Source organism: Micromonospora sp. NPDC052213 (genome assembly GCF_040679695.1).
In the GTDB taxonomy this organism is placed as follows: domain Bacteria; phylum Actinomycetota; class Actinomycetes; order Mycobacteriales; family Micromonosporaceae; genus Micromonospora.
This window is the reverse complement of record NZ_JBFAVI010000011.1, coordinates 1-57,671: the sequence shown is the minus strand read 5'-3', so window position 1 is coordinate 57,671 and position 57,671 is coordinate 1. Positions and strand designations below refer to the sequence as shown.

Annotated in this window: 45 protein-coding genes (1 of these 45 running past the window's edge); 19 read left to right on the top strand and 26 right to left on the bottom strand. The window is 73.5% G+C overall.

All coding sequences use genetic code 11. From position 1 onward, the window contains the following. On the bottom strand, window positions 1-264 hold the 5' portion of the coding sequence (locus AB0L34_RS05205) for a hypothetical protein (RefSeq protein ID WP_363702019.1). 219 nt of this gene lie to the left of the window's left edge; only the first 264 of its 483 coding nucleotides appear in the window; its start codon is at window positions 262-264; the stop codon falls past the left edge of the window. 11 nt (window positions 265-275) lie between these two features. After that, window positions 276-1,439, bottom strand: a complete 1,164-nt coding sequence (locus AB0L34_RS05200) for an amidohydrolase family protein (RefSeq protein ID WP_363702017.1) — start codon at window positions 1,437-1,439, stop codon at window positions 276-278. Between the two features lie 196 nt (window positions 1,440-1,635). Here AB0L34_RS05200 and sigJ point away from each other — a divergent pair, with 196 nt between their 5' ends. From sigJ to AB0L34_RS05180, 4 genes are all read left to right on the top strand, one after another. Continuing rightward, complete coding sequence (gene sigJ / locus AB0L34_RS05195) at window positions 1,636-2,553, top strand: RNA polymerase sigma factor SigJ (protein ID WP_363702015.1); 918 nt, start codon at window positions 1,636-1,638, stop codon at window positions 2,551-2,553. A gap of 312 nt (window positions 2,554-2,865) precedes the next feature. After that, window positions 2,866-3,891: a helix-turn-helix domain-containing protein gene (locus tag AB0L34_RS05190; protein ID WP_363702013.1), complete on the top strand. Its 1,026-nt coding sequence runs from the start codon at window positions 2,866-2,868 to the stop codon at window positions 3,889-3,891. A gap of 33 nt (window positions 3,892-3,924) precedes the next feature. Beyond that, window positions 3,925-4,512, top strand: coding sequence for a hypothetical protein (locus AB0L34_RS05185; protein WP_363702011.1), 588 nt, complete (start codon window positions 3,925-3,927; stop codon window positions 4,510-4,512). A gap of 3 nt (window positions 4,513-4,515) precedes the next feature. Then, window positions 4,516-6,408: a BTAD domain-containing putative transcriptional regulator gene (locus tag AB0L34_RS05180; protein ID WP_363702009.1), complete on the top strand. Its 1,893-nt coding sequence runs from the start codon at window positions 4,516-4,518 to the stop codon at window positions 6,406-6,408. A gap of 48 nt (window positions 6,409-6,456) precedes the next feature. Here the strand turns inward: AB0L34_RS05180 and AB0L34_RS05175 are convergent, their stop codons facing one another. The 4 genes from AB0L34_RS05175 to AB0L34_RS05160 all read right to left on the bottom strand — a co-directional run bounded on the left by AB0L34_RS05175 (window position 6,457) and on the right by AB0L34_RS05160 (window position 21,089). After that, on the bottom strand, window positions 6,457-6,954 hold the full coding sequence (locus tag AB0L34_RS05175; RefSeq protein ID WP_363702007.1) for an SUKH-3 domain-containing protein: 498 nt from the start codon (window positions 6,952-6,954) through the stop codon (window positions 6,457-6,459). Between the two features lie 7 nt (window positions 6,955-6,961). After that, window positions 6,962-13,588 (bottom strand): RHS repeat-associated core domain-containing protein, encoded by a 6,627-nt coding sequence (locus tag AB0L34_RS05170; RefSeq protein WP_363702005.1) that lies wholly within the window; start codon window positions 13,586-13,588, stop codon window positions 6,962-6,964. Between the two features lie 15 nt (window positions 13,589-13,603). Further along, window positions 13,604-17,857, bottom strand: coding sequence for a LamG-like jellyroll fold domain-containing protein (locus AB0L34_RS05165; protein WP_363702003.1), 4,254 nt, complete (start codon window positions 17,855-17,857; stop codon window positions 13,604-13,606). Window positions 17,858-18,239: 382 nt separating this feature from the next. Beyond that, window positions 18,240-21,089, bottom strand: a complete 2,850-nt coding sequence (locus tag AB0L34_RS05160) for a DEAD/DEAH box helicase (RefSeq protein WP_363702001.1) — start codon at window positions 21,087-21,089, stop codon at window positions 18,240-18,242. 86 nt (window positions 21,090-21,175) lie between these two features. Here AB0L34_RS05160 and AB0L34_RS05155 point away from each other — a divergent pair, with 86 nt between their 5' ends. Together AB0L34_RS05155 and AB0L34_RS05150 are read left to right on the top strand one after the other, a co-directional pair. After that, the gene (locus tag AB0L34_RS05155; protein WP_363701999.1) at window positions 21,176-21,949 is read left to right on the top strand and encodes an HAD-IA family hydrolase; all 774 of its coding nucleotides are present in this window, start codon (window positions 21,176-21,178) and stop codon (window positions 21,947-21,949) included. A gap of 60 nt (window positions 21,950-22,009) precedes the next feature. Next, window positions 22,010-22,726: a TetR/AcrR family transcriptional regulator gene (locus AB0L34_RS05150; RefSeq protein WP_363701997.1), complete on the top strand. Its 717-nt coding sequence runs from the start codon at window positions 22,010-22,012 to the stop codon at window positions 22,724-22,726. 42 nt (window positions 22,727-22,768) lie between these two features. Here AB0L34_RS05150 and AB0L34_RS05145 read toward each other — a convergent pair whose 3' ends face one another. Further along, a complete protein-coding gene (locus AB0L34_RS05145) occupies window positions 22,769-23,701 on the bottom strand; it encodes a diacylglycerol kinase family protein (protein WP_363702063.1) in 933 nt (310 codons plus the stop codon). On the opposite strand from AB0L34_RS05145, the gene AB0L34_RS05140 reads away from it, so the two are divergent. The 5 genes from AB0L34_RS05140 (at window position 23,675) to AB0L34_RS05120 (ending at window position 30,354) form a co-directional block, all read left to right on the top strand. Next, window positions 23,675-23,869, top strand: coding sequence for a hypothetical protein (locus tag AB0L34_RS05140; RefSeq protein ID WP_363702067.1), 195 nt, complete (start codon window positions 23,675-23,677; stop codon window positions 23,867-23,869). The genes AB0L34_RS05145 and AB0L34_RS05140 overlap by 27 nt on opposite strands. A gap of 107 nt (window positions 23,870-23,976) precedes the next feature. Continuing rightward, window positions 23,977-26,667, top strand: coding sequence for a class III lanthionine synthetase LanKC (gene lanKC / locus AB0L34_RS05135; RefSeq protein ID WP_363701995.1), 2,691 nt, complete (start codon window positions 23,977-23,979; stop codon window positions 26,665-26,667). A gap of 6 nt (window positions 26,668-26,673) precedes the next feature. After that, window positions 26,674-26,793, top strand: coding sequence for a SapB/AmfS family lanthipeptide (locus tag AB0L34_RS05130; RefSeq protein WP_363701993.1), 120 nt, complete (start codon window positions 26,674-26,676; stop codon window positions 26,791-26,793). Between the two features lie 73 nt (window positions 26,794-26,866). Continuing rightward, entirely contained in the window at window positions 26,867-28,594 is a 1,728-nt protein-coding gene (locus AB0L34_RS05125) for an ABC transporter ATP-binding protein (protein ID WP_363701991.1), read from the top strand. Further along, on the top strand, window positions 28,591-30,354 hold the full coding sequence (locus AB0L34_RS05120) for an ABC transporter ATP-binding protein (protein ID WP_363701989.1): 1,764 nt from the start codon (window positions 28,591-28,593) through the stop codon (window positions 30,352-30,354). Before AB0L34_RS05125 ends, AB0L34_RS05120 begins: the two co-directional genes overlap by 4 nt. A gap of 116 nt (window positions 30,355-30,470) precedes the next feature. On the opposite strand, the gene AB0L34_RS05115 is transcribed toward AB0L34_RS05120, so the two are convergent. From AB0L34_RS05115 to AB0L34_RS05085, 7 genes are all read right to left on the bottom strand, one after another. Continuing rightward, window positions 30,471-31,046: a response regulator transcription factor gene (locus tag AB0L34_RS05115; RefSeq protein ID WP_350704252.1), complete on the bottom strand. Its 576-nt coding sequence runs from the start codon at window positions 31,044-31,046 to the stop codon at window positions 30,471-30,473. Window positions 31,047-31,191: 145 nt separating this feature from the next. Continuing rightward, the gene (locus AB0L34_RS05110) at window positions 31,192-31,797 is read right to left on the bottom strand and encodes a response regulator transcription factor (RefSeq protein WP_363701987.1); all 606 of its coding nucleotides are present in this window, start codon (window positions 31,795-31,797) and stop codon (window positions 31,192-31,194) included. 640 nt (window positions 31,798-32,437) lie between these two features. Then, the gene (gene tatC, locus AB0L34_RS05105; protein ID WP_363701985.1) at window positions 32,438-33,388 is read right to left on the bottom strand and encodes a twin-arginine translocase subunit TatC; all 951 of its coding nucleotides are present in this window, start codon (window positions 33,386-33,388) and stop codon (window positions 32,438-32,440) included. Between the two features lie 17 nt (window positions 33,389-33,405). After that, window positions 33,406-33,705 carry a Sec-independent protein translocase subunit TatA gene (tatA, locus tag AB0L34_RS05100; RefSeq protein ID WP_363701983.1) on the bottom strand — a complete coding sequence of 100 codons (300 nt, stop codon included), beginning with the start codon at window positions 33,703-33,705 and terminating at the stop codon, window positions 33,406-33,408. Window positions 33,706-33,903: 198 nt separating this feature from the next. Further along, on the bottom strand, window positions 33,904-34,152 hold the full coding sequence (locus AB0L34_RS05095; RefSeq protein ID WP_357456897.1) for a hypothetical protein: 249 nt from the start codon (window positions 34,150-34,152) through the stop codon (window positions 33,904-33,906). 10 nt (window positions 34,153-34,162) lie between these two features. Continuing rightward, window positions 34,163-35,227 carry a YafY family protein gene (locus tag AB0L34_RS05090; protein WP_363701981.1) on the bottom strand — a complete coding sequence of 355 codons (1,065 nt, stop codon included), beginning with the start codon at window positions 35,225-35,227 and terminating at the stop codon, window positions 34,163-34,165. After that, window positions 35,224-36,222, bottom strand: coding sequence for a WYL domain-containing protein (locus AB0L34_RS05085; RefSeq protein WP_363701979.1), 999 nt, complete (start codon window positions 36,220-36,222; stop codon window positions 35,224-35,226). The genes AB0L34_RS05090 and AB0L34_RS05085 overlap by 4 nt, the downstream gene beginning before the upstream one ends. A gap of 123 nt (window positions 36,223-36,345) precedes the next feature. On the opposite strand from AB0L34_RS05085, the gene AB0L34_RS05080 reads away from it, so the two are divergent. Both AB0L34_RS05080 and AB0L34_RS05075 read left to right on the top strand, forming a co-directional pair. Next, window positions 36,346-37,308 carry a cation diffusion facilitator family transporter gene (locus AB0L34_RS05080; protein ID WP_363701977.1) on the top strand — a complete coding sequence of 321 codons (963 nt, stop codon included), beginning with the start codon at window positions 36,346-36,348 and terminating at the stop codon, window positions 37,306-37,308. A 117-nt stretch (window positions 37,309-37,425) separates the two neighbouring features. Then, complete coding sequence (locus AB0L34_RS05075) at window positions 37,426-38,511, top strand: DUF3866 family protein (RefSeq protein WP_363701975.1); 1,086 nt, start codon at window positions 37,426-37,428, stop codon at window positions 38,509-38,511. A gap of 54 nt (window positions 38,512-38,565) precedes the next feature. Here the strand turns inward: AB0L34_RS05075 and AB0L34_RS05070 are convergent, their stop codons facing one another. From AB0L34_RS05070 to arc, 9 genes are all read right to left on the bottom strand, one after another. Then, entirely contained in the window at window positions 38,566-39,114 is a 549-nt protein-coding gene (locus AB0L34_RS05070) for a peroxidase-related enzyme (protein WP_363702061.1), read from the bottom strand. Window positions 39,115-39,275: 161 nt separating this feature from the next. Beyond that, window positions 39,276-39,461 (bottom strand): hypothetical protein, encoded by a 186-nt coding sequence (locus AB0L34_RS05065; protein ID WP_350704269.1) that lies wholly within the window; start codon window positions 39,459-39,461, stop codon window positions 39,276-39,278. A 69-nt stretch (window positions 39,462-39,530) separates the two neighbouring features. Next, window positions 39,531-40,889, bottom strand: coding sequence for a Pup--protein ligase (gene pafA, locus AB0L34_RS05060; RefSeq protein ID WP_363701973.1), 1,359 nt, complete (start codon window positions 40,887-40,889; stop codon window positions 39,531-39,533). A 351-nt stretch (window positions 40,890-41,240) separates the two neighbouring features. After that, window positions 41,241-42,071, bottom strand: coding sequence for a proteasome subunit alpha (prcA, locus tag AB0L34_RS05055; protein ID WP_363701971.1), 831 nt, complete (start codon window positions 42,069-42,071; stop codon window positions 41,241-41,243). Window positions 42,072-42,133: 62 nt separating this feature from the next. Further along, the gene (gene prcB, locus AB0L34_RS05050) at window positions 42,134-42,973 is read right to left on the bottom strand and encodes a proteasome subunit beta (protein ID WP_350704275.1); all 840 of its coding nucleotides are present in this window, start codon (window positions 42,971-42,973) and stop codon (window positions 42,134-42,136) included. Beyond that, window positions 42,892-43,578 carry an endonuclease VII domain-containing protein gene (locus tag AB0L34_RS05045; RefSeq protein WP_363701969.1) on the bottom strand — a complete coding sequence of 229 codons (687 nt, stop codon included), beginning with the start codon at window positions 43,576-43,578 and terminating at the stop codon, window positions 42,892-42,894. The genes prcB and AB0L34_RS05045 overlap by 82 nt, the downstream gene beginning before the upstream one ends. Window positions 43,579-43,599: 21 nt before the next feature. Continuing rightward, the gene (locus AB0L34_RS05040) at window positions 43,600-43,815 is read right to left on the bottom strand and encodes a ubiquitin-like protein Pup (RefSeq protein WP_067366797.1); all 216 of its coding nucleotides are present in this window, start codon (window positions 43,813-43,815) and stop codon (window positions 43,600-43,602) included. 103 nt (window positions 43,816-43,918) lie between these two features. Continuing rightward, window positions 43,919-45,436: a depupylase/deamidase Dop gene (dop, locus tag AB0L34_RS05035; RefSeq protein WP_350704279.1), complete on the bottom strand. Its 1,518-nt coding sequence runs from the start codon at window positions 45,434-45,436 to the stop codon at window positions 43,919-43,921. A gap of 177 nt (window positions 45,437-45,613) precedes the next feature. After that, the gene (arc, locus tag AB0L34_RS05030; protein ID WP_350685640.1) at window positions 45,614-47,395 is read right to left on the bottom strand and encodes a proteasome ATPase; all 1,782 of its coding nucleotides are present in this window, start codon (window positions 47,393-47,395) and stop codon (window positions 45,614-45,616) included. A 177-nt stretch (window positions 47,396-47,572) separates the two neighbouring features. On the opposite strand from arc, the gene AB0L34_RS05025 reads away from it, so the two are divergent. Next, on the top strand, window positions 47,573-47,869 hold the full coding sequence (locus AB0L34_RS05025; protein ID WP_350685639.1) for a ferredoxin: 297 nt from the start codon (window positions 47,573-47,575) through the stop codon (window positions 47,867-47,869). Between the two features lie 51 nt (window positions 47,870-47,920). Here AB0L34_RS05025 and AB0L34_RS05020 read toward each other — a convergent pair whose 3' ends face one another. The 3 genes from AB0L34_RS05020 to AB0L34_RS05010 form a co-directional block, all read right to left on the bottom strand. Beyond that, complete coding sequence (locus AB0L34_RS05020) at window positions 47,921-48,493, bottom strand: hypothetical protein (RefSeq protein WP_350704280.1); 573 nt, start codon at window positions 48,491-48,493, stop codon at window positions 47,921-47,923. Window positions 48,494-48,574: 81 nt separating this feature from the next. Continuing rightward, window positions 48,575-49,549, bottom strand: a complete 975-nt coding sequence (locus AB0L34_RS05015; RefSeq protein WP_363702059.1) for a tRNA (adenine-N1)-methyltransferase — start codon at window positions 49,547-49,549, stop codon at window positions 48,575-48,577. Window positions 49,550-49,590: 41 nt separating this feature from the next. Further along, window positions 49,591-50,742, bottom strand: coding sequence for a M50 family metallopeptidase (locus AB0L34_RS05010; RefSeq protein WP_363701965.1), 1,152 nt, complete (start codon window positions 50,740-50,742; stop codon window positions 49,591-49,593). A gap of 82 nt (window positions 50,743-50,824) precedes the next feature. Here AB0L34_RS05010 and AB0L34_RS05005 point away from each other — a divergent pair, with 82 nt between their 5' ends. The 5 genes from AB0L34_RS05005 to AB0L34_RS04985 all read left to right on the top strand — a co-directional run bounded on the left by AB0L34_RS05005 (window position 50,825) and on the right by AB0L34_RS04985 (window position 57,652). Beyond that, window positions 50,825-51,736, top strand: coding sequence for a PD-(D/E)XK nuclease family protein (locus tag AB0L34_RS05005; RefSeq protein ID WP_357456916.1), 912 nt, complete (start codon window positions 50,825-50,827; stop codon window positions 51,734-51,736). Window positions 51,737-52,025: 289 nt separating this feature from the next. Further along, window positions 52,026-53,222 carry a sensor histidine kinase gene (locus tag AB0L34_RS05000; protein ID WP_363701963.1) on the top strand — a complete coding sequence of 399 codons (1,197 nt, stop codon included), beginning with the start codon at window positions 52,026-52,028 and terminating at the stop codon, window positions 53,220-53,222. A gap of 84 nt (window positions 53,223-53,306) precedes the next feature. Continuing rightward, on the top strand, window positions 53,307-53,993 hold the full coding sequence (locus AB0L34_RS04995) for a response regulator transcription factor (RefSeq protein WP_357456920.1): 687 nt from the start codon (window positions 53,307-53,309) through the stop codon (window positions 53,991-53,993). Between the two features lie 342 nt (window positions 53,994-54,335). Further along, a complete protein-coding gene (locus AB0L34_RS04990) occupies window positions 54,336-55,103 on the top strand; it encodes an ABC transporter ATP-binding protein (protein WP_350704290.1) in 768 nt (255 codons plus the stop codon). Beyond that, the gene (locus AB0L34_RS04985; RefSeq protein ID WP_363701960.1) at window positions 55,103-57,652 is read left to right on the top strand and encodes an ABC transporter permease; all 2,550 of its coding nucleotides are present in this window, start codon (window positions 55,103-55,105) and stop codon (window positions 57,650-57,652) included. Before AB0L34_RS04990 ends, AB0L34_RS04985 begins: the two co-directional genes overlap by 1 nt. Window positions 57,653-57,671 lie beyond the last annotated feature (19 nt).

Here is a 57,671-nt window from a genome sequence, read left to right as displayed (position 1 = left end):
CACCGGCCAGGACGGGCCCCTGCTGGACCGCCACCAGACGACGGCGGTGATGCACTGCGCCAACAGGGCGAGCGCCAGCAGCCCTCCGTTGAGGCCGTGGGCGGCGAGGGCGTCGTAGTGCCCGGAGAGGAACCCGCCGGCGAGGGCGGCCTGGCCGAGGATCAACACGGCCACGCAGGTGGTGATCGCGCGGAAGAGCAGCCACGACCGGGAGCGTGCGGCCCCCGGGGTGGGGGTGGGCGCGTGGTGGTCGAGGATCGTCACGTCACCCGTCCTCAGTTCTGGGCGTCGACGACGGCCGGCTGCCGGTTCTGGCGTACGCCGCGCCGCCAGACGTCGACGATGTCGCTGACGGCGGTGATGTCGGTGGTCGGATCCCCGTCGACGAGCAGCAGGTCGGCGCGGAGCCCGGGCGCGATGCGGCCCCGGTCGGTCAACCCGAAGTGCCGGGCCGACACGCTCGTGGCCGCCGCCAGCGCCTCGGTCTGGGTCAGTCCGGCCTTGACGAGCAGCGCCAGCTCGCGGTGCATGGCGGTGCCGTGCTGCGGGGCGAACGGGGTGGCATCCGTGCCGGCCAGCAGCGTGACGCCGGCCCGGTGCAGCACGCCGGCGGCGTGCACCGCGTTGGCGGCGCTGCCCGCGGCGACGTGGTCCAGGGCGGCGCCCTGGCTGATCGCTTCGAAGTAGGCGAGCGTGGTGACCACGAAGACGCCGTCGCCGGCGATCCGCTCCGCGAGTCGCCAGCCGATCGGGTCGTTGGACCCGGCGTCGGCGTAGACGTGCGCGAGCCCGTCGACACCGGCGTCGAGGGCGATGGTCACCTCCCGGGTCGTGATGGCGTGTGCGAGCACTGTCAGACCGACGGCGTGTGCCGCCTCGACCAGGGCGGACACGACGTCGGGGGTCAGCACGGGAAGGTCCGCGCCGTGCATCGCCCCGTCGTCGACAACGATCTTGATGTAGTCGGCGCCCTCGGCGACCCGGGCGGCGACGAACGGCTCGGCGTCCGCCACCGTCGCGACGGTGGGGAACGGGCCGGCGGCGTCGCCGAGCGCCGCCATCGCCTGCGCGTCGAGACCGGTCATCAGTTGGCTCGGGTGGCCGCCCGGAGCCGTGGCGAGCAGGCCGCAGCTGCGCAGGTCGGCCACGTCATCGCGGTCGGCCGCCAGCCGGCGCTGGCGGGCCAGGTTGTCCGGCAGGCAGAACATGTCCAGTTCGGTGGTGACGCCGGCGGCCAGGGCCTGGGCGAGGCTGCCGTCGAAGGTGTGGGTGTGGGCGTCGATGAGGCCGGGCAGCAGGGTCCGGCCGACGCCGTCGACCTGCACGTCGGCCGGCCGGCCGTCCGGTTCGGCAATCCGGTCGCCGTCGATGAACACGTCGGCTCGTTCCACGGTGCGCTGCCCGTCGAACACCCGGACGTCACGGATCACGGTACGCATTGCGGCCTCCAAGGCGGTGGGAGTGGCTCGGCCGGGACGGGATCGTCCTGACTCGGCAACCAGGAGGGCGCTCGCGTCGCCAACTGTGACAGCGGTGGTGCTCGGCTGCGGAATGAATCACATTTCGCCACCGGGGATGTCACACTTCGGCACGGCGGTGCCCTCTCAGAGGTGAACCCGACCGGAGGTGACACCCGTGTCCGACGACGTGCAGCCGGCGCCGACCGCCGACCCGACGACTACCTTCCTCGCCCACCGGGAGCTGCTGTTCTCGGTGGTCTACGCGATGCTGGGCAGCGTCGCCGACACCGAGGATGTGCTGCAGGAGACCTGGCTGGCCTGGGCGGCAAGAAACCACACCGACGGTGCGTCGATCGAGAACCCCCGCGCCTATCTGACGCGGGTCGCCGTCAACCAGGCCCTCGCCCAGCGCGCGGCCCTCGACCGGCGCCGCGAGTCCTACGTCGGCCAGTGGCTGCCCGAGCCCCTCGCCACCCTGCCCGCCGAGGACGGCGACGCGGGCGACGCCGTCCTGCGCGCCGAGTCCTCGTCGATGGCGCTGCTGGTGGTGCTGGAGACCCTCACTCCCGCGGAGCGGGTCGTCTTCGTCCTGCACGAGGTGTTCGGCTACCCGCACACCGAGATCGCGACCATCATCGGCCGCTCACCGGCGGCGGTGCGCCAACTCGCCCACCGGGCCCGTGAGCATGTGCAGGCGCGCCGCCCCCGGTTCCAACCCGATCCCCGACTCCAGCGGCAGGTGACCGAGCGGTTCCTCACCGCCGCGCTCGGCGGTGACCTGCGCGGCCTGCTGGCCGTCCTCGCCCCGGACGTCACCCTGTGGACCGACGGCGGCGGCAAGGGCCCCGCCACCAGCCTGCACCCGGTGCACGGGCGCGACGAGGTGGCACGGCTGCTCCTCGCGGTCGCCGCCAACGTTCCGGCCGGGCTCGACATCCGTTACCGGCCGGTCAACGGCGATCCCGCCGCGATCCTGTTCGAGCGCAATGTCCCGTTCGCGGTCCTCGTGCTCGACCTCGACCCCGAGCGGGAGGCGGTGCGCCGGGTCTTCTCCGTCACCAACCCCGACAAGCTCTCTCGGGTCGGCGGATGAGGCAGCGCAACGCGAGCCGGCCCGGTCGTGCCGACGAGCGGCCGTTGAGGACGCATCTGCCACACGTCCGCCGGGTCGTCGCCGGCAACGGCCCCTGCTGCAAGTCCTTCCTCTGGCCAACGTCCGTTGTCAGGTCAGGTGCCAGGCCGGCACCTTCCGCGCCGTCGTAGGCGGTCCAGGTCCACGGCCCCTCGGAGCGCCCCGCACGACCGGCGGCGTCGGCAACGTCGTCGCCGGTCGTCAGGTAGGACCTGGCCCTGGCGCGGCCACCGTGGCAAGGTGGTGAGGCGCGCTTGACGCTGGAGTTCGATCATGCAGGAACGGGTAGTCGTCGTCGGCTACGACGGCGCGGAGTTGCTGGACGTCGCCTGCGTGACGTCCAGTCTCCACCTCGCCAACCGCATCGGGGCCAACCCACCCTACCGACCCCTGCTCGCCACACCCGGCAGCCGTCCCATCACGTGCGACTCGGGGCTGCGGGTGGACGCCCATGTCGCCGTGGAGCGGTTCAACGCCCCGCTGGACACCCTGCTGGTCTCCGGTGGCCTCGGCCACGAACGGGCTGCCGGAAGCATCTCCCTGGTCGGACACGTCCGACGCTTGGCCGCCCTCGCTCGCCGGGTCGCGGCGGTCTGTACGGGGTCCACGGTGCTGGCGGAGGCCGGTCTGCTCACCAACCGGCGCGCCACCACCCACTGGATGTACGCCGACCAGCTCGCGCACCGCTATCCCGACGTGCAGGTCGATCCGGATCCGATCTACATTCGGGACGGCAGTATCGCGACCTCCGGCGGCGTCACAAGCGCCCTGGATCTGACCCTGGCGTTCATCGAGGAAGACCACGGGGTGGCACTGGCGCGCGGCGTCGCGCTGGGCACGGTCGCGTATCTGCAGCGCCCGGGCGGCCAGACGCAGCGGAGCATGTTCCTGACCCCGCACACCACCGACGATCTCGTGGTTCGCCGGGCGACCAACCACATCCTGAGCCACCTCGGCGACGATCTCAGCACCGGCAGACTGGCACGGCTCGCCGGGGTCAGCGAACGCCACCTGTCCCGGCTGTTTCTCACCTACGTGCACGAGACCCCCGCGCAGTACGTGCGACGGGCGCGGACCGAGGCGGCGGCGCACCTGCTGACGTCGACCGCTCTGCCGCTGGCCGCGGTGGCCCGGCGGTCCGGCTTCGGCTCGACCGAATCGCTGCGGCAGGCGTTCCGCGACCGGTATGCCGTTCCGCCGTCGCAGTACCGGCGAAGCCGCCAGTCGTCCGGAACACCTGAACCCACGATATCGGCATCGCTTCACAGGAATCCGGACCCGACCCACCGCGGCTGCTGACCGGCCCTGGCGCGGCCCCGGACGATCGGTGCCATGACTGAGAGGCTGGTGCCGCGTCGGGCGAGGCTCACCGATCGTTGGCCGACCGCGTTGGCGATCGTGTGCGGCTCAGGCGCGATCACCGTGATAGCGCTCGTGGGACGCGAGGCGGAGCTGTTCGGCCCCGCCGTCGCCACGATGGCGGGAATCTATCTGATGGCGTACGCGGTCGGTCGTCCGTCGGCGGCGTGGCCGGCTTTCGTCGTGCTGAGCGCGGTCGTGTCGGTGCTGCACGTCCTGCGGCAGTCGCAGCTGCTCCCGCTCGATCCGGCGACGGGGATGGCGTTCGTCCTGGTGCCGCTGTGGTGGTGGGCGGTGGCCCGCCGCCGGTTCACCGACGTCGGCACATTTTCGATCCAGACTGGCGGCGCGATGGGCTTCGGTGTGCTCACGTTGCTGTGCGCAGCAGCTCAGCCGCAGCTGGGGGCCGTGCTGGCCGGTATCGGTTTCCTGACGCACGGGGTCTGGGACGCGTACCACTTCACCGCCGGCAAGGTGGTGAGCCGGCCGTGGTCGGAGTTCTGCGCTGTGGTCGACCTCGTGGTGGGCGCGGCCCTGATCGTCGCCGCCACGGCAAGGTGAGCGATGTCCGACGTGGAGCCGCTGATCGGCGGCACCGGGCTGGCGGTTCGCGTGTTGGGGCCGCTCGAGGCATCGGTGGACGGGCGGCGGGTCACCCTGACGTCACCCCGGCTGCGCAGCCTGCTGGTGGTGCTGGCCCTGTCGGCGGGGGCGCCGGTGTCGATCGACCGGCTGGCGGCCGCCATCTGGGATGAGGACCTGCCCGAGCACGCCCGTCGCGCGGCGCAGGTCTACGTCACGCGGCTGCGGGCCGCTCTGGGGGCCGACCTGATCCGCACCGTACCGGGCGGATACCTGCTCGTGACCGCCCCGGAGCAGGTTGACGCGATCCGGTTCGGGCGGCTGCTCGATGCCGCGGCGGCGGTCCCGGACACCGTCGTGGAGCGGGCGCGGCTGGACGAGGCGCTGGCCCTGTGGCGTGGCGCTCCCTTCGACGGGATGCGCTCGGCGTGGCTGGCGACGGTCGTGGCGCCCGGGTTGGTCGAGCGCTACCTCACCGCCGTGGAACGCCGCGTCGAACTGGATCTCGCTCAGGGGCGCCACGAGGAACTCGTGCCGCAGTTGCGCCAGTTGGCCGGGCAGTACCCGACTCGGGAGAGGCTGTGTGGCCAGCTGATGACCGCGCTGTTCCGGGCCGGGCGGCGGTCCGATGCGCTCGACGCGTACCAGCGGCTGCGCCGCATGCTCGCCGACGAACTCGGCCTCGACCCTGAGCCATCCATGCGTGAGCTGCACCGACACATCCTGACCACCGAGGCCGTGCCGGCCCAGCCCGTCGACCGGTGGCTCGCGGCCGCCCCGGTGCCCCGGCAGGTCCCGCGGGGAGTCACCGACTTCACCGGCCGGGCCGAGACGCTGGCGCGGCTCGACGCCCTGTTGACGGGGAGCGGCTCCGCGCCGCCGGCGGAGGTGGTGATCGCGGCAGTCATCGGCACCGCCGGGGTCGGCAAGACCGCGTTGGCCCTGCACTGGGCGCACCGGGTAGCCGACCACTTCCCCGACGGCCAGCTGTACGTGAACCTGCGCGGGTTCGACCCTTCCGGCCGGGTCATGGACACCGGCGAGGCCCTTCGCGGGTTCCTCCACGCCCTCGGTGTTCCGCCGCAGCACATCCCGCCCACCCTCGAGGCGCAGACCGGCATGTACCGCAGCCTTCTGGCCGGCAAGCGGATCCTCGTCCTGCTGGACAACGCCCGCGACGCGGACCAGGTCCGGCCGTTGCTGCCCGGCACGCCGGGCAACCTCGCACTGGTGACCAGCCGCAGTCAGCTCGCCGGGCTGGTCGCCGCCGAGGCCGCCCACCCGATAACGGTCGGCCTGCTCCCCCACGCGGAGGCACGGCGGATGCTGGCCGCGCGGCTGGGCGCCGATCGTGTGGCCGCCGAGCCGAAGGCGACCGAGGCGATCATCACCCGCTGCGCACGGCTACCGCTGGCACTGGCCATCGTCGCCGCCCGGGCGGCCACGTACCCGGCGTTCTCACTCGCCGCCCTGGCCGAGACGCTGCGCGATCCCGCCGGCAGGCTGGACGCCCTGACCGCGGACGGCACCGCCATGAACATGCGGGCGTCCTTCTCCTGGTCCTACCGCAGCCTCACGCCGGACGGGGCGCGCCTGTTCCGGCTCCTCGGCCTGCACCCCGGCCCCGACACGTCCACGCCAGCCGCGGCCGGCCTCGCCGCGCTGACCGTTCGCCGTGCGCGCGTCATCCTCGCCGAACTGACCTGCGCGCACCTGCTCGTCGAGCACCGCCCCGGCCGGTACGCCTTCCACAACCTGCTCCGCGCCTACGCGGGCGAACTCGCCAGGGACACCGATCCCGGGGCCGAGCACGAAACGGCGACGCTCCACGCGCTGGGCCACCACCGCAAATGCATCGAGTCGTCTTCGGAATGACTGAGCGGCATTGGCCGCCATCCCACCTCGGGAACCGATTCGATGCGTTCATCTCGGGGTGGGCCATCTAGGCTGGCCTTCCCGGGATCCGACGCAGACAAGTTCGGACGGCGCCCGTACAGCCATGTCGAGCCCCTGCTCCAGACTCTCGCCGAGCAACCAGATCAGGCCGGAAGAGAAGGCGACCATCCTCGCCGAGGCCGTTACATACACGTACGAGTGACTCAACCACCAGGCCACAGGAAACACGTCCTCCTCGACAACCGATTCCACTTCGGCCGCCTCAGAGCGATGCCTCCGCCCCACTCCACCCGGATCAACGATCAGTGGCTCCGCGTTGGTGAAATTTGGCCCCTCGCTGTTGATCGGAGCTATCTCCAGGCCGGAAAGCGCCTCCACGAAGGCGATCGCGGGCAGATTGCTCCGATAGCCTTCCGCGACCAGGTCGGTGACGATCTCACCCACGTCGACCTTCCGGCCCCAGAACCATCCGGACGCCTCAAGGGCAGCGATGACTGAGGAGGGAAGCGAGGCGAAGTCCAGCATCTCACCGTCAGTTGACACTGATATAAAGTCCTCTCAAGACCCGGGCACAAGCTCCGCAGGGACGGGCAAGGTCACCGTGCGCCCCCTTGCCGGTGTCACTGACGTGCACCACCGTCATGTGGCCGCCACGGATGGCGTTTGGATTTTCTGCTGCGTATGCCGCCGCCAGACACTGCGTTTCGGCACAGCCGAGGTGCGGGTGGTCGAATTCGGAAAGCTCGTCTCTCATGCCATCCGGGATATTGGTCTTGGACTTGTTGTGTGCCCGGTACGTAGCCCCACTCGGCGACTTGTATTCAGCGGCGAAGTCCGCTCCCCTGATCTCCGCATCATCCGCCACTTCCAGAAGGTCGTCTGACGGGTTGCAGTTGTGGACGAGGACCGGGGTGTCGCCGGCCATCACATGGTACGTGTGGACGGCGTCGACCGTGAGGTCGTACATGGTCTGGGCGCCCGTGTACGAACGGACACCGGTAACTGTCGCCACCCGGCCGTCGGTGGTGCGCAGCTCGTGCCCGACCGTCAGCTCGGCGGCGTTCACCCACGCCTTGGCCGTCTGGTCCCAGAACGGGTGGTGGTCGGTGGTGTGCAGGACGGTCGTGCCCGCGGCGAGCGCGCCCGCCGCGGCGAGCCCGGCCAGTGCCAGGCGCGGGCCGGAGGTCCGCTTCGCCGGCGCGCGCTTGTCGCGCACCGTCACGGTGACGTCGGTCAGGTCGGTGTCGCGGTTGGTGTGCAGCGCGGTGACCCGCTGGGCGGTGGTCCGTCCCGTCACCGGGTCGGTGGCGAGCACCCTGTCGCCGAGTTTCACCTGGCTGATCGGCCTGCGTTCACCGTCCGCCAGCCGGACTTTCGTGTTCGCGCGGAAGCTGTGGAGGCAGCCGGCGGGTCCCCTGGGCGCGTTGCGGATCCAGTCGAGCACCGCCTTGGACTGCTTCTGTACGGCGCTGATGACGCTGTTCGCCCAGGCTTTCATCCTGCCGAAGTTGGTGACCGCGTGCCACGCCTTCTTCACCGCGCCGATGAGTTCGCCGACGCGGTGCAGCTTGCTCCAGGGGATGATGCCGATGAGCATGGAGATGCAGGCGCCGAGGCTGCCGCCGCCGAAGCAGGCTTTGATGTCGTTGATGCCGAGGACCTCCTGCAGGATCTCGCCGCCGGCTTCGATGACGACGTCGAAGAGGCTCTTGTTCTGGATCCGCTTGGCTTCCTCGTACTCCTCGCGGGTGTGGCCGCTGGCCTTGAACGCGGCGTCCTGGATCTGCTTGATCTTCTTGTTGTTGCGGGCGAACTTCGCGGCCTTGGTCGCCGCCCGCTTGATCTGCTGCTTGGTCGCGTATCGCAGCGACGGGATGTACACCGAGCCGTCGGCCTCGACGAAGTACTTGAGGCCGTCCGGGTCGCTCATGCTCGCCGGGTTGTTGTTCGCGTACGCGTATCCGTTGAGCTGTTGCGGGTCGCTCGGGTCGATGACCGGGTCGACCGAGATGAACCGGCCGAGCGCCGGATCGTACGCACGGGCGCCGAGTTGGACCAGTCCGAGGGAGGCGTCGCGCGTCCCGCCCACGAACTCGTGCTCGTCGGGCCAGGTGGTGGGCGCGGTTCCGCGTACCTCGCCGAACGGCAGGAACTGACGCCGGGTGACCGCCAGGGTGTCGGCCTTCAGCGTGGTCATGGTGGTGCCGTGGTGGTCGGCGACCTGCCAGTGGGCGCCCGCTGCCGTGCGTACCCCGATCGGCGCGCCGGCGTGGGAGTAGAAGCGGGTCCCGGTCTTGACGCCGGTGGCGCGGTCGAGCCGGATCTCCTGGCCGCCGAGGTACAGGGTGATGGCGGTCGGGTCGCGGCGCAGCAGCCGGCTGCCGTCGGCGTCGTAGACGATGCTGGTGTCCTTGCCGTCCGCCGAGCGTGCCGAGGCCAGCCGCCCGCTCGGGTCCCAGTCCAGGGTCTGCGCCGAGCCGTTCAGGTTCCGGGTGACGGTGTTCCCGGCCTTGTCGTAGGCGAACGTGTCCGCCCTGGATCCGGTCGGGCCGGTGGTGGTGACGGATTCGAGGGCGTGGCTGGCCTCGTTGTACTCGTAGCTGCTGACGGTGTCCGCGGCGCCGGCGAGTCCGTGTTTGCGCAGCTCGGTGCGGTTGCCGCTGGCGTCGTAGCGGTACGACGTCCAGTACGGGTCGTCGCCGCCGACGGTGCCGAGTACGCAGTCGGCCGCGGTCGTCCACGCCTCGACCATCCGGCGGAGGTGGTCGTAGTCGAAGCACTGGCGGTCGGTCGCCTCGCTCGACGGCACGTCCTCGATCCTGGTCATGTTGCCGGCCGGGTCGTAGGTGTATCGCAGGTCGTTGACCTTGACGCCGCTGGCCGCTTCCCGCTCCACGAGGTGCCGCGTCGACCGGCGGGTGGCGTAGTCGTAGAAGTGGGTGCTCCAGGCCCGCGCCCCTGCCGAACCGATCGCCAGCTGCCCCGGCTCGCCGAAGCGGGTGTACCGGGTGTCGTTGACGTACGTGCCCAGCTCGCTGGTGGTCGACCTCGGCAGGCCCAGGTCGTCGTACCTGACGGTCAGCGTCTCCTTGACCAGGTCACCGGCCCTGGGTAGCTCGGTGGTGGCGATGCTGCCGTCAACGCGGTAGGTGAGGTTGGTCTGGTAGGTGCCGGCGAGATCCCCCTCCGCCTGGGGGATCGTCACGATGGTGCCCGTCGGCCGGTTCGCGGGGTCGTAGCCGGCCACCTTCACGGTGTAGTCGTGGCCGTTGTCGGTCCGGGTGCTGGAGGTCAGCAGGCCCTTGCGCATGGTGTCGTACGTCCACGTCGCGCGCAGGGGGCCGGTCTGGGAGCCGGCGCGTTCCTCGGTCCTACGGCCGAGTGTGTCGTAACTGAAGGCGAGCGTCTCGCCCTCCGCGTTGGTGGCCGTCGTCAGCTGCCCCGCCGGGTCGAACGTGGCCCGGGACGTGCCGGTGTCGGGGTCGTGCGTCGCGGTGCGGCGGCCGAGCAGGTCGTACTCGTACCGCCACTGGCGCCCGTCCGGGTCGGTGACCGTGGCGAGCTGCCCGGTGTTGGTGTAGGTGTACCGGGTGACGTCGGCCGGACCCTGCGGGCTCGGCCCGTGGTACTGGTACAGCGCGGTGGTCTTGCCGTCCGCGTCGACGTACGTCGTGGTCGCCGTGCCGCCCGCCGGTGGCGTCTGGTCGGTGCGGTCGCCGTGGTACGTGATCGTGCCGTGCCACTTCTCCTCGCCGAACGACTTCAGGATCGCCTGAGTGGGCCGCCCGACACCGTCGTAGATGATGACGTTCTGGGAGGGAACGTTGTTGTCGGCGGCCTCCACCAGCGTGGTGCCGGCCGCGCCTTCGGCGTAGTACCCGGAGTTGGTGGTGACGGCCAGGCCGCGGGAGTCGTAGCCGGTGTCGGTGACGACCCTGCCATCGACGACGCCGCCCTCGCCCCAGGCCGGAGACTGGGTCTGCCGGGGGCGCAGGAAGCCGTCGTAGAGCGCGTAGCTGGTGAGGTAGTTTCCGTTCGCCCGCAGGGAGTCGGTGGCCACCGCGCTGGCGCCGTCGCGGCGCAGGAAGTACCGGTACCGCAGGTTCGGCCCTTCGCCGATGTCCGCGTTGCGGCCGGGCAGCCAGACGCCGACGACGCGGCCGAGCGGGTCGTAGCGAACGTCGGTGCGGCGCCCGCCAGGGTCGACGGTCGTCAGCGGCTCGCCCCAGGCCGGCGACAGCTCGGTCGTCGTGGTGTGGTCGTCGGCCGTCGTCGTCGGGTCGAGCTCGTTGGTGACGGTGATCTTCGTCGTCAGGCCGGCGGTCTCGGTGTACGTGGTGGTCGTCTTCCGGCCCAGCGCGTCCCAGGTCTCCCTCGGACGGCCGTACCCGTCGAAGGTGGCCCGGTTGGTGACGACGTAGACCGGCTTTCCGTCCACGTAGTCGGAGACCTGCTCGGCCTTCTCGGGGTTACCCGCGGCGTCGTAGCTGGTCTTCGTGTCCGAGACGATGTCCCGCGGGTACGCCGGCGTGGCCGCGCACGCGACGGCGACGGTCTCGGTGCGCGCGGGGCGGAAGCCGTCGTACCAGGTGCGCGTGCACTCCTCGTCGCCGGCGACCGCGAGGTCGCCCTGGTCGTCGACCCGGGCGACGAGGCCGTCGTCGGTGTACTCCCGGTCGACCCGCGTGCGGCGCCAGCCGCCGCCCGACAGCGCGGTGTACTCGCGGACCGCCTTGACGTCCACCTGGTGCGCCCGCAGGTTCCCGGACGCGGCGGTCTCGCGTTGCCAGACGTCGTTGATCGTCGTGCTGACGACCGCGCCGCCGTCGCCGTCGTAGATGGTCCGTTCGCGCAGCTGCCCGCTGAGCTGGTTGTCGTCGGCCGCGGAGCCGCCCTGGCTGTCCGGCACGGCCGGCCCCTCCATGCCGCGGAAGTACCGGTACCCCGAGACGGAACGCACCCCGCCGCCGTCGCCGTGGCGCACCACGACCCTGCCGTAGCCGCGCCACTCCGACCAGGTGCGCCTCTTGGCCACGACCAGCTCGTTGTCGTTGTAACGCCAGGCGCCGCCGCCGAGGTACTGGTACGCCATGACCTCGGCCGGGCCGCCGCCCACCCGGTCGGTCTGGGTCACGCTCTCCACGACGTACTTGTGCATCCAGTCGGTGAACTCCACCCCGCCGTCCGGCTGCCACTGGACGGGGAAGCAGCGCAGCGTGTTGCCCTCCGGTCTGGGCAGGGCGGCCGCGGTGCACTCGGTCGGGGCGTAGTTGACGCTCACCACCCCGCCGTACTCGTTGTACACCCCGGCCAGCCGGAACTTCGACAGCGGCGGCAGGCCGTCGGACCCGGAGTTCACGCGGTTGTCGAACGCCTGCCCGCGGAACGTCACCTCGGGCGTCGGGGTGTCGGCACCCTGGTAGACCCCCGAGTGGCCGATGCGCTCCAGCCACAACGCCGGCCCGGCTCCGCCGCCGCTGTCCCCCGTGGCCGGAAAGCTGTGGGTGAACGTCCACCGGTCGACGTCCTCGCCGCCGACGTAGGTGGTGACGCTCGCCAGCCGCTGGGTGGTCCAGAACGTCGGGGACTGGGTCGTGCACCCGGTCGCGCACTTCTGGTCGAAGGGGACGTCCGGGTAGCTGTCGCTGTTCTCCAGCCCGCAGTTCTTGCCGGGGGCGCACCGGGGCGCGGTGCCGAAGACCACCTTCGCCGGCGGGGTGCCGGCGAGCTCGTTGCCGAGCCGGGTGCCGTACTCCGCCCGGCGCAGGAGGATGCCACGGTCGTACTCGACCGTCCGCCGGCCCTGGTTCGCGCCGTAGGAGTTCTTCTCCTTCTCGTACCAGTAGGTGATCGTGTTGCCGCGCGGGTCGACGACGTGGTCCAGGTTCCACCGGTACGCCTGGGCGCACGACGACTCGGCGAACGTGGCGGCGTGGCACGGCTCGTTCGTGTGGTTGCCGAACACCGGCACGGTCTGCACGGAGTTGGTCTCGGGCTTGCCCGCGGTCCAGCCCGGCAACCGGTTCACACCGAAGAAGTACCGGGTGCCCTCGCGGGTGGTGACCTTCCAGTGTTCGCCGTCGGCGTCGCCGTTCGCCCTCGTCGGGTCGGCCAGCAGCTCGATGCGCGAGCCGTCGTCCTGCTTGAGCCGCCAGACGTTGGTGCCGGCGGGCACCAGTTGCCCGGAGTGGCCGGCGAGCGAGAGCGTGGCGTTCTGGTTGAACCAGCACTGGTCGCCGGTGGCCTGCTGGCCGTTGTTGCCGCCGAGGTCGTCGGCGCATCCGCGGTAGGACCGCTCGATGTAACCGGACCACATGTCGAACCCGTCGCCGGCCCAGGACGGCTGGTTGTTGGTGGCCGCCGTGCGGCCGTCGATCGCCCCGGACGAGTACGCCAGCGACAGCTGCGGAGCCAGCCCGCCGGGCGTCTCCGGCATCCGCAGCGGGTAGCTCCAGCTGAAGTCGCCGGTGTGCGTCGACACCTGCCACGTGCCCGACAGGGCCAGCGACGTGGCGGCGTAGCTGCCCGCCGCGCCGGACGCGCCCGCGGTGACCGCGTACGCCGTGCTGTCCCCGCCGACGTCGACCTGTGCGCTCAGTGTCCCGGCCCGGTGGTCGTTGCGGCTCGGCACGGCCGACCGGTCGGCCAGGCGCACCAGCCGCAGGCGGCTCGCCCAGTCACCGCCGTACGCGTACCGGAAGGCGCTGTAGTCGACGGTGAGCGTGACCGGCCCGGCGGAGTCGGACCCGTCGGCGCGACGCAGGTCGAACACCACGCCCGCCACGCCGGCGCGCCGCGCCGCCGCCTGGTCGCGCATCTCCACCCGGACCGCGGCCGGTGCCGCGGGCCCGGTCGACGCCGTGCCCCGCGCCAGCCGCACCGGCAGCCTGCCGGCGGGCGCGGTCCTCGCCGCGAGCCGTACCTCGGCGGCCCCCGCAGCCGGCCACACCGGCGCCGGGGCGGTTGCCGCCACGGTCATGGTGGGCAGCGGGTCGTCCTTGACCGCCACCGGTTTCACCGGCACCACCGGCTCCTGCTGCGGCGCGGTGGGCAGCGTCACCGCCACCGCCGAGGCCGCCGGCGGCGGCACCGCCGCCAGCGTCGTCACCAGGACGGCGGCGAGGCCCGCCGCCAACCACCGGGTCGAGCGGTTGCGCATAGCCGTCGTTCCTTCCTAGTGGAGGCTCGTGATGACGTAGCCGAGCCGGCTGGCCTGGGTGGTCCTGCCCTCGCACTGCTCGTCCAGGGAGGTGAACCGGTCCCCGCCCTCGGCTTCGCTGAGGCGGCAGGAGTACAACGGCGCGGTCGCGGCGGCGAACGCCGGCGGCTGCGTCCAGATGCCACCCTCGCGGCGGCGCACCGTCTTGCCCTCGCAGGCGGGGTCGGTCGACAGGAACTCGTCGGTGCCGTCGACGCAGGAGTAGAGGGCGTTCGCGCCGGAATCGCCGGTCAGCGCGATGATCCCCTGTGTGCCCTCCGGCTGGTAGCCGGCGGGCAGGCGGGCGAGCGTACCGACGGTGAGGTGGTCGTGCCCCGGCGCGTCCGAGACGTAGCGGACCAACTGCCGGTAGGCCAGGGTGTACCCGAGGAGCCCCTCGTTGCGATGCAGCGGGTCCTCGCAGGCTTGGTAGGGCGTGCTGTAGTGGTCTCCGGTGGCCGGAACCACACACCGGTAGATCGGCAACGACGGATGGTCCGGTGGCGGATTCTTGTAGGCCAGGCCGATCTCGCCCAGGAGCGTCTTGTCGGTTCCCTCGCACGTGTCGACCACCGCCATGTACCAGCCGCCGGAGTACCGGCAGGAGTAGAGCATCCGCGTGCCGGGCGTGTCCGGGGGCGCCAGCAGACCGAGGCCGGGCTCCCACAGCATCGCCGGCGGCACCGGACCGGTGCTCACGAAGTGTCGGCCGTCGTGGTTGACGAACCGGCTGAGCTGTCCGCCGTACGGGTTCGGCCGCGCGGTCACCTGGCTCTCGTTGTGGTCGACGATGAGTTCCTTGCTGAGTACGCCGGTGTAGACGTGCACGTCGTCGACGCGGCCGTCGAAGAACGCGGTCGCCTGCCCGGCCGACTTGGCCCGGCCGATCGTCAAGGGTCCGGGCACGTGCGCGCGCACGCCGCCCACCGCGACGGTCTCCACGCCCTCGACGTAGAGCCGGACCTCACCGGCCGCCGCGTCGTACACGCCGGCCAGGTCGACCCAGTAGCAGCCTCCGGAGGGGCCGGGGTCGCAGTCCTCGGCGTCGGCCTGCGCCTTGATCGGCGCCGCGCCGTCGGCCGGGGACACCGCGAAGACCCACTTGCCGTTGGCGTACCCCAGCGTGAATCCCGACGCGGTCGGCCCGTCCTGGCTCACCACCGTCTGGGTGGTGCTGGTGCCCTCCGGGTCCCGCCGCGCCCGGGCCGTCACGCTGAAGCTGCCGTCGGTGCGCACCGCCTGCTCCGTGCCGGTGACCGCGTCGTCAACGCCGTCGAGTTCGATGGCGTGGTCGCCGACCGGGCCCGGCGGCCACGAGATCCCACCCGTCGCGGTGGCGTTCCGGTAGTTGCCGGAGACGTCACCGACGCGGGTGCCGGCGCCCTCGTCCAGGGGAAGGAACGCCTCCTCGATCACCGGCGTGTTGGCCAACGCCCGGATCTCGGCGGGCACGAGCGCCCGCTGCCAGACCTTGACGTCGTCGACGCGGCCGCGCCACGGTTCCGTGTACTGGCTGCGGTACCTCGAGCGCCCGATCTGCAGCGGCCCGGCCGCGTCCCAGGTCGCGTCCACCCTGGCCACGGTGTTCAGCGCGCCATTGACGTACAGCCGCAGCTCCCGGGTGCTGAGGTCGAAGACTCCGGCGAGGTGATACCAGACGCCGGCTATCGGCTCCCTGGTCGAGACCGCCCGGGCTATCGGCGCCTGCGTCGAGTCAGCCGACGCCATCCGGAACGCGAAGCGCTTCTGGTCACCGACGTAACCGAGATAGAAGCCGGAGGCCACGCTGCCGTCCTGCGAGACAGCGGCGTAGGTCCCGGTGTCGACGGCGCCGAGCGTCGCCCAGGTCGAGACGCTGAAGGTCTGGTTCGTGCGCAGTACGCGTTCGCGGGTGGCCGCGTAGCCGCTCCCGGCGCCGGTGAACTCCAACGCGTCGCCGATGCGCCCGCGCCTCCACATCGCGCCCGTCTCCGGGTGCATGCCGGACACGGCGGCGGGACGCCCGCCGGTGAGGTCCGGTGCGTTGTTGTTCGGGACGGCACCGATGCGGCCGTCGAGCGGCCAGTGCCCGATCTGCCCGGGAGCATCGGAGCCGACCAGGAAGTGGTATCCGCCTCCCGGTGGCACCCCGCCGCCGTCGTCGTCGGGTGTCCGGTAGGGCGCGGACACGTTGAGCGCCCGGTCGACCGTGCGCACGTACAGCTCGTGCGGACCGTCGCTCAGCGGGGTGACCCGGATCGTGGCGACGCCGTTGACGGCCGGCACGAAGCGCGGCGAGTTGAGGGAGACCAGCGGGAAGTCCTGGAAGTCCAGGCTCCACTGGAAGCCGAGCACGTCCCTGTCGCCGTCCGCTGCCGTCACCGTGACCGCACCGGTCCTACCCGGGTAGCCGCCGAACCCGTTCTCCGGGAAGTCCGTCGAGGTCAGCCTCGGCGCGCCCGGATTCGTGGCGTCCACGGTCACCTGACAGAACCGGGACCATCCGCTCCAGTTGACGCCGTCGAACGCCCGTACCCGCCAGGAAATCCGTTTGCCGTCGCCGAAGACGCCAGCGGGGATCGCGGCCCGGTGCCGTAGCCCGGGCTGCTGCGCCGCCGTCTGGGTGCTGCCGGCCGGGGCGCTGGCGCCGTACTGCCACCACTCGAACTTCGCCGACAGGTTCTGTGCGTCCCGATCGTCGAGGACGGCGGACAGCGCCAGCGCGCCCGTGGGCGAGAACGCCTGGTCCACCGCGCCCGCGCAGCCGAGGCTCGGTGCCATCCGGCTGGCCGACGCGGAGAGCTGCCACGGCACGTCCGGCGGCCAGTTGTACTTGACGAGCAGCCTCGGCGCGAACCGACCGTTCGCGAAGCTGTTGAACTTCTTCCACTGGGCGCTCGCGCCTGTTCCCTCGTCGTCCGCGCGAAGCATGAAGGTGGTCACCCCGCCGGGGCTGACCACGTTGCTGCCCAGGTCGAACCCCAACCAGTTCGCCGGGCAGGACGGGCCGTAGCCGTGGGCGGCGGAAACGGTCGTGAGATGCCAGGGCTCCGCGCTCGTCCCCCAGCCCGGTTGCCCACGTCTCCACGTCATGCCCTGGCCGATCGGGTTGGTCCGGTACAGCCGCAGCGGCGCCGGGGCACACGACGGCGCCCAGATCTCCCGGATGTTCAACTCCGCGCCCAGCAGCGTCGCCCCCGCCAGGGCCCTCGTGTCGAACTGGAAGTACGACCGGGCCGTCCCGATGCCGTTGCAGCCCGCGAACCCGCAGTAGCCGACCTTCGCCTCGGGGCCGTCCATGCCGCCGTTCCAGTACGCCATGTCGGGCTTGCCCGCGAACACCTTGGCCCACCCGTACTGTGGCGCCGTCCACCACGGGTCGATCCGGACCGGATACACCGTCGTCGGGTCGTCCAGCAGAGCCTGGTCCGGGACGATCGTGAGGTCGCTGCCCACCAGCTCCAGCTCGCCCACCGCCTGGTTGCCCACTCCCACGGTCTCGGTCGGCTCGTCCTCGCTTGTCGTGGCGGCGGCCGGCGGCGGCGTGTCCGACATCTCGACCCGGGACGAGGCGAAGACGACGTCGCCCGCCTCGTCCCGCGCCGCCAGCGTGCCGTCCGGTTGCTCGGTCACCGTCAGGCCCTGCGCCGACAGCTCGAAGTCAATCTCCGCGACGCGGGGGTTGTCGGCCGCCTCGCGGGTCTTGACCACGAGCACCGGCGCGAAGCCCTCCGCGTGCGCGGTGAGCTGGAGGTCCACTCCGGGCAGCACCTCGGGGTAGGTAGCGGTCTCCCCGGACAGCTGCGGCGGCGGTAGCGGGTCCGGCCAGCTCATCTCGATCCAGCGGTCCCCCTCGGACAGCCGCGCGAGCGGAGCCGCCGATCCCCCACCGGAGAACACCACCGGCGTGGCGGGCGCAACCGGCGCGATCGCGCCGTCGGCGCGCCGCACCAGTCGGGTGTCGGGGTCGACCCAGCCGTTGCCCCTGCGCACCCGCTCCGGCCCGAGGGACAGCTCCATGGTGAAGGAGCCGTCGGGGTTGGCGAACACCTGCTGCCGCTCGGTGCGGGACGCCACGACCTCGATCCGCTCGCCGGTGGCCGCCGCGGCGGTCGTCGCCTCCCGCTCCGGTGACAACTCCTCCGTACGCGCGGCATCCGGTGCCGCCTGCGCCGTCGATGCCACCGCCACACCGCCGCCCAGCAGAACCACCGCCACCGAGGCGGCGACCCACTCACGCAATCGGCCCACGCCGCCACGCTCCTCCCCGTCGCAACCGCGCGTGACCCCTCGGTCACGTACGTCGCGCACATCCTGGCGGTCGCGGACTTCAAGACGGCTTCGAACGCACTTCAGCGCCGCGGAGCGCCTGTGATCAGGGAGGATTCGTCTGTCGACAGCCGACCGGCGCCGCGCGCGGCCCGATCCAGGCCCACGATGGTCAACCCGCCGAAGGACGTGGAACCGTACCCGTCGCGGGCAGGCCGAACGCGAGCGCCGGCCCGGCGAGATCGACCGGTCCGACCGGCGCTCAGTGGGCGGCGCTTCGGCCGCCCCGGCCGAAGATCGTCACCGGGCTGCAGACCCGCGCCGACGCGCGGGATCCCGACGCGCCGCCACGGAGAGTGAAGGGTCAGGCCGGGGCGTGGTACGCCAGTACGCCCCGGTTGACCGCGGCGATCGCCTGCCTGGCGGTGGACCTCAGCTCCGCCGAGGCGCCGCCGGAGTCGGCGAGCTGACCGAGCAGGTCCACCACCTGCCGGGCCCATCGGACGAAGTCACCGGCCGGCATCTCGCCGTCGATCTCGTGGCCGCTCGCGAGCACCTTCGCCAGGGCCTCGCCCCGGGCCCACCGGTAGACCGGCCAGGCGAAGCCCAGATCCGGCTCGCGGGTGACCGCCAGGCCGCGGGCCGCCTCGTCCGCCTCGATCTCGCTCCACAGCTTGAGCGTCTCGTCGACCGCCTCGGCTACGGGGCCGCGCGGCAGCGACGCCCGCTCGTCGACGTCGCGGCGGGCCTCGAAGACCACCACCGACACGGCGGCGGCGAGTTCGGCCGGGGAGAGCCCGTCCCACACCCCCCGGCGCAGGCACTCGGCGACCAGCAGATCCGCCTCCGTCCAGATCCGGCCGAGCATCCGGCCGGCGTCGGTCACCGTGCCGTCGGGCGCGAGGTAGCCGCGGGCGGTGAGCAGCGCGACGATCCGGTCGAACGTACGGGCCAGCGAACCGGTCCGGCCGGCCACCCGCTGCCGCAGCTCCTCCGTGTCCTTCTCCAGGCGGCGGCGCCGCTCCGCCCAGCGGGCGTGCTCCTCGCGGTCCGGGCAGGCGTGACAGGGGTGGCGACGCAGCTCGCCGCGGAGCTGGCTGAGCCGGTGGTCCTCGCCCACGGCCTGGCGGGAACGGCCGCCCCGGCGCCCGCCGTGCCGGTCCAGCCCGGTGCCGCTGACCTCGGCGGCCAGGTCGCGCCGGGCGGCCGGCGACCGGTGGTTGAAGTGCTTCGGCACCCGGATCCTCGCCAGTACCTCGGCGGGGGTGGTGAAGTCGCCGGGACTGACGCGGCCGGCCCAGCGGTCCTGGGTGAGCACCAGCGGCCGGGGCTCACCGAAGCCGCCGGTGGCCGGGTCGAGCACGACCGCCAGGCCCGCCCGCCGGCCCGACGGCACCCGGATCACGTCGCCGACGCGCAGCCGTTCCAGCGAGGCCACCGCGGCGGCCTTGCGCTGGCTCTGCCCCTGCCGGGCGATGGCCCGTTCCCGGTCGGCGATGGCGACCCGCAGCGCGAAGTACTCGTCGAAGTCGCCGTGGTGGCAGGCCGCCTCCGCGCCGTACGCCTCGATGGTCTCGGTGTTGCGCTGCACCTGGCGGGCCAGGCCGACCACCGAGCGGTCCGCCTGGAACTGCGCGAAGGAGGACTCCAGCAGCGCCCGGGCCGGCTCCGCGCCCACCGTGCCGACCAGGTTGACCGCCATGTTGTACGACGGCCGGAAGCTGGACCGCAGCGGGTAGGTGCGGGTGGAGGCGAGGCCGGCGACGTGCCGGGGGTCGGTCTCCGGGGACCAGACGACGACGGCGTGCCCCTCGACGTCGATGCCGCGCCGGCCGGCGCGGCCGGTGAGCTGCGTATACTCCCCCGGCGTCAGGTCGACGTGCGCCTCGCCGTTGTACTTGACCAGGCGCTCCAGCACCACACAGCGGGCCGGCATGTTGATGCCCAGGGCGAGCGTCTCGGTGGCGAAGACCGCCTTCACCAGGCCCCGGACGAACAGCTCCTCGACGACCTCCTTGAACACCGGCAGCATGCCGGCGTGGTGGGCGGCCAGGCCGCGTTCGAGGCCGTCGAGCCACTCCCAGTAGCCGAGCACGGTCAGGTCCTCGCCCGGGATCGCGGTGACCCGGGACTCGACGACCCGACGGATCTCCGCCCGCTCCTCGGGCGAGGTGAGCCGCAGCCCGGCGGCGAGGCACTGCTGCACGGCGGCGGCGCAGCCGGCGCGGCTGAAGATGAACAGGATCGCCGGCAGCAGGCCCTCCCGGTCCAGCCGGTCGACGATGTCGGGGCGCATCGGGCCGCGCCAGCGGGGGCCGCGCCGCCCGCCGCCCGGGCCGGCGCTGCGCCCCTCGCCCAGCTCCAGCCGGCGCATGGTGTCGCGGGTGTAGCGCAACAGCTCGGGGTGCACGTCGTGCTTGCGGGCGGCGTCGGCGTCGTGGAACAGGTCGAACATCCGCTTGCCGACCAGCATGTGCTGCCACAGCGGCACCGGGCGGTGCTCGCTGACCACCACGGCGGTCTCGCCGCGCACGGTGACCAGCCAGTCGGCGAACTCCTCGGCGTTGGACACGGTGGCCGAGAGGGAGACCAGGGTGACGGAGGCGGGCAGGTGGATGATCACCTCTTCCCAGACCCCGCCGCGGAACCGGTCGGCGAGGTAGTGCACCTCGTCCATCACCACGTACGCCAGGCCCTCGAGGGTGGCCGAGCCGGCGTAGAGCATGTTGCGCAGCACCTCGGTGGTCATCACCACCACCGGGGCGTCGCCGTTGATGGCGTTGTCGCCGGTGAGCAGACCGACCTGCTCGGCGCCGTAGCGGTCGACCAGGTCGTGGTACTTCTGGTTCGACAGCGCCTTGATCGGGGTGGTGTAGAAGCACTTGCGCCGCCGGGGCGCGGCCGGGGCCGGAGCGGCCTCGCCGCCGGCCGCGGGCACCACCTCGTCGCCCGCGCCGCCGGGACCGCCGGCCTCGCGCCCCGACGCGCCGCGCAGCGCCAGGTGTACGGCGAACTCGCCGACCACCGTCTTGCCGGCGCCGGTGGGAGCGCAGACGAGCACGCCGCTGCCGCGCTCCAGCGCCTGGCACGCCTCCCGCTGGAAGTCGTCGAGATCGAACCCCAGATCGAGGGCGAACTCGTCCAGCGCCGGGAACTGGGAGGCCTGCGCGGCCCGGCGGCGCGCCGCGGCGTACCGCTCGGCGGGGCTCGACATGTCCTCAAGATTAGTGCGTGCCGACGGCGGCCACGTGACAAGGCCAACCGACAGCGGGGTCGGGGGCGGTCGGTAGGGTGCACGACGTGCCGGACCATGCCGAACCGCCCCACGCCTCACCCGGGGCCGACGACGCCGTCGTCCCGGGCCCGTCCCGCCGCCCCGTGGAGGCGGTCCTGTTCGACTTCCACGGCACGCTGGCCCAGGTGGAGGAGCCCCGCGAGTGGGTGCTCGCCGCCGCGGCCTCCTGCGGCGTGACGCTGGAGCGGATGCGGGCCACCGCGCTGGCCGACCGGCTGTTGACGGCGGGCCGGGCGGGCGGCCCACTGCCGGCCCGGGTGCCGCCCCGGCTGGCCGAGCTGTGGGCCGACCGGGATCTCTACCCGCACGCCCACCGCGGCGCCTACACGGGGCTCGCCGAGACGGTCGACGCGGGCATCGAGGGCTTCGCCGAGGCGCTCTACGAGCGGGTGCTGGTCCCCGACGGCTGGGTGCCGTACCCGGACACCGCGCCGACCCTGGCCGCCCTGCGCGCCGCCGGCGTCCCGGTGGCCGTGGTCAGCAACATCGGCTTCGACATCCGGCCGATGTTCGCGGCGTGGGGGCTGGCCGACCTGGTCGACGCCTTCGCCCTGTCGTACGAGGTCGGGCGCTGCAAGCCGGATCCGGGAATCTTCCTGCGCGCCTGCGGGATGCTCGGCGTCGACCCGGAGCGCGCGCTGATGGTGGGCGACACGCCGGCCGACGCGGGAGCCGTCGCGGCCGGGTGCGGGGTGCTGGTGCTGCCGGCCGCCGAGGCGGGGCGCGCCAACGGCCTGGGCACCGTGCTGGACGTGGCCGGCGTCGACCAGCAGCGCTAACAACGAGGCGACAGCAGCGTTAGCCACCGTCGCTAACGCGAGGGCGTTATCGTCGTTGCCATGATCACCGAGACGTCGCCCCGGGACCGGATCGTCCGGGCCGCCGCCGCCCTGCTCGCCGAAGGCGGCCGGGAGGCGGTCTCGACCCGCGCGGTGAGCCGGGCGGCCGGGGTGCAGGCGCCGACCATCTACCGGCAGTTCGGCGACATGCGCGGCCTGCTGGACGCGGCGGCCAGCTACGGGTTCGCCGCGTACCTGCACGCCGAGGCGTCCCGGGACCTCGCCGGCGACCCGGTCGACGACCTGCGCCGGGGCTGGGAGCTGCACGTCGGCTTCGGCCTGGCCAACCCGGCCTGCCACGCCCTGATGTACGGCGACCCGCGCCCCGGCGAGACCCCGACCGCGGCCCGGGTCGCGGCCGACATCCTGCGCCAGCTCGTGCACCGGGTGGCCGAGGCGGGCCGGCTGCGCGTGGGCGTCGACGAGGCCACCGAGATGCTGCACGCCGCCGCCTGCGGGGTGACCCTCGCCCTGAACCGCACCCCGCCGCCGCAGCGTGACCCCGCCCTGTCGACCCGGACGCGGGAGGCGGTGCTCGCCGCGCTGGTCACCGACTCCCCCGCCGCCCGGGCGACCTCCCGGGCCGGCAACCCGGTCCGGCACGCGGTGGCGCTGCGCGCCGCCCTCGACGGGCTGACCACCGACCTCTCCCCGGCCGAGCGCGCCCTGCTCGCGGAGTGGCTGGACCGCATCGTCCGCACCACCCCCACCCCCTGACCGCGAGGATGCGGGAGCGGACCGACCCGGCCAGCCTCACAGTCAGCGGAGCAGGTGGACGGCGGCCGGGACGGCGGTCACGGTCACCGGGAGGTCCAGCGCCCGCTCGCCGTCGGCGTACGTGGTGATGCCCTCGGCGCTCAACTCGACCGTACGGGCGCGGTAGCTGCGCACGAGCGGGTGCGCCACGTGGGTGCCCCGGTAGATGCGCGGCTTGACCCGCATCAGGGTGCGCCGGTCGAACCGGCCGCCCACCACCACGTCGAGCAGCCCGTCGGCGGGGTCCGCGTCGGGGCAGATCCGCATGCCGCCGCCGTAGCTGGCGCAGTTGCCCACCGCCACGATCACGGCGTCCACCTCGTGCGCCACCCCGTCGAGCCGCAGCGTGTAGCGGCGCGGGCGCAACCGGGCCAACTCCACCAGGATCGCCAGGTCGTAGCGGCGCGGCCCACGCGGCCGGCGCATCCGGTTGGCGCGCTCGTTGACGATCGCGTCGAAGCCGGCCGCGAGCACCGCGCCGTACCAGCGGCGCACGCCGTCGGCTCCCGTCAGCCGCGCCAGGTCCACCGGGTGGGTGCGGCCGTCGCGCAGCGCCGCCGTGATCACGTCGACGGCGGCGAGCGGGTCGGCCGGGAAGCCGGTGTCGACCGCGAAGTCGTTGCCGGTGCCGGCCGGCACCGGACCGAACGGCACCGCCGTGCCGGCGACAGCCTGCAACGCGCGGTGCACCGTGCCGTCGCCGCCCACCGCGACCAGGGCGGACGCGCCGTCGCCGACCGCCGCGTGGCAGGCCGCCTCGGCCTCGTCGGCGGTGTGCGCGTGCAGCAGGCGCACCGGCCGGCCGGCGGCCGCGAGCCGGTGCAGGACCTGCGGCAGCAGCCCCCGGTGCCGCCCTCGGCCGGCGGTCGGGTTGGCCAGCACGGCGACGGGTCCGCCGGCGGCGGAGGGGTGATCGTCTGCGGTCACGGCGAGCACCGTACCGCCACCCACCGGGGTGCCCACACCGCCCGCCCCGGCGACGGCGACACCGCCCGCCAGCCGCCGGAGGTGGGCGGCGACGTGGTGGCGTACACCGGCGAGGCCCCCGGCCAGATCGCCGCCGGCCCGGCCGCCGCGACCGGCGAGCACCCCGGGCGCTCCTGACATTTGTCACGGCCGACCGTGCGGCACGCATCAACCGTCATGACTGATCGCACTGGATCCACCATGGCCCGAACGGACAAACTCAGATCAGCCAGCAGGACCAAGGGATGGACCGAACAGCGGAGGGAGTGGTCACGGTGGACGATCGCTACGACAGCTACTGCGCCGCCGACCGGCTGTTCTACGACTCGCTCGGCAGCGCGGTCGAACAGCCCACCTTCGCGGCGGCCCGGCGGCCCGTGCCCGACGGCTGGCGCTCGGAGCCGCTCGACGACTGGCTCATCTACGCCCCCGAGGGCGGCACGCTGCCCCAGCAGGGCTGGAAGATCCACGTGTCGGCGACCCTGGCCAACGCCGAGCGGGTGCTGGACACCGTCTGGGACTACTGCGTCCCGCGGGGGCTGTCGTTCAAGTTTCTCCGCGGCCCGCGCACCCTGCTGCTGCGCAACGCCAAGTACGCCTCCCGCGGGGCCAGCGGCAAGTTCGTCACCGTCTATCCCCGCGACGACGCGGAGCTGGAGCTGGTCTGCAAGGAGCTGGACGCGCTGCTCGCCGGCGAACCCGGCCCGTACATCCTCAGCGACCTGCGCCACGGCGCCGGGCCGGTGTACGTGCGCTACGGCGGCTTCGCGGCCCGCTACTGCCACTCCCCCGACGGCCAGGTCGTCCCGGCGATCGAGGACGACACCGGCACCCTCGTGCCGGACCGCCGCGACCCCGTCTTCCACGTGCCGCCCTGGGTGACGCTGCCCGACTTCCTCGGCCCGCACCTGGCCGCCCGAAACGCCACCAGCACCGACGAGGTGCCGTACCGGATCGAGAAGGTCATCCACTTCTCCAACGGCGGCGGCCTCTACGTCGGACGGGACCTGCGCAGCGACACCCAGGTGGTGTTGAAGGAGGCCCGACCGCACGCCGGGCTGGACGCCGACGGCACCGACGCCGTCGCCCGGCTGGGCCGGGAGGCCGAGGCGCTGCGCCGCCTCGCCGACCTGCCGCAGGTGCCCCGGGTACACGACGAGTTCACCCTCGGCGAGCACCGCTTCCTCGCAATGGAGTTCGTCGAGGGCCGCGCGTTGAACAAGGTCCTGGTCGACCGGTACCCGCTGATCGACGCCGACGCCACGGCGGCCGACCGCGCCGACTACACCCGGTGGGCGCTGGACGTCCACCGGCAGGTCGAGGAGGTCGTGCTGGCCATCCACGAGCGCGGCCTCGTCTACGGCGACCTGCACCTGTTCAACGTCATGGTCCGCCCCGACGACCGGATCGCGCTGGTGGACTTCGAGGTCGCCGCCCCGATCGACGGACACCGCCGGCCGGGCCTGCGCAACCAGGGCTTCGCCGCGCCCCGGGACCGCACCGGTCCCGCCGTCGACCGGTACGCCCTGGCCTGCCTGCGGCTGGCGCTGTTCCTGCCGCTGACCCAGCTGCTCCGGCTGGCGCCGGCCAAGGCCGCGCACCTCGCCGACGTGGTCGCCGCCCACTTCCCGGTGCCGAGGAGGTTCCTCGACGCCGCCGTGGAGGAGATCACCGGCGCTCCCGCCGCCGCTTCGGCCGACACGACCGCCGCGACGGCCGACACGACCGGCGCGACGACCGGCGGACGGGCCGACGGAGCGGCGGACGACCTCGCCGTCGGCGTCGGATCCGCGTACCGCGACCGGCTCGCCCGGGCGATCCTCGCCAGCGCGACGCCCGACCGGGACGACCGGCTCTTCCCCGGCGACATCGAACAGTTCCGCAGCGGCGGGCTCAACCTCGCCCACGGCGCCGCCGGGGTCCTGTACGCCCTGCACGCCAGCGGCGCCGGGCGCTGGCCCGACCACGAGCAGTGGCTCGTACGCCGGGCCACGGCGCCCGCCTCCGGCACCCGGTGCGGCTTCTACGACGGCCTGCACGGCGTCGCGTACGCCCTGGAGCTGCTCGGCCGCCGGCAGGACGCCCTCGACGTGCTCGACATCTGTCTGCGGCAGCCGTCGGACGGGCTGGACCACAGCCTGGCCAGCGGCCTGTCCGGGATCGCGCTGAACCTCGCCGAGCTGGCCGGGCGCACCGGCGAGACGGCCCTGCGCGACGCGGCCTGGCGGGCCGCCGAGCGGGTCGTCGACCGGCTCGCCGACGACCCGGGGCCGGACGTCAGCGGCGGGCGGCACCCGTACGCCGGGCTGCTGCGCGGCCGGACCGGCCCGGCGCTGCTGCTGGTGCGGCTGCACGAGCTGACCGGCGACCCCGCCCTGCTGGAGCACGCCGCCACCGCCCTGCGCCAGGACCTGCGCCGCTGCGTGGTCCGCCCCGGCGGCGCGCTGGAGGTCAACGAGGGCTGGCGCACCATGCCCTACCTCGGGCAGGGCAGCGTCGGCATCGGACTCGTGCTCGACCAGTACCTGCGGCACCGTGCCGACGAACGGTTCGCCGAGGCCAGCGCCGGCGTGCGCCGCGCCGCCCGGTCCCCGTTCTACGCGCAGTCGGGCCTGTTCGCCGGTCGCGCCGGCATCGTCGCCTACCTCGCGGCGTACCCGGACGACCCGGAACGGCGCCGCGAGCGGGACGCCCAGGTGCGGCGGCTGGCCTGGCACGCCCTGCCGTACGGGGACGGGACCGCGTTCCCCGGCGAGCAGCTGCTGCGGCTGTCCATGGACCTCGGCACCGGCACCGCCGGCGTGCTGCTGGCGCTGGCCGCCGCGCGACGCGACGCGCCGGTGACCCTGCCGTTCCTCGCGCCCCTGGCGGGCGCCCCCGACTCCCTCGCCGACGCGAGGGCGACCGACCCCACCGACCAGCACGGAAGGAGGTGACACGACATGGCGCTTCTGGACCTCCAGGGCCTGGAGACGGCCCCCGCCGACCGCACCGGCGGCGGCAGCAACGCGAGCCTGCTGCTCTGCGGCGACAGCTCGCTGTCCATCACGACCTGCAACTGACCAGGTCGCCACGCGAGGCCCTGGGCGGGTAGACGTACCCGCCCAGGGCCGCACGTCTTTCCCGGGAGATCCGATGCGGACGCTGACCGGCTCCGACCGGCTGCTGCGCCGGGTGGTCCGCGACGGCGGCGGCTGGACGCTCCTGCTCGGGGCGGTCGCGGTCGCCGGCGCGGCCGCCGAACTGGCGCTTCCCGCGGCGCTCGGGCTCGCCGTCGACGCCGCCGTCGGCGGTCACGGCTCCTGGTGGCCCGCCGCCGCCTGCGGGCTGGTCGCCGTCCTCATGGTCACCGACGTCCTCGGCGACCTCGCCGGTGGGTACGGCGCGGCCCGCGCCACCGCCCTGCTGCGCCGGCGCCTGCTGCGGCACCTGTTCGCCTCCGACGTGCGCACCGTCCGCCGGTACCCGGTGGGCGACCTGGTCGGTCGGCTCGTCGGCCAGGCCGCCGACGCCGGGCAGGCCGGCACCGCCGTGGTGCTGGGCGTCGTCGCGCTGCTCCCCCCGGTCGGCAGCGTCGTGGCGCTCACCCTGATCGAGCCGCTGCTCGGCGTCACCCTCCTCGGCGGGCTGGCCCTGCTCGCGGTGCTCATGCGCGCGTTCGTCACCGACGCCTCCGCCGCCGTCGGCGGGTACCAGCGGGCGCTGGGTGCCATCGCGGGCCGGCTGCTGGAGGCGCTGGGCGGCGCCCGCACCATCGCCGCCGCCGCGACCGCCGACCGGGAACGCGACCGGGTGCTGGCGGCCCTGCCGGAACTGCGCGGGTACGGCCTGCTCGGCTGGCGGCTGCTGGCCCGGGCGAGCGCCCGCACCGCCGCCGTGGGGCCGCTGCTCCAGGTGGCCGTCGTGGCCGTCGGCGGGTACGCGCTCACCGCCGGCTGGCTCACCCCCGGTCAACTGGTCGCCGCGGTGCAGTACGCGGCCCTCGGCGCCGGGCTGGGCGCTGTGCTGGCCGCCCTCAACCGGCTCGTCCGCAGCCGCGCGGCGGCCGGCCGGATCGCCGAGCCGCTGGCCCACCCGGTACGCCGCGACGGCACCGAGCCGCTGCCGCCCGGCCGCGGCGAACTGCGGCTGCGGGCCGTCGGCGTCCGCGCCGCGGACGGCAGGGCGGTCCTCGACGGGGTCGACCTGAGCGTGCCGGCCGGCGCCACGGTGGCCGTCGTCGGGCGCTCCGGCGCCGGCAAGTCGACCCTCGCCGCGGTGGCCGGCCGGCTGCACGACCCGGACTCCGGCGAGGTGCTGCTCGACGGGCTGCCGCTGCGCCGGTTGCGCCCCGCCGCGCTGCGCCGGGCCGTCGGGCACGCCTTCGACCGGCCGGCCCTGGTCGGCGAGACGGTGCACGACGCGATCGGGCTCGCCCTGCCCGACGGGCCGGCACGCCCGCCCGCCGGCGGCGCCCCGGCCACCCCGGCCGTGCTGGCCGCGGCGCGGGCCGCGCAGGTCGCCGACGTCGTCGCCCGGCTGCCCGACGGGTTCCGGACCCGGCTGGTGGACGCGCCGCTGTCCGGGGGCGAGGCGCAGCGGCTGGGGCTGGCCCGCGCGTTCCCCGCCGAGCGGCTGCTGATCCTGGACGACGCGACGTCCAGCCTGGACACCGCCACCGAACACCGGATCGCCCAGGCGATGGCCGACGGCGCGCAGGGGCGTACGCGACTCGTGGTGACCCACCGCGCGAAGACGGCGGCGGCGGCCGACCTGGTCGCCTGGCTCGACGGCGGACGGCTGCGGGCCGTGGCGCCGCACCGGCGGCTGTGGGCCGACCCGGACTACCGGGCGGTCTTCGCGCCCGGTGGTGACGCCCCGTGAGCGGCGTACGCGGCACGACCTGGGGGGCGCTGCGCGCCCGTCGTCGGGCGCTGGGCCGGCTCGCCGCCTGGTCGGTGGCCGAGTCCCTGCCGGCGCTGCTCAGCGGGCTGCTCGTGGCCCGCGCGGTCGACCGGGGCTTCCTGGCCGGCCAGTTCGGCACCGGCCTGGCCTGGCTGGCCGGGCTCGCCGTGGCCGTGCTGGTCGGCGCGTCCGCCACCGGGCGGGTGTACCGCAGCCTCGGCGACGTGGTGGAGCCGTTCCGCGACGAGCTGGCGGCCAGGGTGGTGCACGCCGCGCTGCGCGACGCCACCCGGGCCGGCGGCCGGCCGGACAGCGCGGCCGTGGCCCGGCTGACCCACCAGGTGGAGGTCGTCCGGGACACCTTCGGCGGGCTGCTGCTGGTGGTCCGTGGGTTCCTGTTCACCGCCGGCGCGGCGCTGCTCGGCCTGCTCGCCCTGGCGCCACCGCTGGCGGGCGCGGTGGCCGCGCCGCTGCTGGTCGGGCTGGCGGTGTTCGCCGCGGCGCTGCCGGCGATGGTGGCGCACCAGCGGGCCCAGGTGGCCGCCGGGGAGGAACTCGGCCGGTCGGCGGCTTCCGCGCTGGCCGGGCACCGCGACGTGGTCGCCTGCGGCGCGCAGGACCGGGTCGTGGCCGGGGTCGCCCGGCGGGTCTCGGCGCAGGCCGACGCCGAGCGGACGCTGGCCCGGATGGCGGCGCTGCGCAGCCTCAGCCTCGGGCTCGGCGGCTGGCTGCCGGTGGTGGTGCTGCTGCTGGCCGCGCCGTGGCTGGTGCGGCAGGGGCTCAGCACCGGCGCCGTGCTGGGCGCGCTGGTCTATGTCACCACCGGCCTGCAGCCGGCGCTGCACGCGGTCGTGCAGGGCGTGGGCGGCGGCGGCCTGCGCTACGCCGTCACCCTCGACCGGATCCTGCGCACCTGCCCACCGCCCGGACCGGCGCCGCGCCCACCCGCCGTGGCCGGCCCGCCGCCGTGCCGCGCCGACCCGGTGGCCGCCCCGCCCGCGGTCCGGCTGCGCGGGCTGACGTTCCGGTACGGCCCGCACGCCCGGCCCGTCCTGGTGGACCTCACCCTGACCGTGGCCCACGGCGAGCACCTGGCGGTGGTGGGGCCCAGCGGCGCTGGCAAGTCCACGCTGGCCGCCCTGGTCGCCGGGCTGGTGCCGCCGGAATCCGGCACGGTGCACCTGGCCGGCACGCCCGTCGCCACCACCCCGCCCGAGGCGCTGGCCCGGCTGCGGGTGCTGGTGCCGCAGGAGGCGTACGTGCGCAGCGGCACCCTCGCCGACAACCTGCGCTACCTGCATCCCGAGGTGGACGACGCGACCGTGGCGGCCGCCGTGGACGACCTCGGGGCCCGTCCCCTCGTGACCCGCCTCGGGGGGCTCGACGCCGAGATCGACCCCGCCGCCCTGTCCGCCGGGGAACGGCAGCTCGTCGCCGCGGTCCGGGCATACCTGGCCCCGGCGCCGCTGGTGATCCTCGACGAGGCGACGTGCCACCTGGACCCGACGCTGGAGGCGACCGTCGAGCGCGCCTTCGCCCGCCGCCCCGGCACGCTGGTGGTGATCGCGCACCGGATCAGCTCGGCGACCCGCGCCCGCCGGGTGCTGGTGTTCGACGGCGACCGGCCGCTCGTCGGCACCCACGACGATCTGCTGGTCCGCTCCCCCACGTACCGCGAACTGGTCGGCCACTGGCAGGACGTCGCACCGCCGGCCCGCGTGCCTCTCGGCCGGGTGTGACCGCCCGCGTGGCCGGTCACGCCCGGGACGCCACCGGCGATGCCGGATCGTGGTGGGATGCGGCTCCGCGCCGCACGGTCCGTGCCGGGTCCCGATCGTGGTTGGAGACGGCGCCGTCAGATCCAGCCGGCCTCGCGGGCGACCCGCACCGCCTCCACCCTGGTGCGCGCGCCCGCCTTGCGGGTGATCCGCCCGAGGTGGTTGCGCACGGTCCCCGGCGAGAGGCCGAGCATCCGGGCGATCTCCACGACCGGCGCCCCGGCCGCCGTCAGGTCGAGGATCTCGGTCTCCCGCACGGTCAGCGGGCTGTCCCGGACCAGCGCCGCCATCACCAGGTCGGCGTCGATCACCGACTCCCGCCGGGCCAGCCGCCGGACCCCGTCCACCACCCGCTGCGGAGCGACGTCGTTGCCGAGGATGCCGACGGTCCGCCCCGGCGTGAGGACCCGGTGCAGGCTGCGCGCGCGGCGGCGGTCGGCGAGCACCAGCAGGGGGCACTGCCCGGCCACCCCCGCCCCGACGAGATCGAGGTCGACGACCGCCACGTCGGGGCGCTGCGCCCGGACCGCCGGCGGGAGGGCGTCCTCCCGGTCCAGCTCCGCCACCACACTGATGTCATCCTCGGCGGCGAGGACGAGCGAAAGGGCGCCACGGACCAGGGCACCGTCGAGGGCCAGCAGGGTACGGATCACCGTTGACCTTCCCGAGCGTCGTCAGACCGAGCACGACCGTCCGCATTCAAACACGTACCGAGCGGCGCCGCTCGGTTCAGGCGCCGCGCGCTGTTCCGCGCGCAGCGCGGAGAGAAAGCCCTGTCCTCCGGGGCGGCGGAGATCGTCAGATCCAGCCGTCGCGGCGGGCGCGCCACACCGCCTCCATCCGGTTGCGGGCGCCCGTCTTGCGCATGACCGCCGACAGGTGGTTGCGCACCGTGCCGTGCGCGAGGAACAGCCGGCGGGCGATCTCCTTGAGCGGCAGGCCCTCGGCGGCCACCCGCAGCACCTCCACCTCCCGACGGGTCAACGGGCTGGACGGGGGTCGAAGCGCCGTCACGGCGGCCGCCGCGTCGATGACCTTCCCGCCGGCGGCGAGTTCCCGGACGGCCTCGACCAGCGCCTCGAGCGACGCGTCCTTGCCGACCAGGCCGCGTACCCCGGCGGCCAGCAGGTCCCCGACCGCGGCCTGGCTCCACCGGCGACCCATGCCCAGCACGGCCGTCTCGGGCGCCGTGCCGATGATCTCGGCGACCACCTCGACCGGCTGCGGTGCGTCCGGCGCCAGGTCCACGACTACCACGTCGGGCCGGTGCCGGCGCACCACGGCGGACAGCTCCGCCACCCCGGCCACCTCGGCAGCGACCTCGATGTCCTCCTGGCTCGACAGCGCGGCGCACAGCGCGGTGCGCAGCAGCCCCATCTCCTCGGCAACGACAACGCGGATCAACGCGTGGCTCCGATCTCGGGTACGCGGTGGCGACCGAGTCCCCTGGACGGGACTGTGCGGGCCGGCCGCGTGGACGGATTGTGGGGTCCCGCCCGCGACGTCGGACGTGGCGACGGTCACGGGCACGGTGTGACCACGCGCCGGGCGGTGCGACCGGACGGGCCGGACGACCGCGCGGGCGGGTCCGCCGGAACTCAGTCGGGGCGTGCGCTCACACGGTGGAGCCGGTCGCCGGATGCCACCGCTGGCGCTGTGGGGACGGCCACGCCGGGCCGAGAGCAGCACGGGCGTAGGGCCGCGCGCCCCGCCCGGCGGCCCTCAGCGGGGCGGTCGACCGGGCGACGGGCAGCCGGCGCCGCCCGGCGAGGGGGGCGGCCCCCGGCGCGGCGACGGGCGGAGGACGGAACGTCGGGCGACGCACTGGGCAGCGACCTCCCCGTGTCGGGAACGTCGACACATCGTAAAGACGCGATCACCCGACCGCATCTTGTGAACGCCTGGTGACAGATTGCCGACTGGATCGCTCACGACGGGGGTGGCGTGCGCTAGGCGCGCCGACGCCGGGCACCGGCCCGAAACGACACCAGCCCCCGGCGAAGGGGGCTGGTGTCGTACGGCGGATGGTGCGGTCGAGCCGCGATCAGGTCATGTCGTCGTAGCGGCGGTCGATCGGCGCCGGCGCGGCGACCGGCTCCGGGGCAGCGACCGGGGAGCTGGCGTCGACCCGCTGCCCGGCCTCGACCGGCTCCGGCTCGAACTCCAGCGGCGACACCTCGTCGTCGTCGATGCCGGCGTAGATCTCCTTGCCGCGGCCCTTGCGCTTGTCGTTGAGGTACGCAACACCGACGGCGGCGAAGTAGAGCGCGCAGAGGCAGATCGCCAGCGCCGTCATCCCGAACGGGTCGGGCGTCGGGGTGACCACCGCGGAGAAGGCGAAGAAGACGAAGACCGCCACCCGCCACCAGCCCAGCAGCCGCTTCGCGCTGGCGATGCCGACGAAGTTGAGCATCAACACCAGCAGCGGGAACTCGAACGCCACCCCGAACAGCAGAATCAGGTTCGTCACGAACGAGACGTACCTGGTGATGTCCAGCGTCGTGTTGATGTCGCTGCCGGAGATGTCCAGCAGGAACTCCAGGCCCTTCGCGGTCACGAAGTACGCCAGCACCGCCCCGGCGGCGAACAGCGGCGCCGCCAGCCCGGTGAAGACGTACGCGTAGCGCCGCTCGTGCCGGTGCAGGCCCGGCGCGATGAACGCCCAGAGCTGATAGAGCCAGACGGGCGCGGCGATGATCAGCCCGACCCACAGACCGATCTTCAGGTTCAGCAGGAACAGGTCGGCCGGGCCGAGCTGGACGAAGTCGCACGCGCCGTTCGTCGTCTGCGCCTGCGGCAGGTCACAGTACGGCCGCTTGAGCACGTTCAGCACCGGCCCGGCGAGCCAGATGCCGAAACCGAACCCGACCAGGATCGCCAGCGACGCCTTGAACAGCCGGTTACGCAGCTCGCGGATGTGCTCGACCAGCGTCATCGAGCCGTCGGCGGCCCGCTCGAAGTTGCTCGGACCGCGCTTACGGAGAGCGAAGGCCACGGGTCTCGGGCCCTCGGTCAGTTGTCGCGGACGCGGTGCACCGGGTCAACGACCGGCTGCTGCTGCGGCGCGGCCTGGTGAGGCGCCTGCTGCGGAGCCTGCTGACCGGTGTGCGGCGGAAGCGGCTGGTAGCCGGCCTGCGCGTCGGCCTTCTCGGCGAGGTCGCGGTCGTCGTCGTGCAGGCTCTTGGTCTCGGCCTTGATGATCCGCAGCGACCGGCCCAGCGAACGGGCCGCGTCGGGGAGCCGCTTCGCGCCGAAGAGCAGGATCAGCACGACCACGAGTACGGCGATGTGCCACGGCTTGAGGGCACCCATGGGAAGCTCCAGTCGCTCTGTGTCGTCGTGAGGGGTGTACCGCAGCCATCGTACGTGCGCCGACGGCCGTTGCCACCCGCCGGGTTCGTCCCGGCCGGTGAAGTCTTGACCAACCCGGGATGTCCCGTCAACACTCCCCAGACGGATCGTTCCTGCGCGGTACCGGACCGGATCGCGCAGGGACGCGACACCGATCGATCAACCGCCGCGCTTGGCCTTGATCAGCTCGACTCGCCGGTGGGTAACGTCGAGCTGCTGCTGGAGGGCCTCGGCCCGCTGCTGGAGGGCCTCCGCGGTGTCCCGCAGCGCCTCCGCCTCCGTCGCCCGGCGCTGCAGGGCGACGGCCGCACGGCGCAGCCGGGGCAGCCGCGCCAGCACCGGCCGGACGGCCAGGGCCAACACGACGAGCGCGAACAGCACCACCGCGAGCACGATCCACTTCACCACGGCGGCCAGCCTACTGGGTGCCCGCGGTCACCGCCGGGTCGGCCAAGGGCACCGCCGGCGGCGTGTCCGACCCGTCCGCCGGGCGCCGGGGCACGGCCGGGGTCGGCGTCGCGTACGCGTCGAGCGCGGCGGTCGCCGCGGCCCGGACCTGCTCGGCCAGCTCGGCCGGGGCGACCACGGCGACGTCCGGCCCCAGCCCCAGCACGAAGCGGCGGGCCCAGCCCAGGTCGGTGACCCGCAGCGAGACCAGCCACTGGTCGCCGACGCCGGCCTCGACCCGCTCGCACGGGTAGTACTCGGTGATCCACCGCTCGCCCCGGCCGACCCGCAGGGTGATCAACGGCAGGTCCGGCGAGGGCCGGAACACGCCGTCGGTGAGATCGTGCGGGCGGGCCTGCGGCGGCACCGTCGCCGGCTCGTCCAGCTCGGTGACCGCGTCGATCCGGTCGGCCCGGAACAGCCGCACCGCCTCCGCCCGGCGGCACCACGCCTCCACGTACGCCCGGCCACCGACCATCAGCATCCGCAGCGGATCGACGACGCGGTCCGTGCTCTCGTCCCGCGCCGCCGTGTAGTAGGTGATGCGCAGCGCCCGGCCGCTCTCGACGGCGGCCCGCAGCTCCTGCACCCGACGGGTGTCGGCGGGCAGCCGGACCTCGACGGGCGCGGCCACCAGGTCGCCGGCCGCATTCTCGATCTTGGCGAGGGCCCGCTCCACGGCGTCCCGGTTGGCCACCCCGGGCGTCTCGGCGAGCATCCGCAGCGCCACCACCAGCGCGAGGGCCTCGTCGGGGGTGAGCCGCAGCGGCCGGTCGATGCCGGCGTCGTAGGTGATGGTCACCCGGTCGCCGTCGAAGGCCATGTCGATCAGGTCGCCCGGGCCGTAGCCGGGCAGCCCGCACACCCACAGCAGCTCCAGGTCCTCACGCAGCTGCCGCTCGGTGACGCCCAGGTCACCGGCGGCCTCGGCGATCTCGATGCCGGGCCGGGCGAGCAGGTAGGGCACCAGGTTCAGCAGCCGGGCCAGCCGGTCGGCCGACGCGCGGGAGCCGCCACGGGCGGCCGGCCGGGTCACCGGGCACCCCCGGCGACGGCGAGGTCGTCGTGCCGCGCCGCGATCTCCTTGAGCCGCTGGATGACCGCCTCCCGCACCTCGGGCGGGTCGAGCACCCGCACGTCCGGACCGTAGCCGACGAGCTGGCCGGCGAGGACGTCCACGTCGGCGTACGGCAGGACGAGCCGGTCGCCGTCGGGCCCGGTGGTGACGCCGACCGCCCAGCGGCGCAGCCCGGCGGCGCGGCCCGGGGCGGCCAGCACGGTGGCCCGCCCGGTGCGCTCCACCGGCCCCGACCAGCGGGCCACGTGACTGATCAGGTCGACCCCGGCCGGCGGCTCGTAGCCGCCCGGCGCGCCCGTCACCCGGACCGCGCCGACCACCCGCGACAGCCGGAAGCAGCGGGTCGCCTCGCGGTCGAGGTCGTGGCCGACCACGTACCACCGGCCCCGCCAGCAGACCACACCCCACGGCTGCAACCGGCGGCGGTTCGGCTCGTCGCGGTCGGGCACCCGGTAGTCGAAGGCGACCTCCCGCCGGTCCCGGGCGGCGGCGGTGAGCGGCGCGAACGCCGGGTCCACCGTCACCATCGGCTCCAGGCCCAGCGTGGCCTGCGGGTCCACGTCGACGCCGGCGGCGCGCAGCTTCGCCAGCCCGGAGGAGGCGGCGGCGGCCAGCCCGGCGTGCTGCCACAGCCGCGCGGCGATGCCCACCGCGGCGGCCTCGTCCGGTTCGAGGGGAATGTCCGGCAGCGCGTACTCGCGGTGGGCGATCCGGTAGCCGGGCTCCGCGTCGAAGACGCTCGCCGTCCCGGTCTCCAGCGGCACGCCCAGCTCACGCAGCTCGGCCTTGTCCCGCTCGAACTTACGCTGGAACGCCTCGTGGTCGCGCGCGTCCTCCGGATCGTGCTCGTAGCCGGGCACGGTCGCGGCGATCTGCGCGGCGGTCAGGAACCGTCGCGTGGACAGCAGGCAGATCACCAGGTTGACCAGGCGTTCGGTGCGGGTCCGCGACACGGGTAGACGCTAGCAGCCCGCGCTCCGGGCACGTGCACCCACGCGGGTACCACGTGGGTCGCGTCGCACGGCCCCGCGTCCGGTCAGCCCGCACGGCACGCCCGGCGGTCATACAGTGGCCTGGTGGCGCGGCCGGAAGTCAAGACGGAAAGCGTCGGCACCGTCGTGGTCGCCGGGGCCGCCAACCTCGCCATCGCCGTCGCCAAGCTGATCGCCGGGCTGATCTCCGGATCGGCGGCGATGCTCTCCGAGGCCGTGCACTCCGTCGCCGACACCACCACCGAGGTGCTGCTCTACCTCGCGCTGCGGCGCGGGGCGCGCCCGGCAGACGCCCGCCACCCGTTCGGGTACGGGAAGGAGAGCTACGTCTGGGCCTTCCTGGCGGCGGTGTTCACGTTCGTCGCCGGCGCCGGCTTCGCCATCACCCACGGCGTCACCACCATCCTGGTGCACGAGCACAGGAACGACTACCTGGCCGCGTACGTCGTGCTGGCCGTGTCGTTCGCCATCGAGTCGGTCTCGCTGGCCCGCGCCGTACGCCAGATCCGCACCGAGTCCCTGCAGTTGCACACCACACCACGCCGGTTCCTGCGGCTGACCGCCGACCCCGCCGTCAAGGCGGTGTTCTTCGAGGACGCCGCGGCCCTGATCGGGTTGGTGCTGGCCGCCGTCGGGCTGGCCCTGTCCCAGCTCACCGGCGAGGAGCTGTGGGACGGCCTGGCCTCCATCCTGATCGGGGTGCTGCTGCTCGTGGTCGCCACCGTCCTGGCCCGCAGCAACATCTCGCTGCTGGTCGGTCGGGCGGTGCCGGAGCGGGTGCACCGCGAGATCGCCGGCGAACTCGCCGGGCTGGCCACCGTGCGCCGACTCGACACGCTGCTGACCATGCAGCTCGGCCCGGCCGACGTCCTGGTCGCCGCGAAGCTGGACTTCGACGACGAGGCGAGCGGCGCGACCATCGAGGCGGTTGCCGACGAGGCCGAGCGCCGCCTCACCGCCCGCTACCCGCAGATCCGGTACGTCTTCCTCGACCCCACCGGCGCCCCACGCGGCGACGCCCGGCGGCCGGACACCCCCACCGACTGACCGCCCTGCCGTCCCCGGGCCGGGCCGCCCTGCTTTCTCCAGCCCCACACACACGGCGCGGTTGCCCGGCCGCCCCCGGGCGCGGCCGGCCAGGGCGGCGACGCTAGCGTGCCGGGCATGGTGCGATGGCGGTCCGGAACGGTGACGGCGCTGCGGCGGCAGTGGACCGGGGCGGTGGAACTCGACGTCGACCTGCCCGACGGCGCCACGGTCCGCGCCCTGGCCTACCCCGAACTGGTCGGGCGACCCGAACCCGGCGACCGGGTGCTGCTCAACGCCGGCGCGCTGCTGATGGGCCTCGGCACCGGCGGGTACGCCCTGGTCGTGGCACTGCCCGACCGGCTGCCGCCGGACCCGCCACAGGCCCTCGACACCCGCGACGCCGGTCACCTCGTCAAGGCCCGCTACACCCCGCTGCAGCCGATCCTGCTCGGCGTCGACGAGGAGGCGTCCCCGCACCGCGAGGTCCTGGCCGCCGCCGACGACCTGGGCGGCCTGCCGGTCGTCACCGCCGACCTGCACTCCGCGCTGCCGGCGATCCTGGCCGGCATCCACGCCGACGCCCCGGACGCCCGGGTGGCGTACGTGCTGACCGACGGCGGGGCGCTGCCCGCCTGGTTCTCCCGCACCCTCGCCGGGCTGCGCGACCACCTCGCCGGCACGGTCAGCGTCGGCCAGGCGTTCGGCGGCGACCTGGAGGCGAGCACCGTGCACAGCGGCCTGCTGGCCGCCCGCCACGTCCTGGGCGCCGACGTGGCGATCGTCGCCCAGGGACCCGGCAACCTCGGCACCGGCACCCGGTGGGGCTTCTCCGGCGTCGCCGTCGGCGAGGCCGTCAACGCCGTCGCCACGCTGGGCGGGCGCCCGGTCGGGTCGCTGCGGATCTCCGACGCCGACCCCCGGCCCCGCCACCGGGGCGTGTCGCACCACAGCCTCACCGCGTACGGCCGGGTGGCCCTCGCCCCCGCCGAACTGGTCGTGCCCGACGGACTGGACCCGGCGCTGGCCCGCGAGGTGGACGCCGCGCTGGCCCCCCTCGCGGTGCGGCACACCGTCGTCCGGGTGCCCACCGACGGGCTCGACGCCGCGCTGCGGGCGACGCCGGTGCCGCTGTCCACCATGGGCCGGGGCCTCGACGCCGACCACGCGTACTTCCTGGCCGCCGCCGCAGCCGGCCGGCACGCCGCCCGCCTGCTGACCTGACCCGGCCCGCGCCCGACCCGGACGCCCGACGACAGACGTGCCCGGCGGCCGGCTTCAGGTCGCCAGGTAGCCCTGCCGCACGATGCGCTCGGCGGCCTTCTCGTACACCGCCGGGTCGTCCGGGACCAGGGTGCCCAACCCGTCCACGTAGCGGTTGTACATGCAGAACGCCGCCGCGATCAGGACCGTGTCGTGGATCTCCAGGTCCGTCGCGCCGGCACCCCGGGCGGCCTCCACCAGGTCCACCGTCACGTCCCGGCCGCTGCGCTGCACGGCCTCGGCGATGCGCAGCAGCGCCCGCAGCTTGTCGCTGACCTCCGCGTCCACCGGATCGACGAGGACCCGGTCCACCAGCGGCATGCCGGAGGGGAGCTGCGCCGCCGCGAAGGCGGAGTGCGTCGCGCAGCAGAAGCGGCACTCGTTCAGCCCCGACACGTACGCCGCGATCAGCTCCCGCTCCCCCGGCGTCAGCGTCGGGTGCGGGGCGCGCAGCAACGCCTCCGCCAGCGCGTTGAGGGGCTTGGCCGTCTCCGGCCGGAACCGCATCGGGCCCCGGATGCCCGGATGCTCCCGCTCGTCGATACCGAGGTCGATGTGTGCGATGACGTCACCATCCCTTGCCGCCGCGGCGGGGCGTGCCCGGTCCACGGACCGACAACGCCGAACGGGACGATCGTCCCAGCACCGCCGGGCCGAGGCCACTTCGAGCTTGCGGTGCCGCCGGGGCCGCGTCAGGCCGTGACGACCAGCGCCGCCGGGCCCGGTCAGGCCATGAAGATCAGGGTGAGCCAGGCGCCCACGATCAGCACCAGCGCGAGCGCCAGCACCCAGGTCGGCACCGTGTACTCGCCGCGCCGGTTGCGCTCGATCTCGGCGCGGATCTTCTCGCGGCGGCGCTCGACCCAGTTCTGCCGCGCCCGGCCGCTGTCAGGAGGTTCGGAAGTCGTCATGGCGCGGTCAGCCTACCGGGCCGGCCGACCCGGCAGGCGGTCACCACCACACCGGGCCGGCCCGCACCGTCACATGCTGGCGATCAGCCGCTCCACCCGCTCGTCGTACGCCCGGAACGGATCCTTGCAGAGCACCGTGCGCTGCGCCTGGTCGTTCAGCTTCAGGTGCACCCAGTCGACGGTGAAGTCACGCCGCTTCTCCTGGGCGTGCCGGATGAACTCGCCGCGCAGCCGGGCCCGGGTCGTCTGCGGCGGAGTCTCCTTCGCCTCGAAGATCTCCGGGTCGGTGGCCACCCGGTCCACCTCGCCGCGCCGCTCCAGCAGCCCGTAGAGGCCCCGGCCCCGACGCAGGTCGTGGTAGGCGAGATCCATCTGGGCGACCCGCGGGTGCGACAGCGGCAGGTCGTGCTTGCGCTGGTAGCGCTCGATCAGCCGGAGCTTGGTCACCCAGTCGATCTCCCGGGCCACCGGCTCCAGGTCGCCGGTCTCCACCGCGCGCAGCACCCGACCCCACAACTCCACCACCCGCTTGGCGGTCTGGTCGCTACCGCGCCGCTCCACGAACTCGGTCGCCTTCGCCAGGTATTCCTGCTGGATCTCCAGCGCGCTGACCTCCTTACCGGAGGACAGCCGCACCTTGCGCCGGCCCGTGATGTCGTGCGACACCTCGCGGATCGCCCGGATCGGGTTCTCCAGCGTCAGGTCCCGCATCACCACCCCGGCCTCGATCATCCGCAGCACGATGTCGGCGGTGCCGACCTTGAGCAGCGTCGTGACCTCGTTCATGTTGGAGTCGCCGACGATCACGTGCAGCCGGCGGTAGCGCTCCGCGTCCGCGTGCGGCTCGTCCCGCGTGTTGATGATCGGCCGGCTCCGGGTGGTCGCCGACGAGACGCCCTCCCAGATGTGCTCGGCCCGCTGCGACAGGCAGTAGACCGCCCCGCGCGGCGTCTGCAACACCTTGCCCGCGCCGCAGATCAACTGCCGCGTGACCAGGAACGGAATCAGCACGTCGGCCAGCCGGCCGAACTCGCCGTGCCGGGAGACCAGGTAGTTCTCGTGGCAGCCGTACGAGTTTCCGGCCGAGTCGGTGTTGTTCTTGAACAGGTAGATCTCGCCCGCGATGCCCTCGTCGTGCAACCGCTTCTCCGCGTCGACCAGCAGCCCCTCCAGGATCCGCTCGCCGGCCCGGTCGTGCGCGACCAGGTCCACCACCGAGTCGCACTCCGGGGTGGCGTACTCCGGGTGCGAGCCGACGTCGAGGTAGAGCCGGGCGCCGTTGCGCAGGAACACGTTGCTCGACCGGCCCCAGGACACCACTCGGCGGAAGAGGTACCGGGCGACCTCGTCGGGGGACAGCCGCCGCTGCCCGCGGTAGGTGCAGGTGACGCCGTACTCGGTCTCAAGGCCGAAGATTCGCCGCTCCATGATGAGACATTAGCCGCCCGAGGCCCCAGATGGGCAGCGCTCACCACGTCGTCTCACGCCGGGGACACCCGCGGGCCCGCCGGGGGGCACGCCGGCGCGCCGGCCCCACCGTCACCCGGGCACGACCCCGCCGTACGCCCCGCCGGCGCGTCCCGGGTGGACCATGCCGCCGCACGGGGCGTAGCGGCACGAAGGGACGGCGTCACGCCGGTGCGGGCGTCGTCCGGCCCGGTTGATCCACGCGGGTCGGTCGGGACCGGGCCCGCCGCGGCCGGAGCGTCGACCTGCGGGCGTACGACGACCGTGCGGGCGCCCGGGCCCACGGCCCCGACGCCCGCGCGACCGACTCCGCTACGCCTCGGGGGCCTCCGACTGCTGGCCCTCCAGGTCCGCCGAGCCGGCCGACGTGGTGGGCTTCCCCGCCTCCCCGGTCGGCGCGGTCGGGGTCTCCGGACGGACCGGCACGGCCGGCTCCTCGGCCTTGCCGCCGTCCAGCAGGGCGGTCAGCGCCGCCCCGGTGATGCGGCGGAACGTCCGTCCCACCCGGCGCCGGTCCAGGACCGCCACCTCCAACTGGTTCGCGGCGATGGTGCGGGACGCGCCGCCCTCGCCCCCGACGCTGCCCAGCGCCTGCACCGCGACCTTCACCGCCTCGCCCAGCGACATGTCCGGACGGTGGTGGGACTTCAGCACGCCGGTGATCGCCTCGGCCTGCCCGCCCATCGCCATCCGGCCCGGCTCGTCGTTGACGGAGCCGTCGTAGGTGAGCCGGTAGAGCTCGTCGTCCTCGGCGCTGGCACCGACCTCGGCCACGCAGATCTCCACCTCGAACGGCTTCGACTGCTCGGTGAAGATGGCGCCCAGGGTCTGCGCGAACGCGTTCGCCAGGGCCCGGCCGGTGACGTCGCGCCGGTCGTAGCTCAGGCCGTTCAGGTCGGCCATCCGCACGCCGGCGCGGCGCAGGTTCTCGAACTCGTTGTAGCGACCGACGGCGGCGAAGCCGATGCGGTCGTAGATCTCACTGACCTTGTGCAGGGCGCTGGAGAGGTTCTCGGCGACGAAGAGCACCCCGCCCTCGTAGCTCAGGACGACCGCGCTGCGGCCCCGGGCGATGCCCTTGCGGGCCAGCTCGGAGCGGTCGCGCATGATCTGCTCGGGCGAGGCGTAGAACTGCATGGCCACGGCGGCGGTTCTCCTTCAGGGCGCTGTGCTGACGGCTGCTGACTGGTGCGGGCGGGAGCGGATCAACCGCCCGGGTTCTCCATCCGGCCGGAGACCACGCTCTCGGCGATCGCCGACATCTCCTCGTCGGTGAGCCGGTGGGTGCCCTCCGCCGTCGCCGTCATCACCACCGGGTAGATCCGGCGGATCAGGTCCGGCCCGCCGGTGGCGGTGTCGTCGTCGGCCGCGTCGTAGAGCGCCTCGACCGCGAGCCGGACCGCCTCGTCGATCGAGAGACCCGGCTGGAAGCGCTTCTTCAGCGCGGAGCGGGCGAACAACGAACCGGAGCCGATCGCGTCGTAGCCGGTCTCCTCGTAGGGGCCGCCGGTGACGTCGAAGCTGAAGATGCGGCCGGCCCGCGCCGGGTCCTTCGCGGCCAGGTCGAAGCCGGCGAAGAGCGGGATCACCGCCAGGCCCTGCATGGCGGCGCCCAGGTTGCCGCGGATCATCGAGGCGAGCCGGTTGGCCTTGCCGTCGAGCGAGAGCATCGCGCCCTCGATCTTCTCGTAGTGCTCCAGCTCCACCTGGAACAGTCGCATCAGCTCGATGCCGATGCCCGCCGTGCCCGCGATGCCCACCAGGGAGTACGCGTCGGCCGGGTGCACCTTCTCGATGTCGCGCTGGGCGATCAGGTTGCCCATGGTGGCCCGCCGGTCGCCCGCCATCACGACGCCGCCGACGGCCGAGATGGCCACGATGGTCGTCGCGTGTGGCGCCATGTCGGCGGCCATGCCCGGCGGCAGCGGCCGTCGGCCGGGCAGCATCTCGGGGGCCACCTTGCTCAGGAACGAGGTGAAGGAGGACGTCCCCGCGTTGGTGAACACATCTGGTAGACGCCCGGATGGATCAAAACCCGCTGCCACGTGGTTCCTCTCAGATATGTGATCGCCCCGGCCAGTCGCGACTGATCGTCACGGAACTGGCCGAGACCACCGTTGCAGTTGAAGCACAATATCCCGCGCACCCAGCCGGTGCGATGATCGTGGTCCAGATGTTGGGGGTCCGGCGTGCCGCAGATCGCGCAGACGCCGCCATGCTCGGCCAGGAGCTCCTGAAACTCCTTCTCACCGATCCCGTAACGCCGCCGCAGGTGGTACTCGCGACTGCCGCCGTAGAGTCGCTGCTTCGTGTTTCGGGTCCTGACGTTGTGGCACGGCTTGCAGTACGTGCCGTAGCCGCTGCTGTCCGACCGGTTGCGGGGGAAGTCGGTCATCGGCTTGACCGATCCGCAGTCAGCGCAGAAGCGATGCCCCGCCGGAAGTTCCCGAACCGGCTTGACCTCCCGCCCGTGCGTCTCCCGCACCCGTTTGGCATAGCTAGCCTTGGACCGCTGGTTGAAGCACGGCTTGCAGTAGCTGCCGCGACCACTGGGCCGCTTGCTGCTCGAACAGAACTCGTCGATCAGCTTCCATTCCCCGCAGTCACGGCAGCGACGCCGACCGTCCCGGTCATCAAGAGGGAGTGGCATGTCCGTTTCACCCCGAGATGTTCACTGACCTCCCTTTTGCACGTAACCGCGCACGAACTCTTCGGCGTTCTCCTCCAGGACGGAGTCGATCTCGTCGAGCAGGTCGTCGACGTCCTCGGTGATCTCGGCGTGCCGCTCGGCGACCTCCGGGTTCGCCTCGGTGGTGACGTCCTCGATCTCCTCGCCCTGCCGGGACTTGCCCGACTGCGACTGCCCGCCGCTGTCACGAGTGGCCATTGCTGCCTCCTCCACGATCGCCTGCGATCAACTTACCTCGCGGAGGCGACGAAAAGCCCGCCGCGCGCCGGCTTCGGCACGCGGCGGGAATCGTCCACGCCGATCAGCCGCCGGTGAGGGTCTCGAGCAGGTCCTTCGCGCTGGGGCAGCGGTCGAAGAGCGCGCCGACGTGCTTGCGGGTGCCGCGCTCGGGCTCCATCATCGGCACCCGCACCAGCGACTCCCGGCCCACGTCGAAGATGACCGAGTCCCAGCTGGCCGCGACCACCTCGGAGGCGTACTGGGCCAGGCAGCGGCCGCGGAAGTAGGCGCGGGTGTCCTCCGGCGGCTCGGTCATCGCGGTGCGGGTCTGCTCGTCGTCGAGCAGGGTCTTCATCGCGCCCCGGGAGACCAACCGGTGGTAGAGGCCCTTCTCCGGGCGGACGTCCGAGTACTGCAGGTCGACCAACTGGAGCTTGTGCGAGCCCCAGCCGAGCTTCTCGCGCTCCCGGTAGCCCTCCAGCAGCCGTAGCTTCGCCACCCAGTCCAGTTCGTCGGCGCAGAGCATGACGTCGCGGCCCAGCCGGTCCAGCACGCTCTCCCAGCGGGCGAGCACGTCCAGGGTCTGCTCGTCGGCGTCGGCGCCGTAGCGGTCGTCCACGAAGGACCGCACCCGCTCGTAGTACGCCCACTGCACGTCCAGGGCGGTGAGTCGCCGCCCGTCGCGCAGCCGCATCAGGTGGGTGAGCGACGGGTCGTGGCTGACCGCGCGCAGCTCGCTGACCGGGTCGGCGATGCCCAGGTCGGAGCCGAGCGCCTTCTCCTCGATCATGGTGAGGATCAGCGCGGTGGTGCCGACCTTGAGGTAGGTGGAGATCTCCGACAGGTTCGCGTCGCCGATGATGACGTGCAGCCGCCGGTACTTGTCGGCGTCGGCGTGCGGCTCGTCGCGGGTGTTGATGATCGGCCGCTTGAGGGTGGTCTCCAGGCCGACCTCGACCTCGAAGAAGTCGGCGCGCTGGGAGATCTGGAAACCGGTCTGCCCGCCGTCCTGCCCGATGCCGACGCGGCCGGCGCCGCAGACGATCTGCCGGGTCACGAAGAACGGCGTCAGGTACGCCACGATGTCGGCGAAGGCCGTCTGGCGGCGCATCAGGTAGTTCTCGTGGGAGCCGTAGCTGGCGCCCTTGTTGTCGGTGTTGTTCTTGTAGAGGTGGATGGGCTGGGTGCCGGGGATGGTGGCGGCGCGGCGGGCCGCCTCGGCCATCACCCGCTCCCCCGCCTTGTCCCAGCGCACCAGGTCCCGCGGGTTGGTCACCTCGGGTGTGGAGTATTCCGGGTGGGCGTGGTCGACGTAGAGCCGCGCGCCGTTGGTGAGTATCACGTTGGCCAGCCCGAGGTCCTCGTCGGCGAGCGCCTCGGCCGGGTCGTACGCGGCGCCGGAGTAGGTGAAGCCGCGCGCGTCCCGCAGCGGCGACTCCTCCTCGTAGTCCCAGCGGGCACGGCCGCCCCGGTTGAGTTCCGGGCGCGCCCCGTAGGCGTTGACCACCTGGGAGGAGGTGACCATGGGGTTGGCGCCGGCCTGGCCGGGCACGGAGATGCCGTACTCGACCTCGGTGCCCATGATCCGTCTTACGCTCATCGACCTACCTGCTTCGCTCGCCCGACCCGGTCCCCCGTCACGTCGAGCGTAGTCGGCCGCGCGGCGGATGGGGGCGCGCCGGACCGGGGCGGCAGGCGCGGGCCGGACGGGGACGGGTGGGCCCGGACGGGACGGGGCCCGCGGCGCGACGCGCCGCGGGCCCCGTGCGGGTGTGGGTCAGAGGTACTGACCGGTGTTGCTGGCGGTCTCTATCGACCGGCCGGCCTCCGCGCCCTTGCCGCCGGAGACGAGCGTGCGGATGTAGACGATCCGCTCGCCCTTCTTGCCGGAGATGCGGGCCCAGTCGTCGGGATTGGTGGTGTTGGGCAGGTCCTCGTTCTCCCGGAACTCGTCGACGCAGGCGTCGAGGAGGTGCTGCAGGCGCAGGCCCTTGCGGCCGGAGGTGAGGAACTCCTTGATGGCCATCTTCTTGCCCCGGTCGACGATGTTCTGGATCATCGCGCCGGAGTTGAAGTCCTTGAAGTAGAGGACTTCCTTGTCGCCGTTGGCGTAGGTGACCTCGAGGAAGCGGTTCTCCTCGGTCTCCGAGTACATCCGCAGCACGACCGCGTCGATCATGGCCGCGACGGTGGCCTGGGGGTCGCCGCCGTGCTCGGCCAGGTCGTCCGGGTGCAGGGGCAGCCCGGAGAGGATGTACTTGGAGAAGATGTCCTTGGCCGCCTCGGCGTCCGGCCGCTCGATCTTGATCTTCACGTCGAGCCGGCCGGGGCGCAGGATCGCCGGGTCGATCATGTCTTCCCGGTTGGAGGCGCCGATGACGATGACGTTCTCCAGGCCCTCCACGCCGTCGATCTCGCTGAGCAGCTGCGGGACGATCGTGTTCTCCACGTCGGAGGAGACACCGGAGCCCCGGGTCCGGAACACCGAGTCCATCTCGTCGAAGAACACGATGACCGGGGTGCCCTCGCCGGCCTTCTCGCGGGCCCGCTGGAAGATCAGCCGGATGTGCCGCTCGGTCTCACCGACGTACTTGTTGAGCAGCTCCGGGCCCTTGATGTTGAGGAAGAAGCTCGTGTGCCGCTCCTTGCCCTCCCGCTCGGCGATCTTCTTCGCCAGCGAGTTGGCCACCGCCTTGGCGATCAGCGTCTTGCCGCAGCCGGGCGGGCCGTAGAGCAGGATGCCCTTCGGCGGGCGGAGCTGGTGCTCCCGGAACAGATCGGCGTGCAGGAAGGGCAGCTCCACCGCGTCGCGGATCTGCTCGATCTGGGCGTGGAGACCGCCGATGTCGGTGTAGTCGACGTCGGGCACCTCCTCCAGGACCAGCTCCTCGACCTCGCTCTTCGGGATCCGCTCGTAGGCGTACGCCGAGCGGGGCTCGATCATGAGCGAGTCGCCGGCCCGGATCGGCGAGCCGATCAGGGTCTCGGCGAGGTGCACGATCCGCTCCTCGTCGGAGTGCGAGACCACCAGCGCCCGGTCGCCCGGGCTGCCGTCGGGACCCGCGAGGATCTCCTTGAGCATGACCACCTCGCCGACCCGCTCGTAGCCGAACGCGTCGACGATGTTGAGCGCGTCGTTGAGCAGGACCTCCTGGCCGCGCCGCAGCTCGGCGACGTCCAGCGAGGGCGAGACGGCGACCCGGAGCTTGCGTCCGCCGGTGAACACGTCCACCGTGCCGTCGTCGTGCCGTGCGAGGAAGACGCCGTAGCCACTCGGTGGCTGCGCGAGGCGGTCGATCTCCTCCTTGAGCGTCACGATCTGCGCGCGGGCCTCCTTGAGGGTGCTCACGAGCCGGTCGTTGTTCTCGGTCAGCCGCGCCAACTGTGCCTGGGTGGCCGCCAGCCGCTCTTCGAGCTGCCGGACGTGTCGGGGGCTTTCGGTCAACTTGCGCCGCACCAGAGCGAGTTCCTCTTGAAGGAACGCGACCTGCGTGGAGAGATCGTGGGCCTCCTTCTCCCACCGTGCGGCGCGCGAGTCCGCGTCGTCGCTGCGTGCCACGTCCCACCTCCCCGGGGGGCTTGAACGTTCTGCCCTAACACTAGCCGCTATGAGGCCGATTCGGTCCCACGCAACGCGCTCGTCACCGAACCTTGATCGCCAAGGGTGGCCCCGAGGGCCGGTCCGGGCGTTCGGGTACCGTCGGGGCGTGGGACGGGAGAACATGGGGGGTGCGCCGTGGCGGAGGTCATGACCGACCAGCTGCAGGTCTGGGTGGACCAGGATCTCTGCACGGGCGACGGGCTCTGCGTGCAGTACGCGCCCGAGGTCTTCGAGTTCGACGTCGACGGGCTCGCCTACGTCAAGGGCCCCGACGGTGAGCTGCGGCTCGCGCCGGGCAGCCGGGTCGACGTGCCCGAGCACCTGCGCCTCGAGGTGATCGACTCGGCGAAGGAGTGCCCGGGCGAGTGCATCCACGTCGTACGCGGCAGCGACGGCGTCGAGGTCGCCGGCCCGGAGGCCGAGGAGGACTGAGCGCCCCGCCCTCCCGCGCCGCAGGGGGCGGGAGGGCTGCCGGCGTACGCCTCAGAGCATCGGACGGCCGACCACCGAGGCGACCAGGCGGGCGAACTCCTCCAGCCGGGCGATCTGTCCGGCGCCCCCGTCGTCGAGGGTCTTGCCGAAACGCAGCGCGTCGTGCCGGGGCGCGCCCACCGCCTCGTCGCTGGGCGGCGCCTCGTCGAGCGAGGTCAGCAGCAGGTAGACGTCGATGCTGTCGACCCGGATCCCGCCGTTGTCGTCGCGGGTGAGCCGCCGCCGGCAACCGACCTCGGTGACGGTGGAGACCGGCACCACGCGCAGCGAGGACGTCATCGACCCGGGCGGCCCCTCCCCCGGCGGCACGTCCTCGCCGTGCCAGAGGACGAGCCGGCTGCCGTCGCAGACCACGACCTCCTGCCACACCCCGTTGACCTCGTTGACGAAGCGTTCCAGGGTGAAGCCGAGCACCGACGCCCCCCGCAGCACCCCGCCCAGCGCCTCCAGGGCGACGTCGGGGTCGCGCAGGTAGGCGCGGGCCGCCGATTCGAGATCCTGGTAGGGCGACCAGTCCGGGAACACCGCCGGCAGGTCTCCGCCGCCGAAACCCGGCCGGTTCATGCCACCTCCCCGTAGCCGTACCACCGGCCCGCACCGGCCGGCAGGTTCCGTCCGCTCACTCCCGGCCGCCCCGTTCCACGGTCACGGCTGCGTCGTGTCCCCGGCCGCTGCCGGCTCCGCCGCGGCGGCCCGCGCGGCTGCGGCCTGCCGGGCCGCCTCCGCCTCGCGCAGCGCCTGCCGGCGTTCGGCGTACGCCTCGGCGCCCTTGCTCGGCTTGCGGCGCCGCGGCGGCGCGGTGACACCCGGAGCGAGCTTACGCGCGGACACCAGGAACGCGGTGTGCGCGATCATGCGGTGGTCCGGGCGCACCGCCAGCCCTTCGGCGTGCCAGTCGCGCACCAGCGACTCCCAGGCGCGCGGCTCGGTCCAGCCGCCGCGCTCGCGCAGCGCCTCGACCAGCTCGGACAGCTGCGGGGTGGTGGCGACGTAACCGATGAACACGCCACCGGGCACCAGGGCCCGCTCGACCATGTCGAGGGTCTCCCACGGGGTGAGCATGTCGAGGATGATCCGGTCGAAGCCCGTCTCGGTGCAGGTGGCGACGTCGCCGACGTGCAGGTGCCACGCCGGGTGCGGCCCGTTGAAGAACGCCTCGACGTTGCGCTTGGCGATCTGGGCGAAGTCGTCGCGCACCTCGAACGAGTGCAGCTCGCCCTCGGTGCCGACGGCGCGCAGCAGCGAGCAGGACAGCGCCCCGGAGCCGGCCCCGGCCTCCAGGACCTTCGCGCCGGGGAAGATGTCGCCCATGGCGACGATCTGGGCGGAGTCCTTCGGGTAGATCACCTGCGCGCCGCGCGGCATGGAGAGCACGTAGTCCGACAGCAGCGGGCGCAGGGCCAGGAACGCGGTGCCGCCGCCGGAGGTGGTGACCACGCTGCCGTCGGGCAGGCCGATCAGCGCGTCGTGCTCAAGGATGCCCCGGTGGGTGTGGAACGCCTTGCCCGGCTCCAGGGTGACCGTGTGCATCCGCCCCTTGGGGTCGGTCAGCTGCACCCGGTCGCCGGGCCGGAACGGCCCGCGGTGCACGGGGGGCAGCGCCCGGGTGTCGGCGGGCACCGGGGCGCCCTGGTCGGCCGGGGCGGCGGGGGGAGTTGCGGTCACGTGTTCATCTTCCGTTGAGGTTCGAGGAGCTGAGCCAGATCCGCGATGTGCAGGATGCCGACGACATCTTCGCCTGAGGTCACCACGTACTGCGCGCCCGGGTGGGTCTGTACCGCCTCCATCACCCGCTCCCCGTCGAGCCCGACGGGCATGGCGGGCAGGTCGGCCAGGGACCGGGCGACCGCGTCGACGGCCAGCCAGGGGCGGCGTTCCGCCGGAACGGCCTCCGCCGCGGTGGGGTCGACCAGGGCGACCGCCCGGCCGGCGGAGTCGGTGACCAGGAGCGCGGCGCCCGGCGTGGCGCCGGCGGCCCGGCGCTGCGCCTCGGCCAGCGGCGTGCCGGTGGGCACGGCGAGCACCGGCCGGGACAGCCGGGACAGGTCGATCAGCGGGAAGCGGCGGCTGATCCGCGCCATCCGGATCGACTGCCCGGCGCCGCGCCAGAGGGTGAACGCGACGAGCAGCATCAGCGGCAGCGCCAGCGGTGCCAGGTTGCCGGTGAGGGTGAACAGGATGACCAGCGCGGCGGTGCCGACGGCGACGGCGCGCCCCACCCACCCGGCGACCTCGGTGCCCCGGTGCCGGTCGTGGGTCACCGCCCAGACCGCCGCCCGCAGCGCCCGGCCGCCGTCGAGCGGCAGCCCCGGCAGGATGTTGAACAGCGCGACGATGACGTTGCTCACCGCCAGCTGGAACGCGAGCTGGTTGGCCAGGGTGCGGTCGGGCAGGGCGAGGGTGGCGGCGACGGCGACCGCGCCGAGCACGGCGGAGACGGCGGGACCGGCGAGCGACACCAGCAGGTCGATGCGGGGAGACGGGGCGTCGCGGTCCATCTCGGTGTAGCCGCCGAGCAGCTCCAGGGTGATGCCGCGCACACCGATGCCGTACCGGCGGGCGGTCAGGGCGTGGCCGAGCTCGTGCAAGAGCACCGAGCCGAGCAGGGAGACCACGAAGCCGAAGCCGATCAGGTAGCCGGCGAGCTGGGACAGGTCGAGCTGGCGGCGGGCGAACTCCGCGTACAGCACGGTCACCAGCAGGGTGAGCAGCACCATCGAGCCGTTGAGGTGCAGCGGCACCCCGAAGACCCGGCCCACGGTCAGGCCGGGCCGCGGGTCGGGCCGGCGCCGCGGTTGCCTCGTCTGCTCCATCGGACCGATGCTACGCGGCGGGAGATCATGCACCGGAGCGGCGACGGTGGAGGTGTCACACCGGTGCCCTAACCTTCCGGGCATGACGGCGGAACCGGTGACCACGCAGCAGCCCGCGACCCCGGCCGAGGTGCCGGCGACGGTGCGGGCCTCGCTGTCGCCGTCGCGGGCGGCGGATTTCAAGACCTGCCCGCTGCTCTACCGGTTCCGCAGCATCGACCGGCTGCCGGAGCGGCCGACCGTCGAGCAGGCCCGGGGCACGCTCGTGCACGCCGTGCTGGAGCGGCTGTTCGACCTGCCCGCCGGCGGGCGCACCCCGACGGCGGCGGGCGACCTGGTGGCCCCGCAGTGGGACCGGCTGGTCACCGAGCAGCCGGAGCTGGCGGGGCTGTTCGCCGACGGCGACACCCCGGCCGCGGCCGAGTTCCTCCGCTCGGCCGCCGCGCTGCTGGAGGGCTACTTCGCGGTGGAGGACCCGCGCCGGCTGGAGCCGGCCGAACGGGAGAGCCTGATCTCGGCGGTGGTCGACGAGGAGCTGCTGATCCGGGGCTATCTCGACCGGCTCGACGTGGCGCCGGACGGCGCGCTGCGGGTGGTCGACTACAAGACCGGCGGCGCGCCGCGGGAGGCGTTCGAGGCGCGGGCGCTGTTCCAGCTCAAGTTCTACGCGCTGGTGCTGTGGCGCACCCGGGGCGTGGTCCCCCGGGTGCTGCGGCTGCTCTACCTCAAGGACGCGGAGGTCTGCGACTACGCCCCGGACGCCGAGGAGCTGCTCCGCTTCGAGCGCACGGTGGTGGCCCTGTGGCGGGCGATCGAGCAGGCGACCGAACGTCAGGACTTCCGTCCCCGGCCGAGCCGGCTCTGCGACTGGTGCAGCCATCAGGCCCTCTGCCCGAGCTTCGGCGGCACCCCGCCGCCGTTCCCGGCGCAGGTGGCGACGGATCCGCTGCGCGACGCCCGGTCCCGCCCGGCGGCCCCCGGCGCCGACGAGTGACGCCGCCGCGCGCGACCGGGCCCCACGTCGTCAACAGAATGCCCACGGTCGACCGGTGGCGCAGCGACCGCACGGACCGGTGAGCGACCGGGTGCGCGGGCCGGCGAGCCACCGGGCGCACGGCCCGGGGAGCCGGCGGGCGCGAGCGACGGCGAGGCGCCCGGGTGCCCGAACCGGGGAGCCGGCGGGCGGGCCCCTGGCGCGGTGGAGGCAGTCTCCTCCTCAGGGATGAGGCCGGGCTCACCGTCGGCGACGATCAATCCGGCGTGGCGGCCGCTAGCGTCGCGGTATGACTTCGGGCCCGAAGGCGTGGCTGCGCCGGCACCCGCTCGCCGCGGACGCTCTCCTCGCCGTCGGGCTCGTCGGGGCGGAGATCGTGTTCACCTTCCTCACCCCCCGCGAGTACTGGCCGCCGCACCTGATGGCGGCGCTGGCCTGGAGCCCGGTCTGCGCCGCGCCGGTGGCGCTGCGCCGGGTCGCGCCGTGGCCCGCCGTCGCCGCGGCGGTGGCGACGCTGGCGCTGCCCGTCCTGCTCGACCTGGCGCCGGCCGCGCAGGGCCTGACCTTCCTGGTGCTCACCTACACGGTGGCCGCCACCCGGCCGCTCCGGACGGCGGTCGCGGCGGCCCTGGCGCTCTGGCTGCCAGCCGCGGTGGTGAACGCAGTCGCACCCCCGGACGGGATGATGGAGGGCGTCAGCTTTGCGTACCTGGTGGTGAACAGCCTGCTGACGGGGGCGGTGTCGTACTCGGTGGGCCGGGCCGTGCACGGGCGCCGGGCCGCCACGGAGGCGCTGCGGGAGCGGGCCCGGGCCGCCGAGGAGAACCAGCGTTCGCTCGCCGAGCAGGCGGTCGCCGACGAGCGCCGCCGCATCGCCCGGGAGCTGCACGACGTCGTCGCGCACCACGTCAGCGTGATGGGGGTGCTGGCCACCGGGGCCCGGCGGGTGCTGCCGAAGGACCGGGACGCGGCCGACGAGGCGATCGCCACCATCGAGGCGACCAGCCGGGCCACCCTGCGGGAGCTGCGCCGGCTGCTGGACGTGCTGCGTACCGACGCCGAGCCGGCCGCCGACCTGGCCCCGCAGCCGGGACTCGCCGGCATCGAGGCCCTGGTCGACCAGGTGCGCGAGGCCGGCCTGCCGGTGACGCTGCGGGTCGAGGGCACCCCGGGGGCGCTGGAGGAGGGGGTGGCGCTGACCCTCTACCGCATCGCCCAGGAGGCGCTGACCAACGCGCTCAAGCACGCCGGCACGGCCACGGCGGAGGTGCGGCTGACCTTCGACGAGGGCGCGGTCGGCGTCGAGGTGGCCGACACCGGGCGCGGCCCGGGGCCGGGCGGCGACCGGATCGGGCACGGCCTGGTCGGGATGCGGGAACGGGTCGCCCTCTACGGTGGGGTCCTGCGCACCGGGGCACGCCCCGGCGGCGGCTTCCGGGTTTCCGCGCGGATCCCGGTGGACGGCCGTGGCGCGGTGGCGGCGTGACCGGCTCGGGGGCGTACGGGAGAATCGCGGCCGGGCCGCGGGACGGGGGGACGGCGTGACCGGGGATCAGGGACGGGGGATCAGGTGACCGAGGCGACGGTGCCGGCGCGGCCGGTGCGCATCCTGCTCGCCGACGACCAGCCGTTGCTGCGTACCGGCTTCCGGATGGTGCTCGGCACGGAGGACGACCTGGACATCGTGGCCGAGGCCGGGGACGGCGTCGAGGCGGTGGACCTGTCGCGCCGGCTGCTGCCCGACGTGGTGCTGATGGACATCCGGATGCCGCGGATGGACGGGGTCGCGGCGACCCGGGCGATCGTCGACGCCCGGCTGCCGGTGCGGGTGCTGATCCTGACCACCTTCGACCTGGACGAGTACGTGGTCGGGGCGCTGCGGGCCGGGGCGAGCGGCTTCCTGGCCAAGGACGTGCCGGCGGAGGACCTGGTCACCGCGATCCGCACGGTGGCGGCCGGGGACGCGGTGGTGGCGCCCCGCATCCTCAAGCGGCTGCTGGACCGGTTCGCCGACATGCTGCCGGACCCGGCGGCGGCCCCGCCCAAGGGCCTCGGCGCGCTGACGGAGCGGGAACGCGAGGTGCTGGTGCAGGTGGCCCGGGGGCTGTCCAACGCCGAGATCGCCCGGGCCCTGTCGGTCAGCGAGACCACCATCAAGACCCACGTGGGGCACGTGCTCACCAAGCTGGGGCTGCGCGACCGGGTGCAGGCCGTGGTGCTGGCGTACGAGTCGGGTCTGGTCCGCCCCCGGCCGTAGCAACGCGCGCCCTGGCTGTTTCCGCAGGCGTACCCGAAGATTCCCCGCTTCCGGGAGGCGCCGTTGCCGTCGTCACCTACCGTGACCGGAGGTGGCGCGGCGCGGTTGACCCTGACGTGGCGTCACTGTGCAGGATCGGTCCCCGACGGGCGGGAAACGCGCTCGACCGGGCGCCGGGTCAGGGGCAACCCTGAGCCAGGGTCGGGGGCACCCGCACCGCGAAATAGGCACCGGCTCCGCCCGGAGTCGGACGGATCGGCGCCGACGAGCACCGATGATGAAACTGCCGCGCCGGACCAGCGGGGGCGGCGCGGATCAAATCAGACGGAAGAGGTAGATGACGTGACCGCGACGGTAGGCCAGCAGGCGCAGGCCGCGGCCCGGGCGAACGACGTGTGGAAGGTGTACGGCAGCGGCGAGGCGCAGGTCATCGCGCTGCGGGGGGTCAGCGCGGAATTCGAGCGTGGCAGGTTCACGGCGATCATGGGCCCCTCGGGCTCGGGCAAGTCGACGCTGATGCACTGCCTCGCCGGCCTCGACTCGGTCACCCGTGGCACCGTGTCGATCGGCGACACCACCGTCACCGGCCTGGGCGACGCGGGCCTGACCAAGCTGCGCCGGGACAAGGTCGGCTTCATCTTCCAGCAGTTCAACCTGCTGCCGACCCTGACGGCGAAGGAGAACATCCTGCTGCCGCTGTCGATCGCCGGGCGCAAGCCGGACCCGGCCTGGTACGACACGGTCATCGCCACGGTGGGGCTGCAGGACCGGCTGGGCCACCGCCCGGCGCAGCTCTCCGGTGGGCAGCAGCAGCGCGTGGCCTGCGCCCGCGCACTGGTCTCCCGCCCCGAGGTGATCTTCGCCGACGAGCCGACGGGCAACCTCGACTCCCGCTCCGGCGCGGAGGTGCTCAACTTCCTGCGCAACTCCGTGCGCGAGCACGGGCAGACGATCGTCATGGTCACCCACGACCCGACCGCCGCCGCGTACGCCGACCGGGTGGTCTTCCTCGCCGACGGGCAGATCGTCTCCGAACTGATCGAGCCGACCGCCGACACCGTGCTCGACACGATGAAGAAGCTGGACACCCCCACCGAGGTGGCCCGCTGATGTTCCGGGCGACTCTGAAGAGCCTGCTGGCCCGCAAGGTCCGGCTGATCCTCTCCGGCCTGGCCGTGGTGCTGGGCGTCATGTTCGTCTCCGGCGCGTTCGTGCTCACCGACACGCTCGGCCGCTCGTTCGACGCGATCTTCGCCGACGCGTACGAGGGGGTGGACGTCAACGTCGCCGCCAAGCCGAAGATCGACGTCGCCGAGGCCGAGGGCATGCAGACGGCCCAGCCGTTGCCGGCGGCCACCCTGGACAAGGTCCGGGCGGTGCCCGGCGTGGCCGAGGCGACCGGCGTCGTCGGCGTCGACGGGGCACGGCTGATCGGCAGCAACGGCAAGGTGGTCACGTCGTTCGGTCCGCCGCAGCTGGGCGAGAACTGGACCGGCGAGAACGACCTGGTGCAACTGCGCGAGGGACGGCCGCCGCAGGCCGACGACGAGATCGTGGTCAACAAGGCGCTGGCCACGGCCGGCAAGGTGAAGGTCGGTGACCGGGTCGGCGTGCTGACCCTCCAGCCGAAGCAGGAGTTCACCATCGTCGGTGTCTTCGGCTACAGCGGCGGCCGGGACTCCATCGGCGGCGCCAACGAGATCATGTTCACCACGCCCGTCGCGCAGCGGCTGATGCTCGGCGCACCGGACACCTTCAGCAGCATCACGGTCACCGCCGCCGGCGGGACGTCGGACGAGGCGCTGCGCGACGCGGTGGCCGCCGCGGTGGGCGCCGACTACGAGGTCAAGACCGGCGAGCAGCTCTCTGAGGAGGCGGCGGCCAGCATGAAGGAGGCGCTGTCCTTCTTCAACCGGATCCTGCTCGGCTTCGCCGCGGTGGCGCTGCTGGTGGGCACCTTCCTGATCCTCAACACCTTCTCGATCATCGTGGCGCAGCGCACCCGCGAGCTGGCGCTGATGCGCGCCATCGGGGCCAGCGGCCGGCAGATCATCGGGTCGGTGGTCCTGGAGGCCGTCGCGGTGGGGCTGATCGCCTCGGTGCTCGGCCTCGGCGCCGGCATCGGTATCGGCGCGCTGCTGGCGTACCTGTTCAGCACCTTCGCCGGCGGGCTGACCCTGGCCGGGGTCGGCGTGCCGCTGTCCGCGGTGATCGGCGCGTTCGCCGTCGGCCTGGTGATCACCGTGGTCGCCGCGCTGCTGCCGGCCCTGCGGGCGTCCCGGATCCCGCCGATCGCGGCGATGCAGGACGTGGCCAACCCGGACCGCCCGCTGACCAAGGTCACCGTGGCCGGCGGAATCGTCACCGCCGTCGGCGCCGGGCTGCTGGCCCTGGGCCTCACCGGCAACGCCGGAGGCAACACCCTGGCCACCATCCTCGGCGGCGTGCTGTTCGCCTTCATCGGCGTGGCCCTGCTGACCCCGCTGATCAGCCGCCCGGTGGTGAGCCTGCTCGGCGCCATCTTCGCCTGGTCGGTGCCGGGCAAGCTGGGCCGGCTCAACTCCGGCCGCAACCCGCGCCGCACCGCCATCACCGCCGCGGCGCTGATGGTGGGCATCGCCCTGGTCACCGGGGTGACCGTGATCCTGGACTCGGCAAAGAGCAGCATCAGCGCGCTCACCCAGGACACGCTCAAGGCGGAGCTGGTGATCTCCGGGGCACAGAGCGGCCCCCGGCCGCCGAGCTTCGACTCGGGGGTGCTGGAGAAGGCCGCGGCGATCCCCGGGGTGCGCCTGGCCGACGGCGAGTACGGCGACATGGCGGTGGTCGGCGGCAAACGCACCTGGGTCGGGGCGAGCAGCGACGTCGCCGCGCTGCGGCAGATCTTCGGCGCCGAGGCCACCGCCGGGAACATCGACCGGCTCGCGCCGGACGAGATGCTGGTCAGCTCGGACACCGCCAAGTCGCGCGGGCTCTCCGTCGGCTCGCAGGTGCCGGTGCAGCTGGCCCGGGGCGAGGCGCGGACCTACACGGTGACCGGCATCTACGCCAGCTCCGAGCTGACCAACCAGGTGGTGCTGCCGCCGCAGGCGGCGCGCGACTTCGCCATCCCGCAGCCGATCCAGGGCTTCATCCAGCTGGCCCCGGGCACCCGGGTCGCCGACGTGCAGCCGCAGATCGAGGCGCTGCTGGCCGACTCCCCCGAGGTGTCGGTGGCCGACCGGGAGGCGTTCATCGACCAGCAGGCCGGCCAGCTCGACGGCCTGCTCACGATGATCCAGATCCTGCTGGCGCTGGCCATCGTGATCGCCGTGCTCGGCATCATCAACACCCTGGCGCTGTCGGTGCTGGAACGCACCCGGGAGCTGGGGCTGCTGCGGGCCATCGGCCTGCGCCGGGCGCAGACCATGCGGATGGTCACCGTCGAGGCGGTGGTGATCTCGGTCTTCGGCGCGCTGCTCGGCGTCGCCGTCGGCGCCGGCCTCGGCGCGGCCGTGGTCGAAGCGCTGCGGGACGAGGGGATCACGGACCTGGTCCTGCCCTGGTCCCAGATGGGGGTCTTCCTCGGCCTGGCCGCGATCATCGGGGTCATCGCCGCGGTGCTGCCGGCGGTCCGGGCCGCCCGGATCAACGTCCTGGGCGCCATCGCCCACGACTGACCCACCAGGCACGACGAGG

What these genes read in the sequence shown, in the direction of transcription:
- AB0L34_RS05040 (WP_067366797.1), bottom strand. Translation starts at nt 43,815, where the DNA reads ATGGCCACTCGTGACAGCGGCGGGCAGTCGCAGTCGGGCAAGTCCCGG.
- pafA (WP_363701973.1), bottom strand. Translation starts at nt 40,889, where the DNA reads ATGGAGCGGCGAATCTTCGGCCTTGAGACCGAGTACGGCGTCACCTGC.
- AB0L34_RS05020 (WP_350704280.1), bottom strand. Translation starts at nt 48,493, where the DNA reads ATGAACCGGCCGGGTTTCGGCGGCGGAGACCTGCCGGCGGTGTTCCCG.
- tatA (WP_363701983.1), bottom strand. Translation starts at nt 33,705, where the DNA reads ATGGGTGCCCTCAAGCCGTGGCACATCGCCGTACTCGTGGTCGTGCTG.
- AB0L34_RS05185 (WP_363702011.1), top strand. Translation starts at nt 3,925, where the DNA reads ATGACTGAGAGGCTGGTGCCGCGTCGGGCGAGGCTCACCGATCGTTGG.
- AB0L34_RS05075 (WP_363701975.1), top strand. Translation starts at nt 37,426, where the DNA reads ATGGTGCGATGGCGGTCCGGAACGGTGACGGCGCTGCGGCGGCAGTGG.
- AB0L34_RS05200 (WP_363702017.1), bottom strand. Translation starts at nt 1,439, where the DNA reads ATGCGTACCGTGATCCGTGACGTCCGGGTGTTCGACGGGCAGCGCACC.
- AB0L34_RS05150 (WP_363701997.1), top strand. Translation starts at nt 22,010, where the DNA reads ATGATCACCGAGACGTCGCCCCGGGACCGGATCGTCCGGGCCGCCGCC.
- AB0L34_RS05175 (WP_363702007.1), bottom strand. Translation starts at nt 6,954, where the DNA reads ATGCTGGACTTCGCCTCGCTTCCCTCCTCAGTCATCGCTGCCCTTGAG.
- AB0L34_RS05130 (WP_363701993.1), top strand. Translation starts at nt 26,674, where the DNA reads ATGGCGCTTCTGGACCTCCAGGGCCTGGAGACGGCCCCCGCCGACCGC.
- AB0L34_RS05125 (WP_363701991.1), top strand. Translation starts at nt 26,867, where the DNA reads ATGCGGACGCTGACCGGCTCCGACCGGCTGCTGCGCCGGGTGGTCCGC.
- AB0L34_RS05160 (WP_363702001.1), bottom strand. Translation starts at nt 21,089, where the DNA reads ATGTCGAGCCCCGCCGAGCGGTACGCCGCGGCGCGCCGCCGGGCCGCG.
- lanKC (WP_363701995.1), top strand. Translation starts at nt 23,977, where the DNA reads ATGGACCGAACAGCGGAGGGAGTGGTCACGGTGGACGATCGCTACGAC.
- dop (WP_350704279.1), bottom strand. Translation starts at nt 45,436, where the DNA reads ATGAGCGTAAGACGGATCATGGGCACCGAGGTCGAGTACGGCATCTCC.
- AB0L34_RS05005 (WP_357456916.1), top strand. Translation starts at nt 50,825, where the DNA reads ATGACGGCGGAACCGGTGACCACGCAGCAGCCCGCGACCCCGGCCGAG.
- AB0L34_RS05180 (WP_363702009.1), top strand. Translation starts at nt 4,516, where the DNA reads ATGTCCGACGTGGAGCCGCTGATCGGCGGCACCGGGCTGGCGGTTCGC.
- AB0L34_RS05010 (WP_363701965.1), bottom strand. Translation starts at nt 50,742, where the DNA reads ATGGAGCAGACGAGGCAACCGCGGCGCCGGCCCGACCCGCGGCCCGGC.
- AB0L34_RS05045 (WP_363701969.1), bottom strand. Translation starts at nt 43,578, where the DNA reads ATGCCACTCCCTCTTGATGACCGGGACGGTCGGCGTCGCTGCCGTGAC.
- AB0L34_RS04985 (WP_363701960.1), top strand. Translation starts at nt 55,103, where the DNA reads ATGTTCCGGGCGACTCTGAAGAGCCTGCTGGCCCGCAAGGTCCGGCTG.
- AB0L34_RS05000 (WP_363701963.1), top strand. Translation starts at nt 52,026, where the DNA reads ATGACTTCGGGCCCGAAGGCGTGGCTGCGCCGGCACCCGCTCGCCGCG.
- AB0L34_RS05065 (WP_350704269.1), bottom strand. Translation starts at nt 39,461, where the DNA reads ATGACGACTTCCGAACCTCCTGACAGCGGCCGGGCGCGGCAGAACTGG.
- AB0L34_RS05170 (WP_363702005.1), bottom strand. Translation starts at nt 13,588, where the DNA reads ATGCGCAACCGCTCGACCCGGTGGTTGGCGGCGGGCCTCGCCGCCGTC.
- AB0L34_RS05190 (WP_363702013.1), top strand. Translation starts at nt 2,866, where the DNA reads ATGCAGGAACGGGTAGTCGTCGTCGGCTACGACGGCGCGGAGTTGCTG.